Raw genomic sequence first — 55,250 nt, forward strand, 5'->3', positions numbered from 1 at the left:
CCCCGAACGCAGCGGCGCCGCAGCGTCAGTGTTCGACGGCGCCGCCCGGGTTTTGGCCCCGGGCGGCGCCGCCTGCCGGCGGCCCGCTGCCGTCGGGTCCAGCTTCCCTCCGCGTGCCGGCGGAGACGACACGGAAGTGGTTCAGCCCCCGGGCCCGGCGGTCGAACCGGAGCCGCAGCCTTTTGGCCCGGACGATCCACAACAGCCCGATCAGGGCAGCGACCAGTCCGGACGCCGCCGCGATACTCAGGGCCCAGCGCGGACCGGCAATGTTCGCCACCCAGCCCACGAACGGCGCGCCGATCGGCGTGCCGCCCATAAAGATGGCCATATAGAGCGCCATCACCCGGCCGCGCATCACCGGGTCAGTCGTGGTCTGCACATAGCCATTGGCGCTTGTCATCATCGTGATGGCGAAGAGCCCGACCGGTACCAGTGCCACCCCGAACCAGAAGTAGCTGGGGGCCAGCGCGGCGACGCCGGAGGTCACACCAAAGGCACCGGCCGCGCCGAAAATGAACCGCAGCCGGGGCTTCTTCCGGCCGGCTGACAGCAGCGCGCCAGCGACCGAGCCAATGGCCATGATGGAGTTCATCAGACCGAAGGCGCTGGCATCCAGGCCGAATTCCGTTCCGACCATAGCCGCGATGAACAACACGAAGTTCAGTCCCAGCGTGCCCACAATAAAGACCGCAACGAGCACCACCACTATGTCCGGCCGAAACCGCACATAGCGCAGCCCTTCGCGGATCCGCCCCTTGCCGGCAGCCGCGCGGGGCAGCAGGCGCAGCGTCGTGGCGGGAATCTTCCACAGGCTCAGCAGCAGCGCCACAAAGGTCAGGGTGTTGATCATAAAGACCCAGCCCGGGCCGACAGCAACCGTGAGGACACCCGCCACCGCCGGTCCGATCATCCGGGCCACATTAAAGGAAGCGCTGTTGAGGGCCACCGCGTTGGGCAGGTACTCATCGTGGACCAGTTCCGAGACGAAGGTCTGCCGCACCGGGGCGTCGAGGGCGGACACGACTCCCAGCAGCAGGGCGAACCCATAGACGTGCCATAGCTGCGCCGCACCGGAAATCACCAGGATGCCCAGCCCTGCACTTAGCAGTGCCATCGCGGACTGGGTCAGGATGAGCAGCTGTTTGCGGTGGTAACGGTCCGCCATCAGCCCGGCGACGGGAGCGAGGAAAAGCTGGGGTCCCAGCTGCAGGGCCATCGTGATGCCCATGGCGCTGGCGTCGTGCTCGGTCAGGTGGTCAAAAACGAGCCAGTCCTGGGCTGTGCGCTGCATCCAGGTCCCAATATTGGAGACGATCGCCCCGACGAACCAGATCCGGTAGTTCAGGAGGTGCAGGGACTTGAAGGTGGACATCATGACCAGCCCTCACTGTGCAGCATCCCCGATTGTTCCAACCGCTAGTGCGCCTCTGCCTCAGGATGCTCGTCCGGGCCGTTACCTGCGGCATCGTCGGAGTCATCGCCGTCAGGGTCGCTGCCGTCAGAATCGCCGGCGCCGGCCACCGAGGCGTCTTCAAAACCGCCGGGGACCACGGCCGCGTCAGAGCTGCGGGTGTCCTCGCGGGTTGCCGCCCGCGCCGGGGAGCCAGCTTCATCCGCGGCCTGCTCATCGCCCGGGCGGACGCGCTCGGCCCACGGGATCCACTCGGGCGGCAGGATTGAGTCCTCGGAAGGCAGCAGGCCCAGTTCGTCCACCGTGACAACCTTGGACCTGGAGTTCCTGGTGAGCACGGCGTACCACTGCCAGCCGCCGTAGCCGGCAAGCTTCGATTCGAAGAGGTGTGTGACCAGGCGGTCGCCTTCGCTTTTGGCCGCCAGGTGCCGGCCGACCTGTTCAGCGGGGGCGATGCCCTCAACGGCAGCGCGGGCAGCGTCGACAGCGGCGGCCAGGAAAGCATCAGGCTTGCCGGTGCGCCACACGGGAACCCCGGCCCGCGGCTTGGTGCCTTCTTTGCTTCCGGCTTTTTTGTTCCCGGCGGCTGCCGGCGGGGTCCTAGTACTATCCGGAGTCATCGCCGCGGCCTACGCGTCCAGCTCGTCGGCAACCTTACGCAGGGCGACGGCGATCGCCTTGCCCTTGTTGCCTTCCGGGTACTTGCCCGCGGACAGTGTTCCGGACAAGTTGTCCAGAACACTGACAAGGTCCTGCACCAGCGGAGCAAGATCTTTTGCGCTGGGCCGCTTGGCCTTGGCGATGGACGGCGTTTTGTCCAGCACGCGCAGGCCCAGGGCCTGGGCGCCCTTACGGCCGTCAGCTACCCCGAATTCAACCCGGGTGCCGGCCTTGAGCTCGGTTACGCCCTCGGGCAGCGCCGACTTCGGCAGGAAGACTTCCTGGCCGTCCTCGCCCGCGAGGAATCCGAAGCCTTTTTCCTTGTCATACCACTTGACCTTGCCGGTAGGCACGTAATCAACCTTCTTCGTTCCGCTGGTGACACGGCCGGCGGCCACCGCGTCCGCATTGATATGCGGGTTTAGGGTGTGGCTGCCCGGACCGTGCTGGTCTGTTCCCCCAAGGTTATCCTGCCCAGTCCACTTTGCTTGGTTGGGGCGCGGGACAAGCAGGGCTGTTAGCGTTAGCCCCATGACTGAACTGCGTTTTCGGCGGCCGCTGCTGGTCTTTGCTGCGGGTGCCGCCGTGCTCTCACTCACGGCCGTCGGCGTCGTGATGGTGATGGCCCTCAGCAGTGCAGTGCCGCCGGTGTGGGTCACCGCCACTGCCCTTTACGGACTTCCGGCTTCTTTCCTGCTGATGCTCCTGCTTGTGATCGAGTCCGTGGCAGCCCGGCGACGGTCCCGGGAACCGGACGGAAGGTAACGTTGCACTGATGTCCCTTATCCGCGCGCTTAGCAAGGAACTGCAGACACGCAGCGACGATTCGCTGCGTGCGTTGTTCGCCGCGCGGCCGGACCTTATCTCCCCCGGCGTGCCGGACTTTGCGGCCCTCGCGGCCCGCGCCAGCGGACGTGTCAGCGTACAGCGGGCCCTGGAGCGGCTCAACCGCCCGGAAATGCAGGTCCTCGAGACGTTGCACCTGTGCACAAATACGGACACCGGCCACAGCACCACGGCGCCGATGCTGAAGAAGCTCATCTATGGCTCCACCCTGGCCGCCCTTGAAAAGATCCTGCACTCACTCCAGGAACTGGCCCTCGTCCACCGCGCGGAACCGCCGCACGGCACCCCTCCGGTTGCCGGCGCGAAGCTGCGCTACTACCTGCCGGTGGGCAGCCTCAAGGACGTGATCGGAATCTACCCGGCCGGACTGGGCCGCAGCTACACCGAACTCGTGCGGCTTCAGCCCGCTTTCGCCCAGCGCGTGGTTCAGCTTGTCGGCGAGCTCCACCGCGACGGCGCCTCCATCTCCCCCGCGGCCACCCCGATGGAAGCTGCACTTTCGCTCCAGCACTGGACGGCCACTCCGGAGTGTCTCCGGCAGATCCTGCACGCCGCCCCGGAACGCACTGCGGCGCTGCTAGCCCGCTTCGGTAACTGGGCCATGGGCGCAGTTCCGCAAGCGCAACGGCGGGCGTCAGTGCTGCACGAGGCCGCCGGCGTCGGGCCGATTGACTGGCTCCTGGCCCGCGGACTGCTGGTCCCGTTGGACGCCGCGCATGTGGAACTCCCGCACAGCGTCGGGGTCGCCCTGCGTGGCGGCTACGTCATCGAGAAATTCGCGCTAGCCCCCCCGCTGCCGCGGTTGGGTTCCACCTCCGCCGCGCTGCGCCGGAACGCCGCCCTGGGCGCGATCGCCGAGACCCTGCGGCTGGTGGGTGAACTGCTGCACATCGTCCGCGAACAGCCACTGGTCACGCTGCGCAGCGGGGGCGTGGGCGTCCGGGAGCTCAAGCGGCTGGCGGATGCGCTGCGCACCGACATACACGACGCCGGGGTCCTGGCGGAGCTGTCCGCCCTGGCCGGCCTGATCCGGCTCGACGTGGATAGTTCCGCCTGGGTCCAGCCGGCGCAGCTGGAGTGGTTGACCCTTCCGCGGCAAGAGCAGTGGCTCTGGCTGGTCAACGCCTGGCTCGCCAGCGAACGTGCGCCCTCCCTTGTGGGCGAGCCCGTGAACGGCCAGACGGCAGTGCCGGCCGTACACCGCGGTATGGCCGGCGGCACCGTCAACGCGCTCTCGGCCGAGGCCCAGCGCCCGGACGCCCCGGTGATCCGGAAGAGGATCCTGGAAATCATGGCGGAACTGACCCACGAGGCCGCTGTGGCGGACGGGAACGCCCCGGTCCTGGACGCCGCGGCAGTGTTGGAGCGGGCCGACTGGGCCCAGCCGCGGATGGCACGGCGTTTTAGCTCGCTGATCCGGGGGGTGCTGGCGGAGGCCGAAATGCTGGGCCTCATCGGCTCGGGCGCACTGAGCCAGATCGGGACGGCCATCGCGGCCGAACAGCCCGAGGAGGCGCTGGGGATCCTGGGCGAACACCTGCCGGCCGCCTTAAACCACGTCCTGCTCCAGGCCGACCTCACCGCAGTGGCCCCCGGCTACCTCGCACCGGAGCTGACCGGCAAGCTCCTCACAATGGCCGATGCCGAGGGCCAGGGGCCAGCCACGATCTACCGTTTCTCCGTCTCCTCGGTCCGGCGTGCCCTTGATTCGGGCCAAGACGCCCAGGCGCTCCTGGATTTCCTGGGCCTGCACTCGGCCACGGCGATCCCCCAACCACTGAAGTATCTGATCGAAGACACGGCCGCCCGGCACGCCAGGCTGCGGGTGGGCTCGGCTGCCAGCTTTATCCAGAGCGAGGACGAAACGGCCCTCCAGGAGCTGCTCAACGCTCCCGGTGCCGCCGGCCTGGGTTTGGTCAGGATTGCCCCCACAGTGCTGGTCTCGCACGCCGCGCCGCGGGAAACAGCTCAGCTGCTGCGGAACCTTGGGCTGTCGCCTGCGGTGGAGGAGGCGGGGCCCGGCGGAATCCGGCTGCGCCGCGCCACAGCTGCGCCCGGGATTGCGCGGCCCGTGTACAGCGCACCGCGCACCGCCCCCCCGGAGGCCGACGTCGACGCCCAGTTGGTGGTGCTTCGCCGCGAACGTCCCGCTGCGTCCACCCCCGGCGGCCCTGCTGCCGCAGCCCCCGGCAGCGAAGAAGCGACCCAGCTTGGCCTGGAGACCCTGCAGAAGGCGATCCGGCTCAAACAACGGGTGGTCATGAACGTCGTCGACGGGATGGGGAATGCGGTGCGCGAAACGGTTGTTCCGGTAGCCGTGGGCGGCGGACGGGTGCGGGTCTTCGATCCGGCACGGGAAACCGAACGTGTACTGTCCATCCACCGCATTATTGACGTCGAGGCCGCAGAGGAACTACTCCAGTGAATGACGGACCGCTGATCGTCCAGAGCGACAAAACGATCCTGCTCGAGGTGGACCACGAGCTTGCCACCGAGGCCCGCCACGCCATCGCCGCGTTCGCCGAGCTGGAACGTGCGCCCGAGCACATCCACAGCTACCGGCTCACGCCGCTGGGCCTCTGGAACGCCCGCGCGGCAGGCCTGGACGCCGAAAAAGTGCTGGACACCCTGCTGAAGTACTCCCGTTTCCCGGTTCCGCATTCCTTGTTGATCGACGTTGAAGAGACCATGTCGCGGTACGGCCGGCTGCGGCTGGAGAAAGACCCGCAGCACGGCCTCGTGATGCGCACCTCGGACTATCCGGTCCTGGAAGAGATCAGCCGTGCCAAGAAGATCGCCCCGCTGCTGGGCCCCAGGATCGATGGCGAGACTGTTGTGGTGCACTCCTCCCAGCGCGGGCAGCTGAAACAGCTGCTGCTCAAGATCGGCTGGCCGGCCGAGGATCTCGCAGGCTACGTCGATGGCACCCCGCACCCGATCTTGCTCAACGAAACCGGGTGGAAGCTGCGCCCGTACCAGCAGCTGGCGATGGAGAACTTCTGGGCCGGCGGCAGCGGCGTGGTCGTACTGCCGTGCGGAGCCGGCAAAACCCTCGTTGGTGCCGCTGCGATGGCCACCAGCTCCACCACGACGCTGATCCTGGTGACCAACACCGTCTCCGCCCGGCAGTGGAAGGACGAGCTGCTCAAGCGGACCTCCCTGACCGAGGAGGAGATCGGCGAGTACTCGGGCTCCGTCAAGGAAGTCCGCCCGGTCACAATCGCCACCTACCAGGTACTGACCACCAAACGCGGCGGGCTCTACTCCCATTTGGAACTCCTGGACGGCAACGACTGGGGGCTGATCATCTACGACGAGGTCCACCTGCTGCCGGCCCCGATCTTCCGGATGACAGCGGACCTGCAGGCTCGGCGCAGGCTCGGCCTCACCGCCACCCTGATCCGCGAGGACGGCCGGGAGGGCGAAGTCTTCAGCCTGATCGGCCCTAAGCGCTATGACGCGCCGTGGAAGGATATCGAGGCGCAGGGGTACATCGCACCGGCCGACTGCGTGGAGGTTCGGATCGACCTGCCGCGGGACGAACGCGTAGCCTACGCGATGGCCGAGGAGGCGGATAAGTACCGGCTCTGCGCGACGTCCGAGTCCAAGACTGTGGTGGTGGAACGGCTCGTAGCGGAGCATGCCGGCGAGCAGTTGCTGGTGATCGGCCAGTACATCGACCAGTTGGATGAGATCGGCGAGCGCCTGCAGGCACCGGTGATCAAGGGTGACACGTCCGTGAAGGAACGCCAGAAGCTCTTTGACGCTTTTCGGGCCGGCGAGGTGCAGACCCTTGTGGTGTCCAAGGTCGCCAATTTCTCCATCGACCTGCCGGAGGCTTCGGTGGCGATCCAGGTGTCGGGTTCCTTCGGTTCCCGGCAGGAGGAGGCCCAGCGACTTGGCCGGCTGCTGCGTCCCAAGAAGGACGGCCGCGCCGCACGCTTCTACTCCCTCGTGGCCCGGGACACCCTGGACCAGGAGTTCGCGGCCAAGCGCCAGCGCTTCCTCGCCGAGCAGGGCTATGCCTACCGGATCATGGACGCCAAGGACGTGGGCAGCAGCTCCGCCTCCGACTGATCCGGGTACCGCCCCGTGCCGGGGCGGTACCCGGGCCCGGGCTATCGGGTGTACGTAGACCCGTCCCGTTCCAGGGCGCCGGTACGCGGGTCCCGCTGGGGACGCTGGTAGGCGAACTCGCCGCCGCTGCGGCCGCCGAAGGGGCGCCCGTGATCAGCAAATTCTTCCCGGAAGAACGCCAGACACCACTGACCCATTTGGAGGCGGGCGCCGGTGCGCAGCACCGAGGAAGATCCCGGACCGAAGCTTCCGGTGACTTTGCCGTGCCGGACCAGGACGTATTCGTCCTGGTCATTGTGGACTATTTCCGCATGCACGCCGTCGAGTCCGGGAAGCTGCAGTTCGGCGGATTCGTCACTGCCGATGCGCACCCGGTCCGCAGCAAGGCTAAATACCCGGGGTACCTGGCCGTTCCAGGCCTGCGCGTCCTGCACAAAGATCAGCCGGGGCTGTCCGCCGCCGCGCGTGTAGTGGGTGGTGGTAATGCGGCGGGCAATCCTGCGCTTGACGGTCGGCAGCAGCGGGAACAGGGTCCCGGGGGGAAGCAGCGAAAACTTGCGGGCCGGCGCACGCCGGCCCCGTTTCAGCAGCGGCGCCAGTGCTCCCAGCTTTCCCAGCTTGATGTGGGGTGACCTGGTGATCACACGCTGCGACGCTGGCACGTCGAGGGCTCCGAGGCTGATGATTCTGCCCTGGGGCCCCTCGACAATCACCGTCAGGCCCTGCTCTGACAACGTTTTGGCCAACGGCCTGATGTCGCCGAGCGAGGGCATCCGCTGCGACAGGAGGGCATCCATGCCGTCCAGGGCGACAACCACTTCGCTGCCGGCCGCCGTCACCGATCCGCGAGCCTGTTCCCCGGTTGCGTCCTGGAGGGAAAAGTCCAGATTGATGTCGGCCCGGAAGCGCGGGGCCATGGTCAGCTCCTGTTCTCGTCGGAACCCAAAGCGTCCTTATCGCTGGTGGTCACTCGAAGGCTTCCGTTCAGCTTCCAGGTGGCTCGCGGCGCGTCCGGGCCGATGTCGCGGGGAACTTCGATGGACATATCAATGAAGTTGTAGTTGATGGCAGCGCCTTTGCCGGTCAGATACGACCACATCTCCTCGGCTAGATCCGCCCAGTCGCGGATACTCCGGTCCGCAGGTCCGGCGCTGTCCAATGGGTTGCTCTCAGTCGTCACTTTGTGTCCTCTTCATTGAGTACCGCCCAAGCCGCCGCGGCAGAGTGTTTTCGATAAGGTCACTCTACTGTCGGTGCCCTTACAGGGGAATGGTATTGCCCAGCGGACTGACACTCTGACCGTGTCCGCGCCTGCCGCCGGCGGCCCCCGTACACACTCAACACACATTCATCATTCAGAAAACTCCCAGATTCTGGGAGGATCATGGGAACCATGAAAAAGAACGGTCCCGAAGCCAAGCTGCTCGTCGTCGATGATGAACCAAACATCCGCGAGCTGCTCTCTACCTCGCTGCGCTTTGCCGGCTTTGAAGTCGTCTCGGCGTCCAACGGCCGCGAGGCCCTGGCGGCCGCGGAACTCCATGCCCCGGACCTGGCGGTCCTGGACGTGATGCTGCCCGATATGGACGGCTTTACCGTCACCAGGCGGCTACGCGCGGCAGGAAAGCACTTTCCCGTCCTTTTTCTGACCGCCAAGGACGACACCGAAGACAAGGTCATGGGGCTGACGGTGGGCGGCGACGACTATGTCACCAAACCGTTCAGCCTCGACGAGGTCGTGGCACGGATCCGTGCTGTTCTTCGCCGCACGCAGCCCCTGCAGGATGACGATGCGGTGATCCGCGTCGACGACCTGGAGCTCGACGACGACGCCCACGAAGTCCGCCGCGGCGGGACGGTGATCGAGTTGTCCCCCACCGAATTCAAGCTCCTGCGGTACCTCATGCTCAACCCCAACCGGGTGCTGTCCAAGGCCCAGATCCTGGACCACGTTTGGGAATACGACTTCAACGGAGACGCCTCGATCGTTGAGTCTTACATCTCCTACCTGCGCCGCAAGGTGGACATCGATCCCGACGCGCCGGCCCTCATCCAGACCAAACGGGGTGTGGGCTACGTGCTGCGGACGGCCGAGAAGCGCTGACCTTGTTGCTCGACCGTTGGAAGTCGGCATCGCTGAGGTCACAGCTGGTCGCCATCATGACCGCCCTGATGCTGGTGGCCCTCACTGCCACCGGCGCAGGAACCCTGACCCTGCTGCACAGCTACCTCCAGGGGCAGGTCGATGACAAGCTCCGGGCCGCCGTCGCCTCGGTCCGGCAGCAACAGTCCTTTAGCCAGCTGCAGGACCAGAACCAGAACATCCCTACCGACTACTCGCTGATGCTGTTCGCGCCGGGACAGAAGCCTGTGCCGTTCGGCGGAGACAAGGAAATACACCCGGAAATCACCGGTATCAGCCCCGCAGATGTTGTCGGTCTCCAGCAGGTCCCGTTCCAGGTCCGCGGAACGGACGGGCACAACTGGCGGGTGGTCGCCCTCAACGTCGTCGACGGCAACGAGCGAACCTCCGTCGTTGTTATCGGCCTGCCCTTGTGGCCGGTCGATTCCGTGATGGAACACGCGGTGCTGGTGGTCGTCGGCGTCGGGCTGCTGACCCTTATCCTGGCCTTTTTCATCGCCACGTGGAGCATCTCCCGGTCCTTCCGGCCGCTGGCCCGGGTCGAAAAAACGGCTGCAGCCATTGCGGCCGGCGATCTCTCCCGGCGTGTCGACGTCGACACGCCCCACACTGAGGTGGGCCGGCTCGGCACCTCCCTTAACGCCATGCTGGCCCACATTGAAACTGCCTTCGCCGACCGGATGGCCTCGGAAGCAAAGATGCGCCGCTTCGCCGCCGACGCCTCCCATGAACTGCGCACCCCCCTCGTAACGATCCGCGGCTTCTCCGAGCTGTACCGGCAAGGCGCCCTCGCCACACCGGCGGACGTGGCGACGGCTATGGGACGAATCGAAAGCGAAGCCAAGCGGATGGGGTCCATGGTGGAGGACCTGCTGCTGCTCGCCAGGATCGACGAGCAGCGCCCGTTGCAGCAGAAGCCTGCCGATCTGCTGCTGATCGCCAATGACTCCGTTGTTGACACCCAGGCGAGCGACCGCGGACGCACCATCTCACTGGCCGGGCTCGAGGGCCGTCCGCCGGCACCGGCGCCGGTCATCGGCGACGAGGCTAAATTGCGGCAGGTCGTGGGGAATCTGGTGGGCAACGCCCTGCGCTACACGCCCGAGGGAACGCCGATCGAACTTGCCGTCGGCGTACTGACCGCCGCTGACGGCAGCCGGCAGTCCGTGATCGAGGTCCGCGACCACGGCCCGGGGGTTCCCGACGAGGAAGCCGCGAGGATCTTTGAGCGGTTTTACCGGGCGGACACTTCCCGAACGCGGGAGACCGGTGGCAGCGGCCTGGGACTGGCTATTGTCGCGGCCATTGTCGGCTCGCATGCCGGCACGGTCAGGGCCGCGAAGACCGACGGCGGCGGGGCAACCCTGGTGGTCAGCCTGCCGTATCTGGACGGGGTGGCGGCGGACGACGGTTCGGCCGACCGCACGGTCGCCGGTGAAACGGCCTCCTCCGGTGGCGGTTCCGGGAACTAGGCTTTTCGCGATCGTTGCGGCCTTATCCACATAAGCGGGCCACCCGCTTCCGGGGACCTGATGGATTTCCTAGGCTCGGGGTGACCGGATATCCCGGAGCATCCACTGCAGAGAGGTCATCCCATGAGCATTATCTCCGTCGATACTGAACTCCTCGAGCTCAAGTCGGCAACCGTCAAAGCCACGGTCGACCGGATCAGCGCCGACGTACAGGCAATGAAAAGCGGGCTCGATGAGCTGCAGGCTACCTGGCGCGGCGCGGCGGCCACCAACTTCCAGGTCTTGGTGTCCGAGTGGACCCTCACGCAGGGAAAAGTCGAGGCGTCGCTGGCCTCCATCAACCTGGCACTGAACTCCGCCGCAGCGAGCTACGCCCAAGCCGAGCTGAACAACACCCAACGTTTCAGTTGACCGGCCGTGCCCGTCAGAGCGGGCTTCAGCCCCTTGCGCGGGTTCAGGCTTCGGGAGTGCCCTGGTGGAAGCGCAGACGCCATTGCGCCCCGTCCTGGACCCACAGGGAGCTGCGCAGGGCTGCTGCGGCCCGGGTGTGGCTGCGGTACGTCAACAGGACTGTGTGCTCTCCCACCCGGTCTGCTCCCAGTACCTCCATCTCGACGGCGCCATCGGGGCGCTCTTGGAGGGACATCATCACGGCGTCCCGCGTCCAGATCCGGCCCGAGCTGCCAATCTCCGTGTAGTCCGGGTGCAGCAGCACTCCCGTGCGTCCGACGTCGGCGCGTGTGTCCGGGCGCAGCAACTCGCGTTCGAGTGCCTCGACGATCGCTTCCGGGCTCGCGTCAATGCCGGGTGCGGGCATTGCGTCCCCGTCGAGCTCGCTGAAGAGGTCCGGTTCGTCAAAAACGGACGCCTCAGCGAGAATCCGCTGCTGGCGGGCCGCCGCCGATTGGGGCACCGTCCGCCCGGTTGTGGGCGGCGCTGCGGCTGCGGTGTTCTCGGAACCGAACCCGGGACCCTGACGGACTGCAACACCCTGCTGGTAGGCCGTCGCAGCGGCCCGGGCCCGGTCATCCGCCGCCTCGTTAAGATCATGCCCGGCGTGGCCGCGCACCCATTCGAAGGTGTACTTGCGGCCCACCAGGGCCTGGTCAATTTCCTTGAGCAACTCCACATTCATCACCGCCTTGCCGTCGGCTTTGCGCCAGCCCTTGCGCTTCCATCCTGGCATCCACTTGGTGACGGAATTGATGACGTACTGGCTGTCGCAGAGGATGTGCAGATCCTCGCCGGACAGATGCGCGGTCGAGCGCACCAGGTCCAGCACTGCCATAAGCTCGCCCATGTTGTTGGTGCCGTGCGGCCATCCCCCGGCCCGCCAGCAGTCATCGTCCACGTACCAGGCCCACCCGGCCGGGCCGGGATTTCCTAAAGCCGAACCGTCGGCTGCTGCTGTAATTGTCACTGCACCATCCTGCCAGACCCGCACCGGCGTCGGCGCCCCCGCAGGGGTGGTTGGGCACTTACGCCGACGGCGGCCCCGCCCGAAGGAGGGACCGCCGTCGTGCTACGCACATTTCAGGGCCGAGGTTCCGGCCCCGGCAGTCGGTTGGTTAGAAACCGCCCATGCCGCCCATGCCGCCCATGTCGTCGCCGCCACCCATGGCCGGAGCGTTCTTCTCCGGCTTGTCGGCCACAACGGCCTCGGTGGTGAGGAACAGGCCGGCAATGGATGCCGCGTTCTGCAGTGCAGAGCGGGTGACCTTGACCGGGTCGTTGATGCCGGCAGCCAGCAGGTCGACGTATTCGCCGGTTGCAGCGTTCAGGCCGTGGCCTGCGGGCAGGCCGCGGACCTTGTCGACCACAACGCCGGGCTCGAGGCCGGCGTTGAAGGCGATCTGCTTCAGCGGAGCGTCGATGGCAACGCGGACGATGTTCGCGCCGGTTGCTTCGTCACCCGTGAGGTTCAGGTTGGCGAAAGCCTTGAGGCCGGCCTGGATCAGGGCAACACCACCGCCGGCGACGATGCCCTCTTCAACAGCAGCCTTCGCGTTGCGGACAGCGTCTTCGATGCGGTGCTTGCGTTCCTTGAGCTCGACCTCGGTTGCGGCACCGGCCTTGATGACTGCAACGCCGCCGGCCAGCTTGGCCAGCCGCTCCTGCAGCTTCTCGCGGTCGTAGTCCGAATCGGAGTTCTCGATCTCGGAACGGATCTGGGAGACGCGGCCGGCGATCTGGTCGGCGTCGCCTGCCCCCTCGACGATGGTGGTCTCGTCCTTGGTCACAGTGACCTTGCGGGCGCGGCCCAGGAGTTCGAGTCCGGCGGTCTCAAGCTTGAGGCCGACTTCCTCGGAGATGACCTGGCCGCCGGTGAGGATGGCGATATCGGCAAGCTGCGCCTTGCGGCGGTCACCGAAGCCCGGAGCCTTGACGGCAACGGACTTGAAGGTGCCACGGATCTTGTTGACGATCAGGGTGGCCAGGGCCTCGCCCTCGATGTCTTCGGCAATGATCAGCAGCGGCTTGGAGGACTGCATGACCTTTTCGAGGACAGCAACCAGTTCCTTGACGTTGGAGATCTTGGAGTTGACGATCAGGATGTAGGGATCCTCGAGGACCGTTTCCTGGCGCTCAGCGTCGGTGACGAAGTAAGCGGAGATGTAGCCCTTATCAAAGCGCATGCCTTCGGTGAGCTCCAGCTCCAGGCCGAAGGTGTTCGACTCCTCGACGGTGATGACACCTTCCTTGCCGACCTTATCCAGGGCCTCGGCAATCAGGGCGCCAATCTCGTTGTCACCGGCAGAGATGGACGCGGTGGCGGCAATCTCTTCCTTGGTTTCGATTTCCTTGGCGGAGGCCAGGAGCTCGCGGGTGACGGCTTCAACAGCCTTTTCGATGCCGCGCTTGAGGGACAGGGGATCAGCTCCGGCCGCGACGTTGCGCAGGCCTTCCTTGACCAGGGCCTGAGCCAGCACGGTAGCGGTGGTGGTTCCGTCGCCAGCGACGTCATCCGTCTTCTTGGCAACTTCCTTGACCAGCTCGGCGCCGATCTTTTCGTAAGGATCGTCCAGCTCGATCTCCTTGGCGATGGAAACACCATCGTTGGTGATCGTGGGGGCGCCCCACTTCTTTTCGAGGACGACGTTGCGTCCACGCGGGCCGAGGGTGACCTTGACGGCGTCGGCGAGGATGTTCAGGCCCCGCTCAAGGCCGCGGCGTGCCTCTTCATCAAATGCAATGATCTTGGCCATAACGGCAGTAGTCCTTTCGGGACAGTCGTTAAGAATGAACCTATGCTGCGGTGCCCGCGACGGACGATCCTTGCCCGGCGGCCTCTGTATGCCGCCAGGCCAGGGATCTCACCCCAACCAGGTATTTCTCTCGCTCCCGGCCCGGCTGCCTCAACTCCGCAGCCGGGCGAACCGGGCGTCGTTTTAGCAGTCAATGCGCAGGAGTGCTAACTCAATAATTAGCACTCCCCCGGGGAGAGTGCAAGCAGTAGGCTCGCCGAAAAGCTGCTGTCGGCCAACTGGCACCGTTCCGCAACGACGCAATACGCTACGGGCGATCACTTCCCGCTGCTGCCCGCCGTTTCGCTGCCGCTCATGGTTGCCGTGTTGTCCGGTCCGTAGGTGTAGAGAACGTAGTTTGCGGAGCTGACGTCACCGTGGGCATCGAAAGTGATCCGCCCGGATTGGCCGTCGTAGTCGGGACGCTTGCCGGCCCGCAGCGTGTCAAGGCATTCCTGGTAGCTCTTGCACACGTCGGCCGCGCCCGAAGGCCCGGTGCCGCCGGACGTGCCGGCGCTGCCGCCTGAGACCGCCACGAGACCGGCCGCGATGGAGGTGCCGGCGTCATCCTGCGCCGCTGCGGCGGCGATGGCGGCGAGGTTCACGGCGTCGTAAGCCTCCGCGGCAAACGCCATGTCCTTCAGCCCGGGATCCACGGAGACCAGCTCGCCCTGGAATTTTGCGGAGGCGAAAGTTCCCGGCAGGATCCCGCGGGCACCGTCGAGGGCGCTGGAGCCGAGTCCTGGACCGTACTGGTTGACAGCCCCGTCGGCGAGGATGAGCTTCTTTCCGGCAACTCCGGCGTTGTTCAGCTCGGCGATGGCGCCTTGGGCGGCTGCGCGCGAAATCAGCACGACGGCATCTGGATCCGCGGCCTTGACGGCAGCCGCCGCCTGCTGCGCCTGTCCCGGGGCGAACCCGACGACGGCGGCGGTCCCGAGGCCGGACGCCTTGGCCGCGGCTGCCACGGCGTTGGCTACGTCCTTTCCGTAGCTGCCTTCTTCGTACACCACGCCGATGGTTGCGGCGCCACCGTCCTTGGCGAGCTTAACGAGGACGGGTGCCTGTGCGATGTCGGCCGCCGAAGTCCGGAAATAGAAGCCCTTACTTGGATAACTGCTGAGGCCGCTGGCGGAATTTGCTGGTGAAATCACGGCAATCCTGGCAGCGGACAGGACATCGATGGCGGCCGGCGCCCTGCTGGAATCCGTTGGACCGATAACTACGTCGGCTTTGGCGGCCACCAGCGCCTTGGCCTGCGCTGCCGTGTCACCACTGATTGTTGCCGGCAGCAGTTCCACCGGTTTGCCCTTGTGCCCGCCGGCGGCATTGATCTCCCTGACGGCCAGTTGCGCCGCCGCCTGTTGGGGGGCGTTAAGGAAATTCTGCGCCCCGGTATTGTCCAGGATCAACCCGATGCGCAGGGTGCCGTCACCGCTCGCTTCTGCCGGTTCAACGCGGGCGCCCCCGGCCGGGCCCAGGCAGGCGGTGGTGGTCAACGCGGCCACAGCAGCCACCACGGCCGCTCGTCCCAGCCGCAGCGTGGCCAGCCGGCGGGCGACAGTGCCGGCGTCGGCCCGTCGAGCGGACACGTCGTGGCCTGGGCCGCTGGACGCCTGCGGTGCGGTGTCCGTCACGGGGCGGGCCTGACGCTTTCGGCCTGCGGGCCCTTCTCGCCCTCGCCGACTTCGAGCTCCACACGCTGGCCCTCCGCCAGGGAACGTTGGCCGTCCCCCGCAACGGCAGACCAGTGCACAAAGACGTCTGCGCCGGAGCTGTCTACGGTGATAAAGCCGTAGCCCTTTTCGGCGTTAAACCACTTGACGGTTCCCAATGCCATGGTGTCCACACTTTCAGTTGCCCAGCGGGCGCCCCAGCATCCGCCGGGCCGCGGAGTGCTAAAAACTAAGTCCGCAAGTACTGTACCCGCAGCTTTATGCTGCCGCGCAGCCCGGAGGCGTCGCTGCCGGTCAATAGTTATTTAGGCGTAATCGGAACAGCTATCTAAGGCGCAATCGGACCGGGTTACGCGAATCCGGGCGCCAGGACAACAACGAGTGGCAGCTGGAATTCGGCGGAATCCACCACGCTCGGGATGCCCAGGAGTTGGCCAAGGGCCTCGGCATTGTCCTTCTGCCCGACCCCGTTGTAGAAGACCACCGAGCGCTGCTGCGGCAATCCGCCCCAGTTTCCGAGCGCGCCGACAGTCCAGCCGGCGGTGGAAACGGTTCCGCCCACCCGGTTCGCCAGCCCTGCCGTGGCGGTGCCGTTGAAGATGGCCACGGGCTGGGTTTTGTCGATGGCTGCGGCCGGGGTGGTGGCTGCGGGAGTCGCAGCCGGCGACTCGCTGGCCGGCGGGCTGGAAGGGGCTTCGCTGGAGGCAGCAGTGGCGGCAGGGACGGCAGATGCAGCGGCGCTGCTGCCGCTCTGCCCGACTGCTGCCTGCGTGCTGTCGGCAGCGGAGGAGAAGCCGGTCTTCGGCAGAAAAATGAACGCGACGAGGCCAATGGCCAAGGCCGCGGCGCCGGCGCCCAGGATCGGGCCCAGGCGGCGGCGGTGGCGTGATTCGGCGACCGTCCGGTGGACACCTTGGCGTGCGGAGGTCTCCGGGACCCGATCGAATTCATCCCGAGCGTATTTGGTCATGGTAGAACGATGTCCTTGCTGATTTCTGACGATCCGGCCGCGCTTGCTGGCGCGCAGCAATGTGCGCATCCGGCAGTGATTTACGCGTCTGAGCCCAAGCGGCGGGCAGTGCGCGCACGTTGGCGTGACGTACGTAGTCTACGCAGTCTCTTCACCAACATCGGATCATGGGCCAGTGCATCCTCGGTGTCGATAAGGGCGTTGAGGATCTGATAATAGTGGGTGGCGGACAGATCGAAGAGTTCGCGGATGGCTTGTTCTTTGGCGCCGGCGTATTTCCACCACTGCCGTTCCAACGCCAGCATTTGCTGGTCCCGGCTGCTCAGCGGCGACTCCGGGTTGATCCCGGCGACAGGAGATTCTGCCCTCGAAAGGTGCTCTTGTGCTTGTTCGGCCACGACACGCTCCCTGGCTGGATCCGATGAAAAGTATCCCCCCATGCTACGGGCGAATAACACCCTTGTCATTTGCCGGCCTGCAAGAATGGGCTCTGTGCATGACTCCGACTTCCCTTCCTCCGATGCCCTTTTCGAGCTGGAGCCCACAGCGGGCCAGGCCGCGGGTTTTAGTGAGTTGGCCCGCCTGCCCCTGGATGAGCTCGTCGCCGACGACTGGGCTGAGGCCCTGGCCCCGGTCGAGGGGCAATTGCGGGACGTCCTGGCCTACCTGGGCCGGGAGTCTTCCGGCGGTCACAACGTCTTGCCGGCTCCGTCAAAGGTGCTGCGGGCCTTCCGGCAGCCTCTGGCGGAAGTCCGGGTGCTGATTCTGGGCCAGGACCCGTATCCGACGCCGGGCCATGCCGTTGGGCTGTCCTTCGCCGTCGACGGCGCCACTCGGCCCATCCCCCGCAGTCTGGCCAACATCTACAAGGAGCTTCACGCCGATCTGGGGCTGCCCGCGCGGATCCACGGTGACCTCGGCCCTTGGTCCGATCAAGGGGTGCTGCTGCTCAACAGGGTCCTCAGCGTCCGGGCCGGGGCGGCTGGCTCGCACCGGAACAAGGGTTGGGAAGCCATTACAGCGGCGGCAATCACCGCCGTCGCCAAGCGCACAACAGCCGGCGGCGCACCCGCCCCGCTGGTGGCAATCCTCTGGGGCAGGCACGCCGAGGCTGTCCGCCCGCTGCTGTCTTCCACGCCCGTGATCGCCAGCGCCCACCCGAGTCCGCTCTCGGCGTCACGGGGATTCTTCGGCTCCCGGCCCTTTAGCCGCGCCACCACGCTGCTCCGCGAACAAGGCGGCGCAACTGTGGAATGGGAACTGCCTCCGCTGCCCGGGCCGGCTCCCTAGCCAGGTTTCCGCCAGCGGCTTTGGCTAGGCTTAGCCCCATGACCTCAGTCCCCGCCGCCACCTCGGCCACCCGCAAATCCCGTCCGCAGACCAACCTCACCGTCCTGCGCCGTGAAGAGCTCTCCCCCCACATGGTGCGGATCATTGCCGGCGGGCCCGGATTTGCCGGCTACGAGAACAACTCCTATACGGACCGCTACGTCAAGATCGTGTTTCCGCAGCCCGGCATCGATTACCCGCAACCGCTTGACCTGTGGGAGATCCGGGCAACGATGCCGCGCGATCAGTGGCCGCACACCAGGACCTACACGGTCCGCTGGGTCGACTCGGCGGCCGGGGAACTCGCCATCGACTTCGTGATCCACGGTGACGAAGGCCTCGCCGGTCCGTGGGCGGCATCCGCCCGGCCCGGTGACGCCCTGATATTCACCGGGCCGGGCGGCGGCTACAACCCGGACCCGGCCGCGGACTGGTTCCTGTTCGCCGGCGACGAATCCGCGTTGCCGGCCATCGGGGCCTCGATCGAATCGTTGCCGGCCGAAGCCCGCGGCCTGGCCTTTCTGGAGGTGGACAGCGACGCCGACATTCAGGCCATTAGGGCGCCCGCCGGTCTGGAGCTGCGCTGGCTGCTGCGCAGCAGCGTGCCGGCCGGGGCCAGCGAACTACTGCCTGCCGCGATCAGTGCTGCGAGCTGGCCAGCCGGCAGGGTCCAGGTCTTTGCGCATGGCGAACGCGGCGCCATGAAGAGCCTGCGGGACGTGTTCTACGCCGAGCGCGGGCTGGAGCGTTCCCAGGTTTCGCTGTCCGGCTACTGGGCGAAGGGCAGGGTGGAGGACGACTTCCAGGCCGAGAAGAAGCTCCCCATCGGTAAGATCTAGCGCGCAGGATCTAACGGCGCCGCGCCCGGCGTCGTTCGTTGCTCGCCAGGCTGCGGGTCAGCGGACGGGCCAGCGTGTCGCCGAGTACGATGCCGGCCGCCACCCCGAAAACGATTGCCCCGGCATTAAGCATGCCCCCGGCACCCAGCAGGATCTCCGACGTCTCAATCGTTAATACATACATGGACCGGAATATGGTGAGGCCGGGCAGGAGAATCAGCGCGGCTGGCACCGCCACCACCAACTGCGGGGCGCCCATCCGCAGCGCCACTACCCGGGCCAGCAGTCCGATAACAACAGCTGCCAGTGCGGGCGAAAAGCGCGATCCGATGCCTAATGCCTCTCCGCCATTCAGGATCAGGTACCCCACAACGCCGACGGCCGCCGTCGGCAGCAGCAGGCTCGGGCTGGTCTGTTCGGTGATGCCGATCATCAGCACCGCGATGGCGATCAGAATGACCACTACCCACAGCTCATACGCCGGCGGGAATGTTTTGGTGACGTCGATGGATTCCATCCCCGTCCTGTCCCCCACCACAAAACCCACAGCGAGGCCGGCGACCAGGGCGCCGAAGGTCAGCACTGTGGAGAGGAAACGGCCGGCGGCCGTGACCGGAAAGCCATTGATCGCGTCCTGCACCGAGGAGACCAGCCGTCCGGTCGGCAAAAGCAGCAGGATGCCGCCCACCACCACAATCTCGGGGGCGATCTGGATTCCCGCCAAGCCGCCGAAGCGCCCCAGGAGCAGGGCCATAAAGGTGACCAGGAACGAACACGCCGCCGTGATAAAGAAATCCGGCGTCCGCCAGCGGCTCAGCTGCCGGGCCAGCAAACTGACCATCAGGTTCGAGGCAAAGGCCACCACTGAGCCGCCGATTCCGCCGCCCAGGACCCCGACGAAAACGGCAGCGAAGACCCCGAACGCCACCGTGACCATCCAGCGGGGGAAGGGTTTGGCGCTGCGGGTGATCTCTTCCAGCCGTCGCACGGCCTCGTCACGGCCCACACCGCCGGCTACGAGTTCGGTGACTAGCTGGTGCACCTGGGAGAGCCCGGCGTAGTTGTTCGTCCAGGACCGCACCACACGCAGCAACGTAATCGGAGTCTGTTCCTTGGGCGCATAGTTGATGGCCACGGACTGGTTGGTGATGTCCACTTCGATGTTTTTGAGGCCCAGCGCAGCCGTGACGGCGATAATGCTGGTTTCAACTTCGAGGGCGCCGGCACCGTACCGGAACATCGATTCGGCCAGGTGCAGCGCGAAGTCGATGGTCTTGCGGGCCGACGCGTCCACCCCGCCCACCTGAATCATCGGGTTGGCGTAGGGGCTGCCGGCGAGGCGGTCCACGATGCTCATGGGAGCGGTCGGCGGGTTCTCCCCCTGGACAAGTCTGCGCAGCATCCGCTTGGCCGCGGCATTCTGGCGCACTTGCGTGGGCGAGAGCGGCTCGGTCCTGGGCAATCCGTCGGTGTGCGGCCGACGGCGGCCGGCGGGTTCCTGGGTCATTCCGGCGTCCTCAAATTCTCCGTGTCAGCCGTTTTAGTAGAACTGCTGGCCCGTGCGGCGGGTATAGAGCTGGCGGGCGACGCGTTCCCCCGCGGCCATCCAGGCCTTGTATTTCAACGGGCTGAGGACCTGGTCGTAGCAGCCAACGAAGTCGGTCACCGTTTTGCTGAAGCTGGTTTTGAACAGGCCCAGGCCGTGGAACGGGTTGGACGTGTCCTTCAGCTGATCGCTGGGGGGTGTGCCGCAGAAATCGTATTCGGTGCAGCCGAGCTCCCTGAGCTGCTGGATGGCCGTCCACTGCACCAGATGGGAATCACCGTACTGGTTTCGCTTCTGCAGCGAGCCGCCGTCTTTGTAGGTGCCCTTTCGGCCGTAGTTGACCACAAAGGCGCCCACCGACGGGAGACCGTTCTCGTAGACAAACATCAGCCGCCCCTGGCCACGGTTGATGAAGTTGGTCCAGAACTGGCGGTAATACCCGTATTCGCGGACCCGGACCTGGGACTTGGCCTCCACGGTGTTTGTCATCAGCGCGTACATGGCGCGGAAGTTCTCCTCGGTGGGATCCACTTTGTGGACTTCCACGTCCTCCCGGATGGCGCGCCGGACGGCGTTACGGCCCCGCGAGTGCAGGTTCCGCAACAGCTGGTTCTCCTCGGGGGAGATATCCAGCAGCGCCGTCGAGTCGTTGGGCTGCAGGTTGTGGCTCTTGCGGAGCCCGGCACCTTCGAAAATCCGACGGGCTTCGTCGGAGCGGACGATGTCCGGCTCGATCTTGATGGCAAAGACCCCCAGCCGGGCACGCTGTACGAACTCGGCGTTGGCTGCGGTGATGCCGGGGATGTCTTCGGCGGAGGCGACATCTGGGCCCTTGATCAGGTACCAGAGCTTGCCGAGCAACGGGACGGACTTCTCCAGGATGAGGTTGTAGCTGGAATAGTCAGCGCTCTCGTAGACCAGGTGCCGGGGTTTCCAGCCGAAGTTTTGCTTAACCTCAGCGAAGGCCTCCGATTGCAGGAGATTGCCGCCATTGGGGTTCGCAGTGACGTGGCTATCCCAGTTGGCGATCTCTTCGGCAGAGGCAAAGCGGGCGGTGAATTCACGCAAGGGTGCAACATCCAATCATTGCGGTTCGAGCATCGGCGGCATGCGGGCATGCACGTTCAAGTCTATCCGTCCGGGTCAATGCTCCTGCCCGCAACCAAGCCGCTAGGCTGGACGTATGGCGCCAGTTGAGCAACCACTAAGATTAGGATCCGAGCACCGGGAACTTGCCGCCGGTACACGCCGGCCGGCAGTCCAGTTTCCGGGACTATTGGTCTTTTTGGCTGCCTCGGCTGTCGTTGCCGGCCTAGGCGGGCTGGCCACCGCGAACAATGTTAACGGCTGGTACGCCGCCGCTGTCAAAGCCCCCTGGTCTCCGCCGAACTGGGTGTTCGGACCGGTCTGGACAACCCTGTACATCGCGATGGCCGTGGCCGCCTGGCTGGTCTGGCGCCGCCGGACGGAGGGCACCAGCGCAGCCCTCGCCGCCTACGCCACGCAACTGGTGTTGAACCTGTTGTGGACTCCGGTCTTCTTCGGCCTGTACCCGGCACTTGGCACACTTGCCCTGTGGATCGCTTTCGGCATCATCGTCGCGCTGTCGGCCGCGGTGGTGGTCACAGTACTCCACTTTGGGCCGATCAGCCGCACGGCAGGACTGCTGATGCTGCCCTACTTCGCCTGGATAATCTTCGCTTCGTCATTGAATCTCTGGGCGGTGCTGAACAACTAGCTCAGCACTCGACAACGTTCACGGCCAGGCCGCCCATGGCTGTCTCTTTGTACTTGGAGCTCATGTCCTTGCCGGTCTCGCGCATGGTCACGATGACCTCGTCGAGGGACACCCGGTGCGTGCCGTCGCCCCAAAGCGCCATCTTGGCGGCGTTGATGGCCTTCGCCGCGGCGATCGCGTTGCGTTCGATGCACGGGATCTGCACAAGCCCGCCGATGGGGTCGCAGGTCAGGCCGAGGTTGTGTTCCATCGCGATTTCAGCGGCGTTCTCCACCTGTTGCGGGGTACCGCCCATCACTTCGGCCAGGCCGGCCGCGGCCATCGAGGATGCCGATCCCACCTCGCCCTGACAGCCGACCTCGGCGCCGGAGATCGAGGCCTGTTCTTTGTACAGGACACCGATCGCCGCTGCCGTCAGCAGGAACTTGACCACAACGTCGTCGCGGTCGGCCTCGGTGGCTTTGTCCATGCCCGGGGCAAAGTGCAACGCATAGTAGAGGACAGCGGGGATGATGCCGGCGGCGCCATTGGTGGGGGCGGTGACCACGCGGCCGCCGGAGGCATTTTCCTCGTTCACTGCCAGGGCAATCAGGTTGACCCATTCCTGCCAGTACTTCGGGTCCCGGAAGTCGGGGTCCTGATCCCGGGTTTCTTTCATCAGCCGTTCGTGCCAGTCGGGCGCACGACGGCGGACCTTCAGGCCGCCGGGGAGCAGTCCTTCGCGCTTGAGGCTGACCTGAACGCAGCCGGTCATCACCGAGTAGATGTGCAGAAGGCCTTCCCGGATCTCCGCTTCGGTGCGGGAGGCACGCTCGTTGACGAACATAATCTCGCCGATCGACAGGCCCTTGGACTGGCAGCGGCCCAGCAGCTCCGCTGCCGTTCGGAACGGCAGGGGAAGTTCCTTCTTGGACTCGGCGAGCTCGATCAGGGCGGCGTCCTCCTCGCCTTCGCGGACGATGAAACCGCCGCCCACTGAGAAGAACGTGGCGCTGTGCAGCACGGCGCCGTCGGCGTCCGAAACCGTGAAGGTCATGCCGTTGGTGTGCCGGGGCAGGATGGTGAGCGGGCGCAGGATCATGTCCTTCACCCCGTAGGGCAGCGCCACGCCGGTTCCTTCGCCGGCCAGCTGCAGGGTGCCGGTCTCCGCGATCGTGGCCAGCCGCCCCTCCACTTCCTCGGGGAGGATCAGTTCAGGGTGGTAGCCCTCCAGGCCGAGCAGGATCGCCGTCATGGTCCCGTGGCCGTGGCCTGTGGCCGCGAGGGAGCCGTAAAGGTCCACCCGCAGCGATGCCACGCGGCCCAGATCCCGCGAGGTCTTGAGCTCCTCGGCAAACACCGCAGCAGCCCGCATCGGCCCCACGGTGTGCGAACTGGACGGGCCTATTCCTATTGAGAAGAGGTCAAAGACGCCAACAGCCATTACTGAATCCTAACTAGACACTGCGTTCGGGCGGGGCTGGGGTTGGTGGTTGGGCGGGCTCCTCCGCGTGCTCGGTCGACGCCGCTAGCTGAGCGGACGTCGCACGCCCTTAGACGCACGCTTCCGGACCCCACCCAACCACCGTTCGCGACTCACCAAAGCGGCGGCGGGCAAGACCCCGAGGGGCCGGCCCCGGAACCCTTAACCGAGGTTAGCAACCGACGGGTAGAGCGGGTGGGCGGCGGCCAGGGCCTCCACCCGGGCGCGCAGTCCGGACAGGTCCGCGCCGGCGTCGGCGATCAGCGCCTCAGCGATGATATCCGCAACCTCGGCAAAAGCAGCCTCGCCGAAGCCGCGGGTTGCCAGCGCCGGGGTGCCGATCCGCAGTCCGGAGGTGACCATCGGCGGCCGGGGGTCAAACGGGACGGCGTTGCGGTTGACGGTGATGTCGATGTCCGCGAGCCGGTCCTCGGCTTCCTGCCCGTTGAGCTCGCAGTCGCGCAGGTCCACGAGGACCAGGTGCACGTCGGTGCCGCCGGAAATCACGTTGATTCCCTTGGCAGTGACGTCCGGCTGGATTAGGCGCTCGGCCAGGATCCGCGCGCCGGCCAGGACACGTTCCTGGCGCTCCTTGAATTCAGGCGAAGCTGCGATCTTGAAGGCCACAGCCTTGCCGGCGATCACGTGCTCCAGCGGGCCACCCTGTTGACCGGGGAACACTGCGGAGTTGATCTTCTTGGCGATGTCGGCGTCGTTGGTCAGGATGATGCCGCCGCGCGGACCGGCGAGGGTCTTGTGCGTGGTGGAGGTGGTCACGTGCGCGTGCGGCACCGGCGACGGGTGCAGCCCTGCGGCAACCAGCCCGGCGAAATGGGCCATGTCCACCATCAGGTAGGCACCCACCGAGTCGGCAATCCGGCGGAACTCCGCAAAGTCGAGCTGGCGCGCATAAGCGGACCAGCCGGCAACGATCAGGGCCGGCTTGTGCTCCTGGGCCAGTCGCTCGACCTCCGCCATGTCGATCCGGTGGTCATCTTCCCGGACCTGGTAAGGGATCACGTTGTACAGACGACCGGAGAAGTTGATCTTCATGCCATGGGTCAGGTGGCCGCCGTGCGCCAGGTTCAGGCCCATGATCGTGTCACCCGGACGGATCAAGGCGTGCATAACCGAGGCGTTGGCCTGCGCGCCGGAGTGCGGCTGGACATTGGCGTACTCTGCGCCGAACAGGGCTTTGACCCGGTCGATCGCAAGCTGTTCGATCACGTCGACGTGCTCGCAGCCGCCGTAGTACCGCTTGCCGGGGTAGCCCTCTGCGTACTTGTTGGTCAGCACGGAACCCTGCGCCTGCATCACGGCCTTGGCAGTGTGGTTTTCCGAGGCGATCATCTCCAGGCCGTCCCGCTGGCGGGCCAGTTCGGCGTCGATCTTCTTGGCGATCTCCGGATCCAGCACCGACAGCTCCACGTCCAGGCTCGGCGAGACCACCGGTTCGAAGGCCGCTGCGATGCCGATCGCTGCGCCGCTCACAGTTCGCCGCCATTCTTGGATGCGTAGTCCTGTGCGGAGAGCAACGGGCCCTCTGATTCCGCGGCCACCTTGAAGAGCCAGCCTGCGCCGTAAGGATCGTTGTTGATCAGCGCCGGGTCGTCGATGACGGCGGGGTTGATCTCGGTGACCTCGCCGGTGACGGGGGCGTAGAGGTCCGAGACCGATTTGGTGGACTCAACCTCGCCGCAGGTCTGCCCTGCCGTCACCGCGGCACCAACTTCGGGCAGGTCCACGTAAACGATGTCGCCGAGGGCGTCCGTGGCGACGGCGGAGATGCCGATGGAGACAATGTTTGATCCGGCGTTGCCGGAGTCCCGCGCAACCCACTCGTGCTCGTCGGAATACTGCAGTTCAGGAGCTACTTTTGCCATGTGCTTTTCCTAAGTCTTGGAGTGGTCGTTGGTGCTAAATCTATTTGTTGCCCGGTTAAGTACCTGCCGGAGCCGGTTCCCGCCAGGAACCGGCGGGACTATTTTTGGCGCTTGTAGAAAGGCAGTGCCACAACTTCGAAAGCTTCGGTTTTGCCGCGCAGGTCGATGTCCAGCGCCGTGCCGGGGTCGGTGCACTCGACGTCGACGTAGGCCATCGCAACCGGGTAGCCCAAGGTGGGGCTGGGCTGGCCGGAGGTGACTACGCCCACCGTGGCACCGTCCTTCAGGACCGGGTAGTGTCCGCGGCCGGCCCGGCGGCCGAGGCCCTTGAGCCCAACCAGCCTGCGGCCCGTTGTGGCACCTGCGCCGGCTTCCTTTTTTGCCGCCAGGGCCGCCTTGCCAACGAAGTCCCCTTCTTTGGAGAGCGCCACAACCGGGCCCAGCCCGGCGGCGAACGGGTCGCCCTCAAGGGAGAGCTCATTGCCGTAAAGCGGCATCCCGGCCTCGAGCCGGAGCGAGTCGCGGGACGCAAGCCCGGCAGGCGTCAGTTCGCCCTCCTCGGCGATGGCGACGAGCGCCTGCCAAAGGGCTGCCGCGTCGCCGTTCCCGACGAAGATCTCGAAGCCGTCCTCACCGGTGTAGCCGGTGCGGGCCAGCAGAAGTTCCTCGCCGGCGCCGCCAAACATCACGGGAACGTCGACGGCGGCGTAGTACTTCAGGCCGGTCACCAGTTCGTGCTGAGCGGCCGGAACCAGCCGCAGCAGGATCTCCTGCGCCTTCGGACCCTGCACCGCGATCAGAGCGGTCTCCGCTGAGGCGTCGCGCACCACAACGTCAAAGCCGGACGCCCGTTCGGCCAGGGCCGCGGCGACGACCTTCGCGTTGCCGGCGTTGGGGACCACAAGGAACTTGTCGGCGCCGGCACCCGCGGCCGGACGGCGATAAGTGATGAGGTCGTCGATGATGCCGCCATCCTCGGTGCAGATCAGCGAGTACTTTGCCTTGCCGACCGCCATCGCGGAGATCTTGCCGACCAGTGCGTAATCCAGGAAAGCGGCCGAGTCCGGACCGGTGACCCAGACTTCGCCCATGTGGGAGAGGTCGTACAGGCCCGCAGACGTGCGGACGGCGTGATGCTCGGCGAGTTCGGAGCTGTACTTGAGGGGCATCTGCCAGCCGCCGAAGTCCGTGAAGGAAGCGCCGAGCTTTTTGTGCTCTTCGTACAGTGCCGTGTAGTTCTCAGTCATCGTTGGCTGTCCCTAGTTCTTAGAGTCGGAGTTGGCGGCGGCGTCGTCGGGGTGGACTGCTGTGTCTTCTTCGAAGGATTCGAGCGGCGGGCAGGAACAGATCAGGTTCCGGTCACCTGCCGCGCCGTCGATCCGGCCGACCGGCGGGAAATACTTGTCCTGCTTGGGCGTGCGGCCGGGGAATACTGCCTGCTCGCGCGGGTACTCCCGGGCCCAGCCGGTACTGATAACGGCGGCAGCGGTGTGCGGGGAGTTACGCAGCGGGCTGTGTTCAACAGTGAACTCGCCGTGCGCCACCTGGTCAATCTCGGCCCGGATGGAAATCATGGCCGCGATAAAACGGTCGATTTCGCCGAGGTCCTCGGATTCGGTGGGTTCGACCATCAGGGTGCCGACCACAGGGAACGCCAGCGTCGGGGCGTGGAAGCCGTAGTCGATGAGGCGCTTGGCGACGTCCTCGGCGGTCACGCCGGTCTTTGCCGTGAGTTCCCGCAGGTCCAGGATGCATTCGTGGGCCACGAGTCCGCCTTCGCCGGTGTAGAGCACCGGGAAGTAGTCATTGAGGCGGGCCGCAATGTAATTGGCAGCGAGCAGGGCCGACTTGGTGGCTTCGGTGAGGCCGTGGCCGCCCATGAGCTTAACGTAGGCCCAGGAGATCGGCAGCACTCCGGCCGAACCGTAGCGGGACGCCGAGATCGGGGTGCCGCCGGCGCTGTTGGCCGAGACGGCGTTGTTGGCATCGCCCGGCATAAAGGGTGCCAGGTGGGCCTTGGCAGCGACCGGGCCCACGCCGGGGCCGCCGCCGCCGTGCGGGATGCAGAAGGTCTTGTGCAGGTTCAGGTGCGAGACGTCGCCGCCGAACTGGCCGGGTTGAGCCAGCCCGACGAGGGCATTGAGGTTGGCACCGTCGATGTAGACCTGGCCGCCGGCGGCGTGGACGGCGTCGCAGACTTCCCGAACGTCGGCGTCGAACACCCCGTGGGTGGAGGGGTAGGTGATCATGATCGCGGAGAGCGCATCCCGATGCAGTTCGATCTTGGCCTGCAGGTCGGCGTGGTCGATGGTGCCGTCGGAGGCGGTGGCCACAACAACGACCTTCATGCCGGCCAGCACGGCGGAGGCGGCGTTGGTGCCGTGCGCGGAGGCCGGAATGAGGCAGACGTTGCGCTGCACGTCGCCGCGGGAGAGGTGATAGCCGCGGATCGCGAGCAGGCCGGCGAGCTCGCCCTGGGAGCCGGCGTTGGGCTGGATGGAGACCTGGTCGTAGCCGGTAATCTCGGTCAGCTGGGCTTCGAGGTCCTCGATCAGTTCACGCCAGCCGGCGGTCTGGGATTCGGGGGCGAAGGGGTGGATGGAGGCGAACTCCGGCCAGGAGATGGCCTCCATCTCGGCCGTGGCGTTCAGCTTCATGGTGCAGGAGCCCAGCGGGATCATGGTGCGGTCCAGCGCCAGGTCGCGGTCCGAGAGGCGGCGGATGTAGCGCAGCAGCTGGGTTTCGGAACGGTGGGTGTTAAAGACCGGGTGCTGGAGGTAGTCGGAGGTGCGCTCCATGCCGGCGTCCACGCCGAAAGCCGCATCCTCCGCAACCGACGCCCCGAAGGCGGCGACGACGTCGGCGACGATGGCCGGCGTCGTGGCCTCATCGGCGGAGATCCCGACGGTGTCCGCATCGACGGGCCGCAGGTTGATGCCCTTGGCGTCCGCGGCGGCGATGATCTCGGCGGCCTTGCCCGGGACGGAAACGGTGACCGTGTCAAAGAAGCTGGTGTGCAGCACGTCCAACCCTGCGGCCCGCAGCGAGGCCGCGATGGTCCGGGCGTGCCCGTGCGTGGTCTCAGCGATCGCCTTCAGCCCGTCCGGGCCGTGGTAGACGGCGTAGAAGGAGGACACGATCGCCAGCAGGGCTTGCGCCGTGCAGATGTTGGAGGTGGCCTTCTCCCGGCGGATGTGCTGTTCGCGGGTCTGCAGCGCCAGGCGATAGGCCGGGACGCCGGCATTGTCCTTGGAGACACCCACGAGCCGGCCGGGCATGGAGCGTTCCAGGCCCTTCTGAACGGCCATGTACGCTGCGTGCGGTCCGCCAAAGAACAGCGGGACGCCGAAGCGCTGCGCGGATCCGACGGCGATGTCCGCGCCCTGCTCCCCCGGAGGGGTGATCAGGGTCAGGGACAGCAGGTCCGCGGCCACGGTCACGAGGGCGCCGCGGTCCTTGGCCTCGGCGATCACGGCTGTGTGGTCGAAGACGCGGCCGGAGGCCCCGGGCTGCTGCAGGACAACGCCGTTGATAACACCCTCGGGCAGGCCCGTGGACAGGTCGGCAACTTCGACGTCAAAGCCGAGGGCCTCGGCCCGGCCCCTGACGATCGCTATGGTCTGCGGGAGGCAATCGGCGTCCAACACGGTCTTGCCACCTTGGGCGGACTTGTTCTTGTTGGCCCTGCGCATCATCAGCACGGCTTCGGCGACGGCGGTGGCTTCATCCAGCAGCGAGGCGTTGGCAATCGGCAGGCCAACAAGATCCTGGACCATGGTCTGGAAGTTCAGCAGCGCCTCGAGCCGGCCCTGGGAGATTTCCGGCTGGTACGGGGTGTAGGCGGTGTACCAGGCCGGGGCCTCAAGGATGTTGCGGCGGATGACCGGCGGGGTGACGGTGTCATAGTAGCCCTGCCCGATCATCTGCACGGCGGTCTGGTTCTTGGCCGCGAGCTTGCGCAGCTCGGCGAGGACCTCTACTTCGCTCAGGGCGCCGGTGAGCTGCAACGGCGAGTCCTGGCGGATGCCTTTGGGCACGGCCGTGTCGACGAGCCCATCGACGGTGTCGTAGCCGACAGCCTTCAACATGGCATCGACGTCGGACTGGCGGCGGGCGCCGATGTGCCGGTCAACGAAGGACGTGGAGGCTGAGGATACTGTCACAAGGAACTCCATCACTAAGGCGGCGCAGGGTACGCAGCATTGATTCGGGTTCCTCCCCGCTCTGTATTGGACCTGAGAGTTTCCGCGCAGCCCTGCTCTCGCAGGTCTCCGCTTGCACCGTCGGTGAGCACAGCATGTCAAAGGACAGCCTGCTACTTTCCAGAGTTGCCTTGCCGCGGCGGTACATGGGCCTGAGAGATTCCTGGGGAGGGTTTGCTCCTACGGCGCCTGCTTGTACCTACTTGCAGAACTCTCCCGCCGCAGATCAAAGGCATATTCAATTTCTCGTGACCGCAGTCACAGCTTCCATTGTCCTATGCCCGGCCCCGGTCCGCAAACTCCCGACGCCGCCGGCACGAAGTCGCGGGTCAGCTGCGAGATCGCCGCAAACTTCCGGCGACCTCGTGCACTTCCGGCGATTTCGGCGCGGAGCCGCCTCAGCCGCGAAGCCGGTCGACGGCGGCGAGAAGACTCTCGAGATCCGCAGCGACCTCCGGCATCGGACCGCCGGGGCCACGGGCAAGCATGGCATTGAAGTACAGGCCGTCCCCCATATAGAGGACCGCCTTGGCCATCGCCGGCCCGACGTCGCCCGCGAGCAACTCCAGCCAACCCGCCTGCGCGGCGGCAAATCGCTGGAGGGCCTCTTCGTGCGCCACTTCGGCCAGCCGGGTCGCCGCCACAAAGACCCGGTCCAGGGGGGTGCCCGCCCACAGGGAGGACTTGATGAAGTAGGCCGCGGCCCCCTCCGGCGCATCCGCCATCGCCCCAAGGTCTTGTGCCAGCAAGCCGTCCAAACGCTCCAGGAGCATCGAGACCATCGCTTCCTTGGTCGGGAAGTGATAGAGCAGCCCACCCTTGGAGACGCCGGCGAGTTTGGCCACGGCGTCCAGGGTGGCGGCACGCTCGCCTTCTTCGATAAGCAGGGTTTCGAAGGCGTCAAGGACGGCTTCGCGGGCAACTGGTTTTCTGGCCATGATTCCTATCTTGCCCGGTGCCCGGACCGGGTTCTGGTTGACATTTCTTAACTATACCGTCTGGACGGTATAGTTATCTCCATGAGCAACACAGCAGTCAGCCACAACAGCACCAAAGCGCTCGGCACACAGCCCGGCGATACAGCAGCCATAGCGCCGCCGCGCGCGCCCTGGCGCGACTGGCTGGCGCTGGCGCTGCTGATGTTCCCGGTGCTGCTGGTGGCGGTGGACAACACGGCCTTGACCTTCGCATTGCCGTCGATCGCCCGGAGCCTCGACGCCTCCGGGATCCAGCTGCTGTGGATTGTGGACACCTACCCCTTGGTGCTGGCCGGCCTGCTCGTGGCAATGGGCAGCCTGGGCGACAGAATCGGCCGCCGTCGGCTGCTGTTCATCGGCAGCACCGGATTCGCGGCTGTCTCCGCGGTCACCGCCTTTGCTCCAAGCGCCGAGTGGCTCATCGCCGGCCGGGCGGGGCTCGGGTTCTTCGGCGCCATGCTGATGCCCTCCACCCTTTCGCTGATCCGCAACATCTTCCCTCAGCCCAACCGTCGACGGCTCGCGGTGGCGATCTGGGCTGCGGGTTTCTCCGGCGGCGCAGCGCTCGGCCCGATCTTCGGCGGCTGGCTCGTTGAGAACTTCTGGTGGGGCGCCATCCTGCTGGTCGCGGTGCCGATCATCCTGCCCCTGTTGGCGCTCGGTCCGCTCCTCGTTCCGGAATCCCGCGATCCGCATCCGGGCCGCGTGGACGTGCCGAGCGTACTGCTGTCCCTGCTGGTGATGGTTCCGGTGGTCTACGGCATCAAGGAAATCGCCACACACGGGCTCGCTCCCGCGCCGCTGGCCATCACCGCCGGCGGCCTGCTGATGGGCTACGTCTTTGTCCGACGCCAGCGTGCCCTGATGCAGGGCGGCGGAAATGCCCCCCTCCTGGACATCAGCCTGTTCAGCAACAGCGTCTTCAGCACCGCGATTACGGCGAATGTGCTTGCGCTGTTCTCCTTCAACGGCTTCATCCTGTTCCTGGCCCAGCATCTGCAGCTGCTCGAGGGCCAGTCCCCCTCCGAATCCGGCGTCGCGCTTGTGCCGGCACTTATCGCCACGGTTGTCTCAGGCCTGCTGGTGGTCCCGCTCGTGCGGAAGGTGCGCCCCGGTTTTGTGGTGGCCGGGGGGCTGCTCCTGAGCGCCGCGGGGTATTGCCTGGTCGCGTTTGGCAACCACAACAACGGGCCGGCCCTGCTGCTGGCCGCGCTGCTGGTCCTGTGCCTGGGCGTCGGCTCGGCGGAAACCATCTCCAACGACCTGATCCTCGGCGCCGTCCCGGCCGAGAAATCGGGCGCAGCCGCCGCGATCTCGGAGACCGGCTACGAGATCGGATCCTTGCTCGGAACAGCCGTGCTGGGCTCCATCCTGACAGCCTCCTACCAGCACAACCTCCGGCTTCCCGCCGGCGTCGCCGAAACGGCGCCGGCGGGCGCAACGGCCCAGGCCGCCGAAACACTCGCTGGCGCCATAGAACTAGCCAACACGCTGCCTGGACCCTTGGGCGCAGCGGTGACAGCGGCCGCCCGGACGGCGTTCGATTCCGGCGTCCACGTCACTGCGGCCATCACGATGGTGCTGATGGCAGGCACGGCTGTGCTGGCCGCCGTCGCCCTGCGCAAGGTGCCAAAGGCGAAATAGCCGGGCCGGGAGCGCTACTTGCCTTCCGGGGTCGTAACGCTGGCGCTGGCCCGCATGGTCTCCGCGTTAACCATCCAGGCGTACTGCTCAAGCTTGGCGATGAATGCGTGCAGCAGGTCCGCCGTTGTGGGGTCTTCTTCATCGACTTCGTCGTGGACCTTGCGCATGGTGCCCACGGCAGCCTCCAGGGCCGCCACGATCCGCTCAATGGCGTCCTTGGTGTTGATCAGTCCGGTTGGGAATTCCGCGAGAGCCGTGGACTTTGACACCGTGGAGCTCCGGCCATCCGGCAGCGCGTGGAGGGCCCGCATACGCTCTGCCAGATCATCAGCGAATTCTCGGGCCGCGTCAATGATTTCGTCCAGCTGCAGGTGCAGATCCCGGAAGTTTGTCCCGACGATATTCCAGTGCGCTTGCTTGCCCTGGACATGCAGTTCAATCAGGTCTACGAGCACTGCCTGAAGATTGGCGGTGAGGGTCGGTGAAGCTTTCATACGTCCTCCTGGGTAGGTCCGGTACCGTTGCGTCCGATATTTCCGACGCTACCCCAGGGCGCAGTCCGGGAGCCACGGTCCCGCCGAAATTTCTCCCTTAGCTTACTAAGCTGGCTTACTAGCACTCGGGTGCATGGTTGCGTGATGGCTTAGACAGCTTGGTTGAGCACCGGCCCGGTCGGATACAGGGTCCTGGTGATGCCCCCCGCCGTGGCTTCAGCAAGCTGGGAGAGGTAGTCGTTACGGCGCCGCGGCGTGATCCTGGACTGGGGCTCGAAAGCCTCTCCGGGATGGTCCGTGTAGTGGGCGGTCAGTCCGTCCCGCATCAACCGGATGGCCTCGGAGCGCTGCTGGGAGACCGCAGCATGGGTGGATCCCAGTTCCGCGGCCAATTCCTTGACCGTCCGGTCCCCGAAGTAGATCTCTTCCACCACGTAGCGCATCCGCTCGGGGAGGGACTTGACCGCTGCACGGAGGTACTGGAGGCGCTCATCCGCGAGTACAGAGTGCTCCGGGGTCATGGTTTCGGCAGCCAGCGTGTCAACGACGGCTTCGTCCAGCGGCGTCAGCGTGCGGGAAGCATCGGACAGCGCCGCCTCCACAACACTCTGCTGGACACCCAGCGCCGCGGCGATCTCGTCAACGCTGGGCTTTCGGCCCAGGGCGGCGGCGAGGGTCTCCTGGACCGACATGGTTTCTTTCATCCGGCGGCGTGCTGAGCGGGTGGCCCAGTCGCTTGCACGCATCTCATCAGCAAATGCGCCGAGGATGCGCCGGCGCGCGAACGCGCCGAACGGCACGCCGAGGTCCGGGTTGAAGGCGTCAGCAGAAGTGATCAGGGCAATAGCACCAGCAGACGCCAGGTCATCACGGGAGAGGTGTGAAGCCTTTGAGCACAAGTCAGAGACGAGGTAGCCCACCAGCGGAAGATGCTGCGTGACCATCTCGTTGCGTTCCACGCGATTCAATAGAGTGTCCCCCCATGAGACGGGTTACAAAAGGCTTAAAAGACCAAGAGCCGCACCCAAAAAATGGGCCCCGCGCTCCCCCATGGAAGTCGGTATTCACGGCCCGGGCGCAGCACCCAAGACGAAACTTATCATCTCCTCCAGATTCCGCGTGTAATCTCAGGACAATGCTTGGGTGAAATTGCGGTAACGCTTCACAGTCGGGGCGGCAGGGGAAGGAAGCCCATGGGTGCAGGCGAACTTTCGGCAGCTCTCTGGCAGGAGCGCCGCCAGCTTGAACTGCTGATGTTCAGGCTTGAGACGCAGCGGCTTCATGTCCTGGCCGGCAACATCGAGTGGCTGAGGTTTACGGCCTCCGACGTGGAGAGCGCTCTGGACCGTTTGCGTTTTGAAGCTTTGGCCCGAAGTGTTGAATCCGCTGTTGTCGCCGCGGACTGGGGCCAGCCTGCTGAAGCGCTGCTGAGCGAGCTGATTGCTGCGGCGCCCCCGGGGCCGTGGCCGGAAATCCTGGCCGGGCATTTGACCGCCCTGCGCGAACTGCTTCAGCTGCTGAAGGACGAGACGCGCACCGGGCAGGAGTTGCTTGCGGAACTCCGCCGCACCGCCGCACCCGGCGGAGCCGGGCCTGATAGCAGCGGGGAGCTTGACGAGCTGACCCGGTCGGGAAATATCGAGCGCGCCCTGGCTGTGATGCACGGGACGGCGCAACCATTCCTTTCCGACTATCTCCGTGACGTTCCCGGCTGATGCCTGCTGCCACAGAACCGTCGGTGACTACTCGCTGCCCCCTGCGGGTATTGCCGGCCGGGCTTTCGGAAGCAACCCGCGGAGGGCATCCTCAGCGTCCGGCCCGGCATTGGCTGCGGCCAGGTTGGCCAAGGCGATCGCCTCGACGACTTCTTTGCGCTGGATCGAAATTCCACGCGGGGCGTCAATCCCGATCCGGACACCATCACCGCGCCCTTCCAAGACCGTGATGACGATCCCGTCGCCAATCATGATCTGTTCGCCCGGCTTGCGTGTTAGTACCAGCATGCTCTCAATCTACCCTTCGTTGGGGGTGGCGGAGGACTAGTCGGGGATGCCCGCCTGTGTCAGAGGTGCGCAACACGGGCCTGCCGTGCGTCGATCCAGCCCACGGGCAATTCGAGGGCATTAACGGTTTCCGGAGTGTCGGTCTCGGTTGCTCCGATGACAGCGACGGCGTCGATGTGCAGCTGGGCGGAGAGGACGTTGACCCAGCGCTCGGTGTCTTCCGGCTTGCGCCCGGCATCAACGACGACCCAGACCTGGTCGGCGGCGAGCGCAGCGATCGGGTGGATCCGGGCCGCCGCATCGCCGGAACGGCCCACACCGAATGCTACGAGGACAGTCCGGTCCATCAGCACGGCCTGCGCGCGGGCTGCCGTTGCGCTCTGGCGCCCGTCCACGTGCAGGTGGCCATATGCGGACAGCTGCCCTCCGGTGCGCACATCGGCGCCGCCCGCTGCGGTGGACATGGCAAGCGCGGTGTCGAGGGCGTCCTCGCCGAGGCCGACAAGCACCACCAGGTCCCCGATGCCGGACAGCGGTTCGGGAGCCCGGTAGGCTCCGTGAAACCTTGGCGACGGCGAAGGCGCAACGGTCCCGGGCAACACCAGGATGTCCTCGGTGACACCGGCGCCGAAGTTGTCCGCAGCAGCCGATCCGGGCGCCGGGACTACGGGTACTGCGGGCGGTGCCTGGCGCGGTGGCAGCCGGTCCGGGACGCGCAGCCCGGCGCCGAGCTGCGCAAGCACTTCGGCAAAGTCCGGCGACTCGGTGGATACCCCGGGGGTTCCCTGCCGATGAAGCGTCATTTCCGCTGCATCGGCTTCTTCCAGCAGTGCTGCTATCGCCGTGGATTCAAACTGATGGGACCGGGCCGCGGGCACGTCCATAAACCCGGCCTCGGGACCTTCTGCCCGCACCGGCGCTGGTGCTGGCGCGGCGGGTGTCGCCGGTGATGCCTGCGTTGGTGCTGGCGCGGCGGGTGCCGGCGCGGCAGTTGACCCGCCAAAAACAGCGCGGAGCGGTCCCCTGCCGCCTGACCGTCCCGGCGGGATCGCGTCCGGCACAAGCTCGGCCGTGAAGACATTCGTTCCGGTGACCTCGGATTCCGCGGGCACCTCGATCACTGCTTCGTAGTGGTCGCCGGCAAACAATCCGGCGATGCCCGGGCTGATGACGCGGTCCGCGGAGATAATGCGGGCCTTGGGACCGTGCTGCAGCTGTGCTTTGAGCCGGATCTCGTCCAGCGATGCTCCCTTAAGCCGATAGCGGTTCGGCATGGCGAACGACTCCTACGGTTTCTATCTGGACATTGGCGCTGGTCACCTCACGGTAGGACAAGACTGGCAACGATCCCGGCTGCACACCAACAAGGCGGTGAATGGCGGGGCGGAGCGCCGGGGCGCACACCAGGACGGCTTGCCGGTTCGCGGCGACGGCGGCATCTGCAGCCGAGCGCACGGAGCGAAGCACCGCGTCGAGCCTGTCCTGGCCCATTACGATCTGGCTGCCGCCTTCGGCAGGGCGCATGTCCTCCAGCATCGATTGTTCCAGGATAGGGTCGATCATAATGACGTTGAGCACCGGGCCGTCCATGAACTTGGCCGTCAGCGCCGGCCCCAGCGCCTGCCGGGCCGATTCGACCAGCGACTCAGGGTCCGTGGATACCTTGGCCCGGAGGGTGAGGGCCTCATAAATGCGGGCCAGGTCATTGATGGGTACCTGTTCGTCGAGGAGGCCTTGCAGCACACGCTGGACTTCCGCGAGTGAGAGCAGTGCGGGGGTGAGTTCGTCGACGGCGGCGGGGCTGATTTTGCGGACACCCTCAGTCAGGACACGGACGTCCTCGCGGGAGAGCAGCCGGGCCGCGTTCGCGCTGACGATGGATGACAGGTGGGTGACCAGGACCGAGACGCGGTCGATCACCGTGGCGCCGGCCATCTCCGCGTTGTGCCGCATCTCCGCGGGGATCCACTTCCCGGCGAGCCCAAAGACCGGCTCGATCATTGCCAGGCCGGGCAGCGAATCGAGGTTGTCACCCAGGGCGAGCATCTGGCCGCTCGGTGCGGTGCCGCGGCCGGCTTCGACCCCGGCGATCCGGATGGAGTAGGTGGCCGGCGGCAGGTCCACGCTGTCCCTGGTCCGCACCGGCGGAATGACAAGTCCGAGTTCCATGGCGATCTTGTGCCGGAGCGACCGGACCCGCGCGAGCAGGTCATCGGAGGCGCCGGAGACCATGTCCACAAGGTCGGGGGCGAGCAGGATCTCCACCGGGTGGATGCGCATGTCCTCGAGCAGTTTCTCGTTTGGGTCCATCTCGGGGTAGTTCAGTGCCGTCGCCTCGTCCGCCTGGACCTTCCCTTCGGCCTTTAGCCGCGCGGCTACCCGCCTTGACGCGAAGATCATGCCGGCCCCGACGATCAGGAACGGCACCGGCGGCATCCCCGGGATCAGAGCCATGGCGACAGCCGCCAGCCCGCCGATCATCAGCGCATTCGGCGACTGCAGCAACTGGGTGGACGCCGTATGTCCCATGTCCGATTCGGCATTGGAGCGCGTGACGATCATGCCGGTGGACACTGCCATCAGCAGGGCCGGAATCTGCGAGACGAGCCCGTCACCCATGGTCAGCAGACCGTAGGTGTTCAGGGCCTCACCAATCCCGAGGCCGTCCTGCAACATGCCAATCGCGATGCCGCCGACGAAGTTGATGACGATGATGATGATGCCAGCGATCGCATCACCCTTGACGAACTTGGAGGCTCCATCCATGGCGCCGTAGAAGTCAGCCTCTGCGGATACCTCGGCGCGGCGCTCACGCGCCTGGGTGTCCGTGATGAGGCCGGCGTTGAGGTCCGCGTCGATCGCCATCTGCTTGCCGGGCATGGCATCGAGGGTGAACCGGGCACCGACTTCGGCCACCCGCTCGGCGCCTTTGGTGACCACAACAAACTGGATGACAACAAGGATCAGGAAGACAACGGCCCCGATGACAATGGAGCCGCCCACTGTGACTTTGCCGAAGGCCTCAATGACCTGGCCGGCGTAGGCCTCTCCGAGGACCAGCCGGGTCGACGCGACATTGAGCCCCAGCCGGAACAGCGTCGCGACCAGCAGCAGCGAGGGAAAGACGGAAAAATCAAGCGGCTTTTTCACAAACATGCTGGTGAGCAGCACCAGCAGCGCCAGCAGGATGTTGGTGACGATAAGGAAGTCCATCAGCGGTGCCGGAACGGGCACCACCAGCAACAGCACGATGCCGACAATGCCGATTGGCACCGTGAGCCGCGCGAGCCTGTTGTTCATGATTGGGTCCTTTCCCACATGCTGTTTCCTCTGCTGTTACTGCCGCACCCGGGTTGGGTCCTCATACCGAAGCTCCGGCCATGTAGTGCATTCCGGCAGCGGAACCGCGCGCTTTGAGCGCCATCACGAAGGCGAGCACCCCGGCCACGGCCCGATAGAAGTCCGCTGGGATCTCCTGGCCGAGTTCGCAGGCACCGTGCAGTGCCCGTGCCAGCGGAATGTCCTGGACCATCGGGACGTTTTTGGCCTCGGCCTCGGCCCTGATCCTGGCAGCGACGTGGCCAGACCCTTTGGCCACCACCCGCGGGGCGGATTTACCGGGTTCATACTTGAGCACCACCGCCACGTGCGTGGGGTTAACAAGCACAACGTCGGCGTCGCCGATTGCGGAGATCATCCGGTTACGGCTCATCTGCATTTGGCGGGCCCGCCGCTGCGATCGGATCAGCGGGTCGCCTTCGCTGTTCTTGTTTTCGTCCTTGATTTCCTTCTTCGTCATCCGGGTCTTTTTCCGGTTGCGACGCATCACAACGAAGAAGTCCGCTGCCGCCAGCGCAATGCCGGCAGCCACTGCGAACTGGATGAGCGAGGCGACGCCGCCGGTCGCCGCGGTGACCACACCGGATACCGGAAGGCCTCCGGCGGTCAGCAGGACCGGGACCAGGCCCTGCACAACGCCGTACAGCACCACACCGACCACGCTCGCTTTGAGCAGTGCCTTCAGGCCACCCCAAAGCGCCTGCGTTCCGAACATCCGTTTGAGTCCGGGAAGGGGTTTGAAATGCTCGAAATCGAGTTTGAACTTCTTGAAGTGCACACCGCCCTGCAGTGCGGCGCCGGCCAGGACCACCACAAAAACAACCACCAGCATGGGAGTGATAATGCCCGCGATGGCGCCCAGACCGTGCTCGAGGGTGAGCAGCGCCGTGCCGGGATCAGGCGCGGCCACGATACCGCGGACACTGAAGAGCTGGTCCGCAACGGCGTTGGCGGCGCGCTCCACGGTGGAGGGAATCATGATTGCCGCAGCACCCACACCAACCCAGGCCGTGAGGTCCTGCGAGCGGGACAACTGCCCTTTGGAGCGGACCTCCTTCATCCGTTTATCGGTGGCTTGCTCTGTCTTTTCACCGGAATCCGACACTAGCCCACCCCCAGGACGGCCTTGGCGGCCTGCCCGGCGAGGCTCGACACGATCCGCGGCAAGGCCACGAACATAAAGCCGGCCAGAAGCAGCGTGAGCAAAATCTTGAGCGGAAAGCCGAGCGCGAAGGCGTTCAGCGCCGGTGCCACCCGGGTCAGGAGACCGAGGCCGACGTCGGCCAGGAACAAAACGACCATCAGGGGTCCGGCAATCTGGACCGCTGCGAGGAACAGGCCGGTTACCGCCGATGTCATGGCTTGGACGGGCTGGGCCATGTTAATGCCGCCGGCCAGCGGCAGCGCCGTGAAGCTTCCGGTGAGCCCGGTGATGATCAACTGATAGCCGTCGGAGGCGAAGAGGAGCGCAAGGGCAGCCATCTGGAGCAGCCTGGTGAACTGCGCGCCGTTGACGTTCATTTGCGGATCAAAGCCCTGGGCCAGCTGGAAACCGCCCGCGAGGTCGATCAGGCTGCCGGCCGACTGGATCGCGGCGAAAATCACCATCACGATGAATCCCAGGACAAGACCGGTGGCGAGTTCGAACACCACACCTGTCACAAAGCCGGCAGTGTCACGCGCAGCGTAGCCGCTGGAGACTCGCTGGGAGACCGCGAGTCCGAGCCCCAGGCCCAGCGTGGCCTTTACCCGGGCCGGGAAGGCACGGTAGGCGAACGGCGGAGCCACAATCAGGAAGGCCGTCATACGGACGCTGGCCAGCAGGAACGCCTCCAGCCACCGCGGGTCGATCGGGATGCCCACGTCACATTCCGCCCAAAAGTCCGGGGATCCTGGCGAAAAGATCGTTGGTGAAGGACACCATTTCCGAGATCATCCAGTGACCGCAGACCACCAAGGCGATGGCGACGGCGGCGGCTTTAGGCACGAACGAGAGGGTCGCCTCCTGCAGTTGGGTGATCGACTGCACGAGGGAAACGGCCAGCCCGACCACCAGGGCCGTGACCAGCACCGGCGCGGAGAGCTTGGCACCCACAAGCATGGCTTGAAGGCAAATATCGAGGACGGCGTTGGCGTTCATCCGGTGCCCGCATAACTCTGGATCAGGGCAGTGATAATCAGGCCCCAGCCGTCCACCAGGACAAACAGCAGGATCTTGAAGGGCAGGGAGATCATAACCGGCGGAAGCATCATCATGCCCATGGACATCAGCGCCGCGGAGACGACGAGGTCGATAACCAGGAAAGGGATAAAAATTACAAAACCAATAATAAAGGCGGCACGCAGTTCAGAGACCATAAAGGCCGGTATCAGGGTCTGCAGCGGCACCGCGGCGGGGCTGTCCGGATTTTCCATTCCGGCCGCCCTGGTCATAAGGGCGATGTCCTCCTGCCGGGTGTGTGCGAGCATAAATTGCTGCAGCGGGCCCTTGCCGACGTCGACGGCGGCGTTAAAGTCCAGGGTCCCGTTCAGGTAAGGCTGGACCCCGAGGTCGTTCATCTCGGTGATGACGGGAAACATCACAAAGATCGACAGGAACAGTGCCAGCCCGGCGAGCACCTGGTTCGGCGGGATGGACGGCAGGGAGAGCGCGTTTCGCGTCATGGCCAAGACCACAAAAATTTTGGTGAAGGACGTCATCATCAGCAGCAACGCCGGAGCCACCGAGAGCAGCGTGATCCCGATCAGGGTCAGGACGGCCGTTGAGGGCTTACCGTCGACGCCGTTGATCTGGATATTGATGCCGTCACCGGGTGCCGAGGGGTCTGTGGGCGGCACCGGGGGCGCGGGGACTATGGGTGCGGCGTGGCCGGCGGAGGCGTTCAACCACAGCAGCAGGACGGCAAGCAGCACCGCTGCCAGTCCCAGCACCAGTGCCCTGCCGGCAGAGCTCCGGCCGGCCCGGACTAATGGATCGGTGTTCAACGGCGGCGTCCGCCCCTGAGAGCTGCGGCGGCCTGCTTCCACGTGGAGCCGGCCAGGATCGAGCCGTGCAGCGGCGGGTGGCCTGCCGGACCGCGGGAGTGGGAATTCCGGTGGATGGAGCTGCGCCTGTGCATCGGGGCGCCGGGGGTTCCGTCGCCGGCACCCTCGGCGGAAAGCCCGTCACCGGCGCTCTCGTCGTCCTTCCGCGCGGCGGCGGCGCGGGGGCTGGCGGCGGCGAGCAGCCGGGCGAATTCGCCGAATCCGGCGTTGGCTGCAGGCACGGACTCCTCTTCGGCTTCGGCCGGGATGTCGCCGCTGTGCAGGACGTTCACGGCATGCTCGGTAACACCGAGCATAAATCGCCGGCCGGCGGCGTCGACGACTACCACTGAGGCCTTCTGTCCCAGGCTCTGCCGGCTGACAACCGTCAGGGCGCTGTCAGCCCGGCGTCGTCCGTTGCCTTTGCCGAGCCGGCGCTGCAGCAACCACATAAGGCCAAGCACCGCGCCCAGGGCCACGACTACCCGCAGCCCGAGGATCAGCGAGTCCATTCAGCTGAGCCCCTCGGCGACGTCAAGGATGCGGGTGATGCGGACCGCATAGTCCTGGTCGAGGACCACAACCTCTCCGTGCGCAATCAGGCGGCCGTTGAGCAGCACATCCGCGGGCGCGCCGGCGGAGCGGTCCAGTTCAATGACTTTTCCCGGTTCCAGCGAGAGCACGTCCCGGACGGACATCCGGGTCCGGCCAATCTCCACCGTGAGCGCCATTTCGATGTTGTTGATCCGGCCCAGCCGGCCCGCAACGGCGCCGCCGCCGGTGCCTTCTGCGCCGCGGCCGAAACCGTTGGTGTTCTCGCGCAGCCGGACCGCGAACCAGGCGGCGGCGTGGTTGCCGTCGGACAGTTCGAAAACGGCGGTGTCCGGATCGGTCAGGAGGCCGGCGGCGTCGGATTCACGCAGATCGGAAAGCACACCGGCGCCAAAGACCGAACTCGCAGCCTCCATGGCAGGGCGCAGCACATCGGTGACTGCTACGACGCCGGGCTGGGGGCCGGCCATACCACCGGCGGCCTCGTCCAGGAACGTCCGGTCGATCAGCAGCAGGGCAAGGTCAGCGGTCACCGAGCCGACGAATGTCGCCGTCACGGCCTGCCGGGCATAGGGCGCCGCGGCCCGGGCCGGCACCAGGGCGACGACCTTCAGTGCCACCGGGCTCGGGAGCTCTTCGACAAGCCGCTCCGCCGACGACTCGTGCTTGGTCAGGGTGATGCTCATCAGGGGTTCTCCTCGATTGTGACAATAACAGCGGCGGCGCGGGAGCCGTTACGGGCCGGCGCGGCGGTGGCCAGCCTCGTCCCGTCGAGTGTGACGTCGAACGGCCGGTTCTCCAGGTGCGGCAGCGGCAGGACATCGCCGACGGCAAGACCCAGGACCCGGCTGGGGGTGATAAACGACGTCGAGAGCCGCACCGACAATTCCACCGGCACCTGCTCCAGCTGGGCGCCAATCCTCACCGGCGCGTCCTCCCGGCTGTCGGTGGGGTTGACCTTTTTCAGCCGGCCCAGCAGAACGTCGGCCGGGATGGCCAGGGTTGCCGGCGCGCTGATGTCCCCAACAATCATCGTGAACGAAGCCACGATCATCAGTTCACTTGGCGCGGCGGCCTGGGCAAATTGGGAGTTGTATTGGATGGTATCGACGCGGACCGCTTCGTTGAGCAGCGGGCCCAGGGAGTAACTCAGATCCTCGAGCGCTTCGTTCATCAGCCCCTGGACCAAGGCCTGCTCGATCTGGGTGAACTTACGGTCCGGCATTGGCGAGTCTGCGGAGGCGCCGAGCATCCGGTTGACCCAGCCAAGGGCCGAGGGGCTGGGGAACTGCACCACAAGTTTGGAATCGTTGCCCTCGACGGCGCACAGGACCATGGCCGTGACCGCCGGAATCGACGCTGCGTATTCGTCGTAGCTCAGCATGGAAACGTCTTCCAGCCGCACCACCGACTTGACCCTGACCTTGGCGGTAAGCTGCGTTCCCCACTGGCGGGCAAATGTCTCGAAGGCCAGCTCCAGCACCCGGCTGTGCTCACGGGCCAGCGTCGCCGGACGACGGAAGTCGTAGACGCTTAAGGTGCGCTCGCGCACTACTTCCCGTTCATCGATAACACTCACGTCTCGCACTATCGGCAAGGCACCCCCGCGGGTAAGCCAATCCGCAGCTATTTCTGCAGCATATTCATCGCTTCCGGTATCAGGGACCGGACGACGTCGGGCTGGTCGGACAGGACCACAATGTCAACCCTGCGGTTCAGCTCCATCAACTCAGGTGTGGAGTCGTCGTTGACCTGCCGTGCGGAGCCGAAAGCAACCGCACCGATGGCGGACTGGGGGACGCCGCCGCGCTCCACCATAAAGCGCAGGACGTTCACCGCCCGGGTGGAAGACAGTTCCCAGGTGGAGGGGAAGGACGTCACGCCGTTAGCTGCGTGTCCCTCCACCATGACCTCCATTCCGGCCGGCGCAAGGACCGGAGCAACAACATTAAGGACCCGGGTGGCCCGCCCGGTCAGTTCCGGCCTGTCGGGTTCGAAGAATGTTTGGGATCCAACGAGTTTGACGGTCAATCCGCGTGGATCGATTTGGAACTCCACGTTTTCGCTAAGGTTTTCCGCCGCCAGCCCCGCTTTCATTTTGTCCTCCAGGGCCTGGAGCCGATTGACTTCCTTCATGGCCTGTTCCAAGGCTGCCGGGTCGACATTGGGCTGCGCATTCGCCGCCTGGCCTGCCGCCGGCTGCGCCTGCGCCTGCGCCTGCGCCTGTACGGCAGCGAACGCTTCAAGGTCCTTATTGGCCTGGTCCGCCGGGACCACGGTTCCGGTGGCCGTGTCGACGGTTTCGGACGCGACGGCGCCAAAGCCGGTGGCGAGGGAATTACGGAGTTTCTCGAATTTGTTAGCGTCGACGGTGGACATCGCGTACAGGACGATGAACAGGCACATCAGGACGGTGACCATATCCGCGTAGGACACGAGCCAGCGTTCGTCAACGTGGTGCTCTTCGGGGGCGGCCCTTTTGGACCGTCGCCGGGGGCTCATGCCGCGTCCTCCAGCGGTTCTCCGCCCTTGGATGCTTTTTTGGGCCCGGACTTTGGTGCCTTCCCGGCGCCGGCCTTGAGTTTGTAGTCGGGAACCATTGCGTTGAGCTTCTCCCGCAGCAGGATTGGCTGGATGCCTGCCTGCAGGGCCAGAACGCCTTCCATGATCAGGGTCATTCGGTCGACCTCAAGTTCGGAGATCTTTGCCATCCGGTCCCCGATAGGAAGCCAAATGAAGTTGGCGGAAAGGACCCCCCAGAGCGTAGCGACGAAGGCTGCGGCGATCATGTGTCCGAGCTCGTCCGGTTTCGACAGGTTTTCCAGGACGTGGGTCAGCGAAACGACTGTGCCGATAATGCCGATGGTGGGTGCGTAGCCTCCCAGCATCTTGAAGAACTTCGAGGCCGTGTTGTCGGACTTCATCTTGGAGCTGATGCCGTCGTCGAGCATTTCCCGGAGGTCCTCACCATCGGTTCCGTCGGCGATGTTCTGCAGCGCAATCTTCAGGAACGGATCCTTGGTGGCTGCAGCGTCGCTTTCCAACGACAGCAGGCCTTCTGCGCGGGCCCTCTCAGCGAAGACAATGATCTCGTCGATGCTGACCTGCGGCGGGACGGTCTTGCCCTTAAACGCGTTCGGCAGCGCTTTGAAGGCGTGCACCACGTCCTTAAGGGTTGATCCTGCAAGCCCGACGGCGAGCGTCGCACCAAAAACCAGGATCATCGGTGCAGGCAGCAAAAGGCTGGTAATACTTGCGCCTTCAAGGGCCACCATGGCGTAGATGGCGCCAAACGCCATCAGCAGCCCGATAATTGTTGCCGGATCCATGGCCTACTCCCCCGGCCGGTCGGTACGACCAACGTCTGCGGCGTCCTCGGACGGAACCAGGCTGAGGTGGTAGCCGGTCACGGCCGGAAAGTCCCGGGCCTTGCTCAGTACATAAGCGCGGTACTCGGCGATCAGTTCAACCACTTCGGCGAGGCTTTCGAGCACAACGTACGTAGCTCCGTCGAGGGTGACAAGGTGGGTGTCCGGGCTCTCGTGGATCCGTTCGATGAGGTCGGGATTGACCGCGAAGCGCGTTCCGTTGAGTCGAGTTACGACGATCATGGGCCGATTCTGCTCTGTATAGGGGATGGTGGTCTACGATCTACTGTCGGCCAACCGGACTGATTGGTTAGCTGCGTAGGCTTGGTAATATGCGGCCTGGCGGCGGACACCGCGTTAGTTACAGTGAGTGATGTTCGTTACAGTGAGTGTTGTCAACGATCCGCTGGCTGGGTAGGCGTGGATCTGCCGAACAATGGGGAGCATACGCAGTGGTACCGCAGTGGCTTGTCTCAGCAGGCGATCGTCTTCCCCGCGGGGCACGGTCGCGACACCCTGCACCGTGGCGCCGCGCCCTGGGTTGCCTGTCCGGTGCGGCCCTGGTGCTGGCGGCGGCCATAACCGTCCGGTTGTCCGGGTCCGTGGAGGCCTACTTTCTGTTTTTCCTCGCAGTACCCGTGATTGCTTTGTTCGAGGACTGGCTGGCCATGGCCGTGGCCACAGTCGTGGTCGCCGGGAGCCCGGCCTTCCTGCAACTGGCTTTTGCGGGTGCGTCCGGATCGTTGCCGCCGGCAAATTCCGCGCTCCTGGGTGCAGCGTTCCTGCTTGAAGGCGTCCTGTGCCTCATTCCGGCATTCGTCCTCGCCGGGACACGAACCGCGGAACTCGAGAAGCTGGGGGCATTGGAGAGCCAGGCACTGCACGATCCGCTGACCGGGCTGGCCAACCGATCGCTCCTGGCTGCACGCCTCAGAGAGGCGATGGCCGCGAGCCGGATCACCGGGGTGCCCATGCTGGTCCTGGCGGTGGACATTGACGGCTTCAAGCCAATCAACGATTCGTATGGACATGGAGCCGGGGACGCGCTGCTGGTGGAAATCGCCCGGCGGCTCCAGTTCTGCCTCCGGACCGGGGACACCGCGGCACGGACCGGCGGAGACGAATTCACCCTGCTGCTGCCGGGCTCCGGCTTGGACCAGGGCCCGGCGACGGCGCTGCGCGTGATGGATGCCGTCGCCGCCCCGGTTCAGGTCGCCGGGACTGAGCTGCGGATGAGCGCAAGCGTCGGCATCACTGCCGGATCAGGAATGGATGGCCCGGAACAACTGCTGGCGGAAGCCGACACGGCAATGTACGCAGCGAAACACTCCGGCCGGAGCCGCTTCGTCATTTACGACGCGACCCAGCGCCAGGATACCCGCGGCGCCCTTGAGATTAGCCCCAGCGATGCCAGGTGCTGGGCCGCATACACCGTCCAGCTGCGCCTCCAGATCGCCTCAGCCAAGGACCTGGGCCTGCTGCCGGAACAAACCCGGGGCCCGGAAACGGCCCGGCGGACCCTCGAAAGCCTGCTGGCCGCCATCGGGCAGCTCCCTGACCCGGAGCAACCTGACGGTGAGCAGCGGACAAAACTGCCCCTGCCGCAGTCCCGGGCCCTGGCGGAGTTCGTTTTCCACCATCAGCTGGTCCAGCAATGGGCCGACTCCCTCGTGAGCCAGGGCATCCTCACCGCCAGCCGGCCGGCCGCGGCGGAACGCTTCTGGAGCGATCTGCGCGACGCTGTAACCGTCGCCGAAAACCCGGGGCCGCGTGCCGGCAGTGCTTCACGGAACACTCTTGACACCAACTTCGCCGCCGACGGGGCACTCCAAGCAGGAAAAGGGACCGGTGGCGCTCCCGCCCCGATCCCGCGGATGAGGGCGTAGCCGGCTTCTGCCTATGGATGCCATAACGTCCCCCGATCGGACCTACGCCGCGTGCGCCACCGCAGGCAGTTGGTGCCAGGCGGTCGCATCGGAATGTACCTCCACTTCAGGGCGGGCTCTCAGAAGAGACGTGATACTCGGTCGAAACGTGAGGCATATCTGGTTGCAGGCTAATGTCTCAGCCGAAGCCGCGGATCTCAAAAAAAGACAGCCCTGGCTCCGAAGATCTCCGTAGCCAGGGCTGTCGCTCCGATATTTAGGAGCTAGTCACGTTTTCCGGGTGATTAGCGCTTGAGCTGGGTCAGTTCCTGCAGGACCTCGTCGGAGGTGGTGATGATGCGGGCGTTGGCCTGGAACCCGCGCTGGGCCACGATGAGGTTGGTGAACTCCTGGGAAAGGTCCACGTTGGACATTTCCAGGGTACCGCCGGAGAGTGTGCCGAGCCCTGGTGCACCGGCACTGCCGAACTGCACCCCGCCGGAGTTGCCGGTGGCCGTGTAGGACGAAGATCCTGCCTTTTCCAGACCGGCCGGGTTGGTGAACTTGGCCAGGGCGATCTTGGCCATCACCTGTTTGGTGCCGTTGCTGAAGGAGCCGATCAGGGATCCGTCACTGCCCAGCGTGTAAGACTCAAGCGAGCCGGCAGCAGAGCCGTTCTGGCCGGCGACCGTGAGGGTTTCGACTTTTGCGTAGCCCGAGAGTTTATTCAACGCGACAGTAATGCCGCCGACGGTCAACGCGCCGCTGGCCGTCAGTGTGCCGTTGGCTCCCTGTGCGAGGCCCACAGTGACGGGTCCGCTGCCGTCGTTACCTGTAACATTCCAGCCGGTGGCGGTCTTGTCGAAGGTCAGATTGAGGTCACGCGCAGCACCGGCGCCGTCGTAAACCTTGACCACGCGGTTCAGCGACGTGGGAACGGTCGCGTCGCCGGGCAGGTTCCCGTCAAGTGAAACCGCGTTGGTTGCCGTGGCGACCATGTTGTTCGGGTTCAGCGTGATGGTGCCGACGGCGCCGGTCGTGTTGACCGCGCCGTTGGCGTCGGCCTTCCACCCCTGCAGGATGCCGCCGTCGGGGCTGACCAGCTGGCCGGCAGCATCGAGGTTAAAAGCACCGGCACGGGTGAACAGCTGCTGGCCGCCCTTGCTGGTGACGAAAAAGCCGTCTCCGGAGATCATCATGTCCGTGGCCTTGCCGGTGGCCTGCGAGGACCCCTGGCTGAAGTTGTTAGTAACCCCGGCAACGCGGACGCCCAGGCCGATCTGGGCAGGGTTGCTTCCGCCGGTGCCGCCCTGCGGAGCCGTGGCGCCCTGGGTCAGCTGGGACAGGGTGTCCTGGAACTGCGTGGTTCCGGACTTGTACCCGGCTGTGTTGACGTTGGCGATGTTGGCGCCGGTAACATCCAGCATGGTCTGGTGGGCGCGAAGGCCGGAAATTCCGGAGTAGAGCGAGCGGAGCATGGCGACTGCCTTTCTACAAGGTGGGAAAACTGGTCAAAATCTAGGGTCAGGGAGCGGACGGAGCGACGATTCCGGTGATGGAATCGAGGGGGATGGATAGTTCGCCGATGGTCACCGCCGGTTTGTCGCCGGCGAACGAAACGGCAGTAGCAATGCCGCTGCCCGCGGTGCCGTCCGGCAGCGTATAGCCGACGGAATGGCCGATCAGCTGGGCTGCCGCCGAGCGCATCTGCAGCGAAAGCCCATCCTTGCTGCTTGCTGTCAGCTCGGTCATTTTTTCCATCATGGACAGCTGAATGGTTTGGGCCATCATCGCGTTGGTGTCCATCGGGGCACTCGGGTTCTGGTTCTTCAGCTGGGTCACGAGGAGCGTCATAAAAACGTTGGAGTCCATGGTCTGCACCGGGGCGCGGACAGCGGGAGTCTGGTCCCCCGCCGCACCGGTTGTCGGCTTGATCGGGATGGACGGTGTAGCGATCGGCTGAATCGTCATCTGTGGCGTTCCTTCGTGTCAGACAAGAATGTCGATGTTGGTTTGGGGGGAACCCAGCCGACCGGGGATGCGCGGCGCGGGCTCGTGAAATCCTTCGTTGCGGCGCGGGGCTGAGCGCTGCGCTGCGGCGTCGTTCTGGTGCCCCGGGCGGCCGTTCCGGCCCCCGTCCCCCGGTCCGCTGCGATCCGAGAGGTTCAGCGATGCCCCGAATCCGGCGTCGGCGAGCTCCTTCCGGAGCTCGGGAAGGACGCCGCGGAGAGCTTCCCGGCCGGCTTCACCGGGAGAGAACATCTCAATCCGGACGCCGCCGGCGTCGATGTGGGCTCTGATGGTCAGCGGGCCCAGGTCTTCGGGGTTCACTTTGAGGGTCATCACATGTTCACCGGCGGCCGCCGCGGCAAGGGTGAAGAGAGGCCTGCTCAACTGGGGTTGGAGTGCGGGCCCCTGCTGCGGGGAAGCCGTGGCGGGAGCCTGCGGTGCGGACGTCGACGTGGCGGCAGTAGGAGTAGGAGTAGCCGGTCCCCCGGTCAGGGCGGCGGCTCCGGCGGTGGACGCCGATTCCACCGACACCGTGGCCGCCAGCGCGGACTTCCGATCCGGACGCACGTCGCTGCCGCTCGCGCCGGCATTGGGAACAAGACCGGCGAAGGTCGTTCCTCCGGCAGCGGAAGAAAGTCCGGGTGTTGTGCTGGCCGCCGGAGGGTGCGGCTGGAGGCTGGCGGTTGCGGGCGTCGAGGCGGCCCCAGTAAGTCCTGCTGCCGGAGCTGCGTCTTGGGCCGGGCTGGATGGTGCAACGGTGGCTGCCGGCAGGACGACGGCGGCCGGAGCTCCGGTGGCCACGGCATTGGCGTCTGCCGCCACGGCCGGCGCGCCCGCAGCAGCAGCAGGTACCGCGGTGGCAGGAGCCGACACCGGCACGGCACCGCCGGCCCGGAGCTGCGGTTCCGTGGCCGCCTGTTCCGGGGTCATCCGCCCCGGTATGGCCTGCCCCGCGGCGGCGGCTGTCGACTGCGCCGCAGGGGCAGCCAACGCAGTTCCGAACCAGGCCGGGACCGGCAGAACATCTCCTGCGGCGTCATCCTTCGATGGCGACGCGTCCTGGGAGGTGGCGTCGTTGACCTTGGTGTCGTCCGGCTGCCCGCCGGACAGCTGTGCGGTCACGGACGCGGATGTGGTCACGGCCGCGGATGTGGACACGGCCGCGGTCGCGCGCGCGGGCACAGCCTGCGGTGCCCCGACGCCCGGCGAGCCGGCGGAGTTCGAATCCGCGGACACGGTGGTCTCGGACGTCGGACGTTCGGGCTGGACGTTTGAGGGCTGGGCGTTTGAGGGCTGGGCGTTTGAGGGCTGGGCGTTTGAGGAAACGGCGCTGTCCAACAGCACACCGAAAGCTCCGCCGCCGGACGTTGTTGTACCGGCCCGGCCCCCGGCGCCTTGCTGGGTGGCCCGGCTGATCCCCGCAGCAGAGCCCAGACCCATCGATGCGGTCATGATGTGCCCCCTGCCGGGACAATCCGGCGGATGGACGTGAGGTTGGACTGCTGCTCCCAGGCATCGCGGATCTGGATGGTTTGCCCGGGCACGGGGGCGTCGATTGCCTTGCCATTGCCGAGGTAGATGGAGATGTGGTTGCCGCCGAAGCTCACCAGCAGGTCGCCGGGCTTGGCCTCGGCAAGGGACGCTACGGGCGTGCCTTGGCGCATCTGGTCGCTGACCACCCGCGGAATCTCGACGCCGAGGTCTTTGAAGACGCGCTGGGTGAAGCCGGAGCAGTCCATCCCGGTGGCCGGGTTGGTTCCGCCCCAGACGTACGGCACGCCGATGTACTTTTTCGCTGCGGCAACCACGTCGTTTCCGGTCGCTGCCCCTCCGGTGGCAACCGGCGCGGAGACACCCTTGAGTGTTGTCCCGCTGATACCTGTCAGGGAATTGAGGCTCTCCTGCAGGGACGCTGTTCCGGTTCCGCTGGTGCCCAGCGCCGAGGCGAGGGCTTGGGTAAAGGAACCGTCCCCTCCTCCGTCGACAGGCGAGCCCGTGGCGGCGGCCGAGATCGCCGTGGACTTCGCCGAGTCCACCGGCCGGGTGGTGAGTTCGGAGATCATGGACTGGATGCTCTGCATCCGGCCGATCGCCTCGGTCATGCTCATGTGGTCACCTGGGTGTCGTCCCGGTGAAAGACAGTGGACGCAATCTCATCCAGCGCTGACTGTTCGGCCTGCAGGTCTGCGCTCAGTACTTCGGCTTGATGCCGGGCCTGAAGCTTCTCCAAGCCAACGGAGCGGACCCTGGCAGCGGTAAACGCCTCCCGGGCCGCGGACTCGTCTGCCTGGGCGATCGTGGTCAGGCCCCGCAGCTCCGCCAGCATACTGTGCGAGGAGGACCGGGCGGCCGCGACGGCCCGCAGCGAGGCGGAGCTGACAACGTCCGCGTCGTCGATCGACAAGTCACGGCGGGCCGCAGCTTCCCGGGCGCGCACGGAACTGGAACGGGACCTGGCCCGGGCCAGGCCGGTGGCGGCTTGATCCTGCTGGATCTGGCGGAGCCGCAAGAGCCCAGCCAGCGAAAATTGACGGTTCATGCCGCTGCTCCCAGAGTCGAGGTGAGGTAGGAGAGCCGTTGCCACGACTCGGGGTGTCCGGTGGAATCTTCCATTGATTGCTGCAGGAAGGCGTTCACGTCCTGCTCGTGGTTCAGTGCCGCATCAACGAGTGGGTTGGTGCCGGCCTGGTAGGCCCCGACATCGATCAGGTCCTGGGCGGCTTTCCGGGCCGCGAGGACACGGCGAAGCCCCGCGGCAGCGGCGAGGTGATCCCGGGTGTTGACCTTCGAGGCGACACGCGAGATGGATCCGAGGACGTCCACGGAGGGAAAGTGGCCCGTGACGGCCAGTTTCCGGTCGAGGACAACGTGCCCGTCCAGGATGGAGCGGGCGGCGTCGGCGATCGGTTCGTTGTGGTCGTCGCCGTCAACCAGGACGGTGTAGATGCCGGTGATTGAGCCGGTTTCGGCGGTGCCGGCCCGTTCCAGCAGCCGGGCAAGGACGGAAAAAGTCGACGGCGGATAACCGCGGGTGGCTGGGGGTTCGCCGGCTGACAGGCCGATCTCGCGCTGGGCCATGGCGACGCGGGTCAACGAATCCATCATCAGGACCACGTTTTGGCCCTCGTCCCGGAAGGACTCCGCGATCCGGGTAGCGGTGAAAGCGGCGCGCATGCGCATCAGCGCCGGCTCGTCCGAGGTGGCAACCACAACGATGGAGCGTGCCAGTCCCTCGGCGCCAAGGTCGTCCTCGAGAAACTCGCGGACTTCGCGGCCGCGTTCGCCGACCAGGGCGATGACCGAGATTTCGGCGTCGGTCCCCCGGGCGATCATCGAGAGCAGGGAGGATTTCCCGACGCCGGAACCGGCGAAGAGCCCCATCCGCTGGCCCTTGCCGAGGGTGGTCATGGTGTCCAGGACACGGACACCGGTCTGCAGCGGCGTGTCGATGCGGGCCCGTTTCATGGCCAGCGGCGCCTCGTTGTCGATGGGCACGCGCGGCCCGCTCTTGAGCGGACCCTTGCCATCGATGGGCCGTCCGAGGCCATCGATGACGCGGCCAAACAGCCCCCGCCCGGTGGGGACCAGCATGGTGGTGCCCGCTTTGGCCCGGACCGGATCACCGGCGGCGACTCCGGCAAGCCGGCCCAGCGGCATGCAGCGGAGGGTGCTGCCCATCGCGGCGACTACTTCGGCGTCCAGACCGGGACTTTCCCCAACGGTCACGAGCTCACCCAGTGCACCGTCGAGGCCGGAAACTTCCAGGCTCAGGCCCACCACGGACGTCACTACGCCCACCCGTTGGGGAGCGGCGGCCCGTAGTGCGGCGGTGAAAGAGTCCCCTTTTGGGCGCCATTGGGTCATCATGGCTGTCCGTCCATGGTCCGGTCGCCCCAGTCGCCGTCGCTGAGCAGGGCAGTACGGACCCTGGCCAGGGCGGTGCCGAGGCTCGCGTCAAGCCAGCCATGCTCGTAGTCAACTTTCGCGTCGCCGCGGTTCAGGCTTGCGTCCCGGAGCAGCGGAAGCCCGGCGGGCAGGTCCAGGCCTTCCTTGTCCAGGGCGTCAATGTCGGCCGGGTTGAGCCGCACCGCAACCAAGGTGCCGGGGTCGCTGGCGGAAAGGGCGCGTTCGATGGCGGCCCGGGCCGTCCGGGTGCCTTCGGCGAGTTCGTAGCCCAGGATGGCCTCGGCCAGTTCCAGGGCCGTTCGGGCGAGCACTTCATTGGCATCCTGGAGGGCCTGGACATTGCGGTGTGCGAAGTCCGTCCTGGCCACGGCCAACGCGCGCACTGCCCGGTCCAGGTCCTGCTGGCCCGCCGCCAGGGCAGCAGCCTGCTCCGCCGCCATTCGGTCCCGCCAGCGCCGCTGTTCCTTTGCTGCGGCGCGGACCCCGGCAGCGTAGCCCGCGGCGTGGCCCTCGGTGAATCCGGCCTGCTCGTTGGCGGGACCGGTGGTCCGCAGCGACGGGTAGACAATCCGCGCGGGACTGGTGTCAGTAGACAAAGTCTTCCTCGTCCCCACGCTGAATCGTGATGGAACCGTCGGCCTCTAGTTCCCGGATGGAGCGGACGACGGCGGCACGGGCTTCTTCGATCTGCGAGGCCCGCAGCGGCCCCAGGGCCGCGATTTCGGACTCGAGGATCTCCAGGTTGCGGCCGGAAACGTTGGTAGTAATGGTTTCCAGCACCACTTCCGGGGCGCCCTTCATGGCGATGGCCAGCAACGACGAGTCGATGCCGCGCAATACCTGCTGGACGTCCTTGCGGTCCAGTTTGACGATGTCCTCGAAGGTCACCATTTGTGCCCGGATTTCGGTGGCTAGGTCCGGGTTCAACAGGTCCAGGCCATCGAGTACGGAACGTTCGGTGCCGGCGTCGGTACGGTTGATGATCTCCAGCAGCGGCTGGATGCCGCCCGTGACCTTGGAGGCCTGCTGGGAGACAGCGGCACCGCCGCGCAGTTTGAGCGTCTCGGCGACGATCCCGATTGCCTCCGGTGCGCCGGAACCCATCGTTGCGATGCTGAGGGCGACGTCGGCGCGGAGCGAACCAGGCAACCCGGACATCACCGCCGAGGCCTTTTTGGGGCTCAGGTGTGCCAGGACCAGGGCGATCGTTTGCGGCAGTTCACCGTCGATCAGGGCCAGGATCTGGACCGGTTCAATGTCTTCGAGGAACTCAAAGGACTTCCCCGCCATGTTGACGCTCAGCCGGTTGATCAGCCCGGCGGCTTTCTCGGACCCAAAGGACGCTTCCAGCAGTCCCTCTGCCAACTCGCGGCCGCCCCGGGCCGAACGCGGCCCGCTCAGCGCCGAAGAGTGGAAGTCCTTCATGATCTGCTCGGTGACATCGGGATCCACCTTGCGCAGCCGGACGATTTCCGCCGCAATCTCCTCGGCTTCCGAATCCGTCAGCTTTGCCATGACCAGGGCCGCGTTGGCCGGGTTCATCTGCATCAGCACAACGGCCGCGCGCTGGGCGCCCGAAAGGGTCACTGTAGTTTTCATACCGGTTGCCGGTCATCCAGGAGCTCGCGCAGGTAGTCGGCTGCCTTCTCCGGGTTGGCGGAGACCATGCTGTCGATTTCCATCCGACGCCGTTCGGCTTCCACCTGTTCCGGCAAGGGCGGCAGCGGCGGGAGGGCGGTGAGCTCGATCGCCGAGGTTGCCGGGGCCGCCGGCAACGCTGACACGACCGGCATCGCCGGCAGGACCGGCAGCGGCTCAAGCCGCTCGCCCAAGTCCACGGGTTCGCGCTTCTGCCGGCGGCGCAGGACGATCATCAGGATCAGGCCCAGGACCAGGAGTCCGAGGAGGATCGAACCGGCGCTGATGAGCGTGCCGAAGAATTCGGCCTGCTTGGTGGCCTCAGCGTCGGCCTTGGACTCGGCCAGGGACCGGGCAGCGTCGTCCGCAGCCGCGGTGCTGAACGGCACCACCTCAACGGTGACGACGTCGCCGCGTTGCTGATCGATCCCGGCGGCAGAGTTGACCAGGGATGTGAGTGAGGCGAGATTGAGCCCGCCGGCCGCTGCCTGGTTGACGGCCACGGAGATCGTCTGGCGTTTGACGGCTCCGGGCGGGATAACACGGTCCTCGGTGACCTTGTTGACTGCGTTGTTTTTGGTACCGCTGGTGGAATCGAAGCTTCCGTTGCCGCTGGTGCCGCCGGGGACCGCGATGTTGTCCGGTCCCAGAACCCCGGCCGCGCCGCCGCCGGTGCCGGTGTACTTTTCAGTCTTGGAAGTCTCGCTCAGCGGCAGGGCACCTTCAGCGTTGGAGAAGGTCTCGGACTTCTGCTGCGCCGACTCCCCGGTAACGTCGGCGGCGACCGCGACGGTGGAATTGCCCGGCCCGACGACGCGGTCCAGGACGGCACGCACGGCGTCGCCGGTGCGCTGCTGGTAGTCGGTGGCCTGTTTCGAGGATGAGCCGACGGCGCCGCCGCCGACAGCGGAGAGGACATTGCCTTGCG

Annotated in this window: 55 protein-coding genes and 2 riboswitches (1 of these 57 running past the window's edge); of the genes, 12 read left to right on the forward strand and 43 right to left on the reverse strand. The window is 65.9% G+C overall.

The annotated features are described in order from the left end of the window. Positions 1-25: 25 nt before the first annotated feature. The 3 genes from ABIB49_RS08295 to ABIB49_RS08305 are packed head-to-tail and all read right to left on the reverse strand — an operon-like array spanning position 26 to position 2,427. Positions 26-1,375, reverse strand: coding sequence for an MFS transporter (locus ABIB49_RS08295; RefSeq protein WP_354156947.1), 1,350 nt, complete (start codon positions 1,373-1,375; stop codon positions 26-28). Positions 1,376-1,419: 44 nt separating this feature from the next. Continuing rightward, positions 1,420-2,034, reverse strand: coding sequence for a DUF3027 domain-containing protein (locus tag ABIB49_RS08300; RefSeq protein ID WP_354156932.1), 615 nt, complete (start codon positions 2,032-2,034; stop codon positions 1,420-1,422). 9 nt (positions 2,035-2,043) lie between these two features. After that, positions 2,044-2,427: a cold-shock protein gene (locus ABIB49_RS08305; RefSeq protein ID WP_024366560.1), complete on the reverse strand. Its 384-nt coding sequence runs from the start codon at positions 2,425-2,427 to the stop codon at positions 2,044-2,046. A gap of 178 nt (positions 2,428-2,605) precedes the next feature. Between ABIB49_RS08305 and ABIB49_RS08310 the strand changes: the two genes are divergently transcribed. Genes ABIB49_RS08310 through ABIB49_RS08320 form a run of 3 tightly spaced genes read left to right on the forward strand, consistent with a single transcriptional unit; the run spans position 2,606 to position 6,997 of the window. Beyond that, a complete protein-coding gene (locus ABIB49_RS08310) occupies positions 2,606-2,839 on the forward strand; it encodes a hypothetical protein (protein WP_354156933.1) in 234 nt (77 codons plus the stop codon). A 10-nt stretch (positions 2,840-2,849) separates the two neighbouring features. After that, positions 2,850-5,345 (forward strand): helicase-associated domain-containing protein, encoded by a 2,496-nt coding sequence (locus tag ABIB49_RS08315; RefSeq protein ID WP_354156934.1) that lies wholly within the window; start codon positions 2,850-2,852, stop codon positions 5,343-5,345. After that, positions 5,342-6,997 (forward strand): DNA repair helicase XPB, encoded by a 1,656-nt coding sequence (locus tag ABIB49_RS08320; RefSeq protein ID WP_226776380.1) that lies wholly within the window; start codon positions 5,342-5,344, stop codon positions 6,995-6,997. Before ABIB49_RS08315 ends, ABIB49_RS08320 begins: the two co-directional genes overlap by 4 nt. Positions 6,998-7,038: 41 nt before the next feature. Here the strand turns inward: ABIB49_RS08320 and ABIB49_RS08325 are convergent, their stop codons facing one another. Together ABIB49_RS08325 and ABIB49_RS08330 are read right to left on the reverse strand one after the other, a co-directional pair. Next, the gene (locus ABIB49_RS08325; protein ID WP_226776379.1) at positions 7,039-7,914 is read right to left on the reverse strand and encodes an FHA domain-containing protein; all 876 of its coding nucleotides are present in this window, start codon (positions 7,912-7,914) and stop codon (positions 7,039-7,041) included. 2 nt (positions 7,915-7,916) lie between these two features. Beyond that, complete coding sequence (locus tag ABIB49_RS08330) at positions 7,917-8,177, reverse strand: hypothetical protein (protein ID WP_226776378.1); 261 nt, start codon at positions 8,175-8,177, stop codon at positions 7,917-7,919. 213 nt (positions 8,178-8,390) lie between these two features. Here ABIB49_RS08330 and ABIB49_RS08335 point away from each other — a divergent pair, with 213 nt between their 5' ends. The 3 genes from ABIB49_RS08335 (at position 8,391) to ABIB49_RS08345 (ending at position 11,023) form a co-directional block, all read left to right on the forward strand. Next, on the forward strand, positions 8,391-9,101 hold the full coding sequence (locus ABIB49_RS08335) for a response regulator transcription factor (protein ID WP_226776377.1): 711 nt from the start codon (positions 8,391-8,393) through the stop codon (positions 9,099-9,101). Between the two features lie 5 nt (positions 9,102-9,106). Continuing rightward, entirely contained in the window at positions 9,107-10,612 is a 1,506-nt protein-coding gene (locus tag ABIB49_RS08340; protein WP_354156948.1) for a sensor histidine kinase, read from the forward strand. A 123-nt stretch (positions 10,613-10,735) separates the two neighbouring features. Continuing rightward, positions 10,736-11,023, forward strand: a complete 288-nt coding sequence (locus ABIB49_RS08345; protein WP_226776376.1) for a WXG100 family type VII secretion target — start codon at positions 10,736-10,738, stop codon at positions 11,021-11,023. Positions 11,024-11,066: 43 nt separating this feature from the next. Here the strand turns inward: ABIB49_RS08345 and ABIB49_RS08350 are convergent, their stop codons facing one another. From ABIB49_RS08350 to ABIB49_RS08375, 6 genes are all read right to left on the reverse strand, one after another. Beyond that, complete coding sequence (locus ABIB49_RS08350; RefSeq protein WP_354156935.1) at positions 11,067-12,032, reverse strand: RNase H family protein; 966 nt, start codon at positions 12,030-12,032, stop codon at positions 11,067-11,069. Positions 12,033-12,180: 148 nt separating this feature from the next. Beyond that, positions 12,181-13,818 carry a chaperonin GroEL gene (gene groL, locus ABIB49_RS08355; RefSeq protein ID WP_226776374.1) on the reverse strand — a complete coding sequence of 546 codons (1,638 nt, stop codon included), beginning with the start codon at positions 13,816-13,818 and terminating at the stop codon, positions 12,181-12,183. A gap of 317 nt (positions 13,819-14,135) precedes the next feature. Continuing rightward, positions 14,136-15,494 carry an ABC transporter substrate-binding protein gene (locus tag ABIB49_RS08360; RefSeq protein WP_502913778.1) on the reverse strand — a complete coding sequence of 453 codons (1,359 nt, stop codon included), beginning with the start codon at positions 15,492-15,494 and terminating at the stop codon, positions 14,136-14,138. Then, on the reverse strand, positions 15,491-15,697 hold the full coding sequence (locus ABIB49_RS08365; protein ID WP_226776373.1) for a cold-shock protein: 207 nt from the start codon (positions 15,695-15,697) through the stop codon (positions 15,491-15,493). The genes ABIB49_RS08360 and ABIB49_RS08365 overlap by 4 nt, the downstream gene beginning before the upstream one ends. Before the next feature lie 185 nt (positions 15,698-15,882). Beyond that, positions 15,883-16,503, reverse strand: a complete 621-nt coding sequence (locus ABIB49_RS08370) for a LytR C-terminal domain-containing protein (protein ID WP_226776372.1) — start codon at positions 16,501-16,503, stop codon at positions 15,883-15,885. Positions 16,504-16,583: 80 nt separating this feature from the next. Then, positions 16,584-16,901 carry a DUF3263 domain-containing protein gene (locus ABIB49_RS08375; RefSeq protein ID WP_396021321.1) on the reverse strand — a complete coding sequence of 106 codons (318 nt, stop codon included), beginning with the start codon at positions 16,899-16,901 and terminating at the stop codon, positions 16,584-16,586. Between the two features lie 85 nt (positions 16,902-16,986). Here ABIB49_RS08375 and ABIB49_RS08380 point away from each other — a divergent pair, with 85 nt between their 5' ends. Then, positions 16,987-17,793, forward strand: coding sequence for a uracil-DNA glycosylase (locus ABIB49_RS08380; RefSeq protein WP_226776371.1), 807 nt, complete (start codon positions 16,987-16,989; stop codon positions 17,791-17,793). 38 nt (positions 17,794-17,831) lie between these two features. Continuing rightward, positions 17,832-18,671 (forward strand): siderophore-interacting protein, encoded by an 840-nt coding sequence (locus tag ABIB49_RS08385; RefSeq protein ID WP_226776370.1) that lies wholly within the window; start codon positions 17,832-17,834, stop codon positions 18,669-18,671. Positions 18,672-18,681: 10 nt separating this feature from the next. Here ABIB49_RS08385 and ABIB49_RS08390 read toward each other — a convergent pair whose 3' ends face one another. Together ABIB49_RS08390 and ABIB49_RS08395 are read right to left on the reverse strand one after the other, a co-directional pair. After that, positions 18,682-20,178: a threonine/serine exporter family protein gene (locus ABIB49_RS08390; RefSeq protein ID WP_226776369.1), complete on the reverse strand. Its 1,497-nt coding sequence runs from the start codon at positions 20,176-20,178 to the stop codon at positions 18,682-18,684. Positions 20,179-20,211: 33 nt separating this feature from the next. Then, entirely contained in the window at positions 20,212-21,285 is a 1,074-nt protein-coding gene (locus ABIB49_RS08395) for a lipid II:glycine glycyltransferase FemX (protein WP_226776368.1), read from the reverse strand. A 115-nt stretch (positions 21,286-21,400) separates the two neighbouring features. Between ABIB49_RS08395 and ABIB49_RS08400 the strand changes: the two genes are divergently transcribed. Then, the gene (locus tag ABIB49_RS08400; RefSeq protein ID WP_282360678.1) at positions 21,401-21,955 is read left to right on the forward strand and encodes a TspO/MBR family protein; all 555 of its coding nucleotides are present in this window, start codon (positions 21,401-21,403) and stop codon (positions 21,953-21,955) included. 1 nt (position 21,956) lies between these two features. Here the strand turns inward: ABIB49_RS08400 and ABIB49_RS08405 are convergent, their stop codons facing one another. From ABIB49_RS08405 to ABIB49_RS08430, 6 genes are all read right to left on the reverse strand, one after another. Continuing rightward, the gene (locus ABIB49_RS08405; protein WP_282360676.1) at positions 21,957-23,378 is read right to left on the reverse strand and encodes an L-serine ammonia-lyase; all 1,422 of its coding nucleotides are present in this window, start codon (positions 23,376-23,378) and stop codon (positions 21,957-21,959) included. A gap of 201 nt (positions 23,379-23,579) precedes the next feature. Then, positions 23,580-24,908, reverse strand: coding sequence for a serine hydroxymethyltransferase (glyA, locus tag ABIB49_RS08410; RefSeq protein WP_502913779.1), 1,329 nt, complete (start codon positions 24,906-24,908; stop codon positions 23,580-23,582). Then, entirely contained in the window at positions 24,905-25,300 is a 396-nt protein-coding gene (gene gcvH, locus ABIB49_RS08415) for a glycine cleavage system protein GcvH (protein WP_226776365.1), read from the reverse strand. The genes glyA and gcvH overlap by 4 nt, the downstream gene beginning before the upstream one ends. Before the next feature lie 98 nt (positions 25,301-25,398). Then, on the reverse strand, positions 25,399-26,547 hold the full coding sequence (gene gcvT, locus ABIB49_RS08420; RefSeq protein ID WP_282360674.1) for a glycine cleavage system aminomethyltransferase GcvT: 1,149 nt from the start codon (positions 26,545-26,547) through the stop codon (positions 25,399-25,401). 12 nt (positions 26,548-26,559) lie between these two features. Further along, positions 26,560-29,475 (reverse strand): aminomethyl-transferring glycine dehydrogenase, encoded by a 2,916-nt coding sequence (gcvP, locus tag ABIB49_RS08425; RefSeq protein ID WP_502913783.1) that lies wholly within the window; start codon positions 29,473-29,475, stop codon positions 26,560-26,562. 39 nt (positions 29,476-29,514) lie between these two features. Next, positions 29,515-29,631: riboswitch (glycine riboswitch) on the reverse strand. Position 29,632: 1 nt separating this feature from the next. After that, positions 29,633-29,731, reverse strand: a riboswitch (glycine riboswitch). A gap of 169 nt (positions 29,732-29,900) precedes the next feature. Next, positions 29,901-30,440, reverse strand: a complete 540-nt coding sequence (locus ABIB49_RS08430) for a TetR/AcrR family transcriptional regulator (protein WP_226776362.1) — start codon at positions 30,438-30,440, stop codon at positions 29,901-29,903. Positions 30,441-30,521: 81 nt separating this feature from the next. Here ABIB49_RS08430 and ABIB49_RS08435 point away from each other — a divergent pair, with 81 nt between their 5' ends. After that, a complete protein-coding gene (locus ABIB49_RS08435) occupies positions 30,522-32,123 on the forward strand; it encodes an MFS transporter (RefSeq protein ID WP_226776361.1) in 1,602 nt (533 codons plus the stop codon). A 14-nt stretch (positions 32,124-32,137) separates the two neighbouring features. Here the strand turns inward: ABIB49_RS08435 and ABIB49_RS08440 are convergent, their stop codons facing one another. Both ABIB49_RS08440 and ABIB49_RS08445 read right to left on the reverse strand, forming a co-directional pair. Then, entirely contained in the window at positions 32,138-32,617 is a 480-nt protein-coding gene (locus ABIB49_RS08440) for a Dps family protein (protein ID WP_226776360.1), read from the reverse strand. A 149-nt stretch (positions 32,618-32,766) separates the two neighbouring features. Further along, the gene (locus ABIB49_RS08445; RefSeq protein ID WP_226776359.1) at positions 32,767-33,585 is read right to left on the reverse strand and encodes a sigma-70 family RNA polymerase sigma factor; all 819 of its coding nucleotides are present in this window, start codon (positions 33,583-33,585) and stop codon (positions 32,767-32,769) included. Positions 33,586-33,810: 225 nt separating this feature from the next. Here ABIB49_RS08445 and flgN point away from each other — a divergent pair, with 225 nt between their 5' ends. Next, the gene (gene flgN, locus ABIB49_RS08450; RefSeq protein WP_226776358.1) at positions 33,811-34,332 is read left to right on the forward strand and encodes a flagellar export chaperone FlgN; all 522 of its coding nucleotides are present in this window, start codon (positions 33,811-33,813) and stop codon (positions 34,330-34,332) included. Between the two features lie 27 nt (positions 34,333-34,359). Here flgN and ABIB49_RS08455 read toward each other — a convergent pair whose 3' ends face one another. From ABIB49_RS08455 to ABIB49_RS08515, 13 genes are all read right to left on the reverse strand, one after another. Continuing rightward, complete coding sequence (locus ABIB49_RS08455; protein WP_226776357.1) at positions 34,360-34,620, reverse strand: carbon storage regulator; 261 nt, start codon at positions 34,618-34,620, stop codon at positions 34,360-34,362. 59 nt (positions 34,621-34,679) lie between these two features. Then, the gene (locus ABIB49_RS08460; protein ID WP_282468082.1) at positions 34,680-35,894 is read right to left on the reverse strand and encodes a hypothetical protein; all 1,215 of its coding nucleotides are present in this window, start codon (positions 35,892-35,894) and stop codon (positions 34,680-34,682) included. Beyond that, positions 35,872-37,920, reverse strand: a complete 2,049-nt coding sequence (locus ABIB49_RS08465) for a flagellar biosynthesis protein FlhA (protein WP_226776354.1) — start codon at positions 37,918-37,920, stop codon at positions 35,872-35,874. Before ABIB49_RS08465 ends, ABIB49_RS08460 begins: the two co-directional genes overlap by 23 nt. 61 nt (positions 37,921-37,981) lie before the next feature. After that, positions 37,982-39,064 (reverse strand): EscU/YscU/HrcU family type III secretion system export apparatus switch protein, encoded by a 1,083-nt coding sequence (locus tag ABIB49_RS08470; RefSeq protein WP_226776353.1) that lies wholly within the window; start codon positions 39,062-39,064, stop codon positions 37,982-37,984. After that, positions 39,064-39,822: a flagellar biosynthetic protein FliR gene (locus ABIB49_RS08475; protein WP_226776352.1), complete on the reverse strand. Its 759-nt coding sequence runs from the start codon at positions 39,820-39,822 to the stop codon at positions 39,064-39,066. Before ABIB49_RS08475 ends, ABIB49_RS08470 begins: the two co-directional genes overlap by 1 nt. A 1-nt stretch (position 39,823) precedes the next feature. Continuing rightward, on the reverse strand, positions 39,824-40,099 hold the full coding sequence (fliQ, locus tag ABIB49_RS08480; protein ID WP_226776351.1) for a flagellar biosynthesis protein FliQ: 276 nt from the start codon (positions 40,097-40,099) through the stop codon (positions 39,824-39,826). Beyond that, a complete protein-coding gene (gene fliP, locus ABIB49_RS08485; RefSeq protein ID WP_282360668.1) occupies positions 40,096-40,944 on the reverse strand; it encodes a flagellar type III secretion system pore protein FliP in 849 nt (282 codons plus the stop codon). The genes fliQ and fliP overlap by 4 nt, the downstream gene beginning before the upstream one ends. Beyond that, a complete protein-coding gene (fliO, locus tag ABIB49_RS08490; RefSeq protein ID WP_282360667.1) occupies positions 40,941-41,495 on the reverse strand; it encodes a flagellar biosynthetic protein FliO in 555 nt (184 codons plus the stop codon). Before fliO ends, fliP begins: the two co-directional genes overlap by 4 nt. After that, on the reverse strand, positions 41,496-42,221 hold the full coding sequence (gene fliN / locus ABIB49_RS08495; protein ID WP_226776348.1) for a flagellar motor switch protein FliN: 726 nt from the start codon (positions 42,219-42,221) through the stop codon (positions 41,496-41,498). It abuts the gene before it with no gap. Beyond that, a complete protein-coding gene (locus ABIB49_RS08500; RefSeq protein WP_226776347.1) occupies positions 42,221-43,114 on the reverse strand; it encodes a flagellar motor switch protein FliM in 894 nt (297 codons plus the stop codon). The genes fliN and ABIB49_RS08500 overlap by 1 nt, the downstream gene beginning before the upstream one ends. A gap of 47 nt (positions 43,115-43,161) precedes the next feature. Further along, positions 43,162-44,037: an OmpA/MotB family protein gene (locus tag ABIB49_RS08505; RefSeq protein WP_226776346.1), complete on the reverse strand. Its 876-nt coding sequence runs from the start codon at positions 44,035-44,037 to the stop codon at positions 43,162-43,164. Continuing rightward, positions 44,034-44,864 carry a motility protein A gene (locus ABIB49_RS08510; protein ID WP_226776345.1) on the reverse strand — a complete coding sequence of 277 codons (831 nt, stop codon included), beginning with the start codon at positions 44,862-44,864 and terminating at the stop codon, positions 44,034-44,036. Before ABIB49_RS08510 ends, ABIB49_RS08505 begins: the two co-directional genes overlap by 4 nt. Before the next feature lie 3 nt (positions 44,865-44,867). After that, positions 44,868-45,146: a flagellar FlbD family protein gene (locus ABIB49_RS08515; protein WP_226776344.1), complete on the reverse strand. Its 279-nt coding sequence runs from the start codon at positions 45,144-45,146 to the stop codon at positions 44,868-44,870. A 209-nt stretch (positions 45,147-45,355) separates the two neighbouring features. On the opposite strand from ABIB49_RS08515, the gene ABIB49_RS08520 reads away from it, so the two are divergent. Next, a complete protein-coding gene (locus ABIB49_RS08520) occupies positions 45,356-46,789 on the forward strand; it encodes a GGDEF domain-containing protein (protein WP_282360665.1) in 1,434 nt (477 codons plus the stop codon). A gap of 284 nt (positions 46,790-47,073) precedes the next feature. On the opposite strand, the gene ABIB49_RS08525 is transcribed toward ABIB49_RS08520, so the two are convergent. The 9 genes in view from ABIB49_RS08525 to fliF are tightly spaced (at most 46 nt apart) and all read right to left on the reverse strand, a layout consistent with a single transcriptional unit that may run on beyond the window. Beyond that, a complete protein-coding gene (locus ABIB49_RS08525) occupies positions 47,074-48,246 on the reverse strand; it encodes a flagellar hook protein FlgE (protein WP_226776342.1) in 1,173 nt (390 codons plus the stop codon). Between the two features lie 46 nt (positions 48,247-48,292). Beyond that, positions 48,293-48,739 carry a flagellar hook assembly protein FlgD gene (locus ABIB49_RS08530; RefSeq protein WP_226776341.1) on the reverse strand — a complete coding sequence of 149 codons (447 nt, stop codon included), beginning with the start codon at positions 48,737-48,739 and terminating at the stop codon, positions 48,293-48,295. Between the two features lie 18 nt (positions 48,740-48,757). Then, positions 48,758-50,230, reverse strand: coding sequence for a flagellar hook-length control protein FliK (locus tag ABIB49_RS08535; RefSeq protein WP_282360664.1), 1,473 nt, complete (start codon positions 50,228-50,230; stop codon positions 48,758-48,760). Continuing rightward, a complete protein-coding gene (locus ABIB49_RS08540) occupies positions 50,227-50,886 on the reverse strand; it encodes a C40 family peptidase (RefSeq protein ID WP_282360663.1) in 660 nt (219 codons plus the stop codon). The genes ABIB49_RS08535 and ABIB49_RS08540 overlap by 4 nt, the downstream gene beginning before the upstream one ends. Further along, positions 50,883-51,317 carry a flagellar FliJ family protein gene (locus ABIB49_RS08545; protein ID WP_282360662.1) on the reverse strand — a complete coding sequence of 145 codons (435 nt, stop codon included), beginning with the start codon at positions 51,315-51,317 and terminating at the stop codon, positions 50,883-50,885. The genes ABIB49_RS08540 and ABIB49_RS08545 overlap by 4 nt, the downstream gene beginning before the upstream one ends. Continuing rightward, positions 51,314-52,645, reverse strand: a complete 1,332-nt coding sequence (locus tag ABIB49_RS08550) for a FliI/YscN family ATPase (RefSeq protein ID WP_282360661.1) — start codon at positions 52,643-52,645, stop codon at positions 51,314-51,316. Before ABIB49_RS08550 ends, ABIB49_RS08545 begins: the two co-directional genes overlap by 4 nt. Next, positions 52,642-53,280 (reverse strand): FliH/SctL family protein, encoded by a 639-nt coding sequence (locus ABIB49_RS08555; protein ID WP_226776336.1) that lies wholly within the window; start codon positions 53,278-53,280, stop codon positions 52,642-52,644. The genes ABIB49_RS08550 and ABIB49_RS08555 overlap by 4 nt, the downstream gene beginning before the upstream one ends. After that, complete coding sequence (fliG, locus tag ABIB49_RS08560; protein WP_226776335.1) at positions 53,270-54,283, reverse strand: flagellar motor switch protein FliG; 1,014 nt, start codon at positions 54,281-54,283, stop codon at positions 53,270-53,272. Before fliG ends, ABIB49_RS08555 begins: the two co-directional genes overlap by 11 nt. After that, positions 54,280-55,250: the 3' portion of a flagellar basal-body MS-ring/collar protein FliF gene (fliF, locus tag ABIB49_RS08565; RefSeq protein WP_282360660.1), read on the reverse strand. Its footprint extends 640 nt past the window's final position; 971 of the gene's 1,611 nt are visible here — the last part of the coding sequence; the start codon falls outside the window, past its right edge; its stop codon occupies positions 54,280-54,282. Before fliF ends, fliG begins: the two co-directional genes overlap by 4 nt.

It is taken from the genome of Arthrobacter sp. UYCu512 (assembly GCF_040547075.1).
Lineage (GTDB): Bacteria > Actinomycetota > Actinomycetes > Actinomycetales > Micrococcaceae > Arthrobacter.

Coding starts and splice junctions, on each gene's coding strand:
- ABIB49_RS08295 (WP_354156947.1), bottom strand. CDS start 1,375: ATGTCCACCTTCAAGTCCCTGCACCTCCTGAACTACCGGATCTGGTTC.
- ABIB49_RS08300 (WP_354156932.1), bottom strand. CDS start 2,034: ATGACTCCGGATAGTACTAGGACCCCGCCGGCAGCCGCCGGGAACAAA.
- ABIB49_RS08310 (WP_354156933.1), top strand. CDS start 2,606: ATGACTGAACTGCGTTTTCGGCGGCCGCTGCTGGTCTTTGCTGCGGGT.
- ABIB49_RS08315 (WP_354156934.1), top strand. CDS start 2,850: ATGTCCCTTATCCGCGCGCTTAGCAAGGAACTGCAGACACGCAGCGAC.
- ABIB49_RS08325 (WP_226776379.1), bottom strand. CDS start 7,914: ATGGCCCCGCGCTTCCGGGCCGACATCAATCTGGACTTTTCCCTCCAG.
- ABIB49_RS08335 (WP_226776377.1), top strand. CDS start 8,391: ATGAAAAAGAACGGTCCCGAAGCCAAGCTGCTCGTCGTCGATGATGAA.
- ABIB49_RS08345 (WP_226776376.1), top strand. CDS start 10,736: ATGAGCATTATCTCCGTCGATACTGAACTCCTCGAGCTCAAGTCGGCA.
- groL (WP_226776374.1), bottom strand. CDS start 13,818: ATGGCCAAGATCATTGCATTTGATGAAGAGGCACGCCGCGGCCTTGAG.
- ABIB49_RS08365 (WP_226776373.1), bottom strand. CDS start 15,697: ATGGCATTGGGAACCGTCAAGTGGTTTAACGCCGAAAAGGGCTACGGC.
- ABIB49_RS08370 (WP_226776372.1), bottom strand. CDS start 16,503: ATGACCAAATACGCTCGGGATGAATTCGATCGGGTCCCGGAGACCTCC.
- ABIB49_RS08380 (WP_226776371.1), top strand. CDS start 16,987: ATGGGCTCTGTGCATGACTCCGACTTCCCTTCCTCCGATGCCCTTTTC.
- ABIB49_RS08385 (WP_226776370.1), top strand. CDS start 17,832: ATGACCTCAGTCCCCGCCGCCACCTCGGCCACCCGCAAATCCCGTCCG.
- ABIB49_RS08390 (WP_226776369.1), bottom strand. CDS start 20,178: ATGACCCAGGAACCCGCCGGCCGCCGTCGGCCGCACACCGACGGATTG.
- ABIB49_RS08400 (WP_282360678.1), top strand. CDS start 21,401: ATGGCGCCAGTTGAGCAACCACTAAGATTAGGATCCGAGCACCGGGAA.
- ABIB49_RS08405 (WP_282360676.1), bottom strand. CDS start 23,378: ATGGCTGTTGGCGTCTTTGACCTCTTCTCAATAGGAATAGGCCCGTCC.
- gcvH (WP_226776365.1), bottom strand. CDS start 25,300: ATGGCAAAAGTAGCTCCTGAACTGCAGTATTCCGACGAGCACGAGTGG.
- gcvT (WP_282360674.1), bottom strand. CDS start 26,547: ATGACTGAGAACTACACGGCACTGTACGAAGAGCACAAAAAGCTCGGC.
- gcvP (WP_502913783.1), bottom strand. CDS start 29,475: ATGGAGTTCCTTGTGACAGTATCCTCAGCCTCCACGTCCTTCGTTGAC.
- ABIB49_RS08430 (WP_226776362.1), bottom strand. CDS start 30,440: ATGGCCAGAAAACCAGTTGCCCGCGAAGCCGTCCTTGACGCCTTCGAA.
- ABIB49_RS08435 (WP_226776361.1), top strand. CDS start 30,522: ATGAGCAACACAGCAGTCAGCCACAACAGCACCAAAGCGCTCGGCACA.
- ABIB49_RS08440 (WP_226776360.1), bottom strand. CDS start 32,617: ATGAAAGCTTCACCGACCCTCACCGCCAATCTTCAGGCAGTGCTCGTA.
- flgN (WP_226776358.1), top strand. CDS start 33,811: ATGGGTGCAGGCGAACTTTCGGCAGCTCTCTGGCAGGAGCGCCGCCAG.
- ABIB49_RS08455 (WP_226776357.1), bottom strand. CDS start 34,620: ATGCTGGTACTAACACGCAAGCCGGGCGAACAGATCATGATTGGCGAC.
- ABIB49_RS08460 (WP_282468082.1), bottom strand. CDS start 35,894: ATGCCGAACCGCTATCGGCTTAAGGGAGCATCGCTGGACGAGATCCGG.
- ABIB49_RS08465 (WP_226776354.1), bottom strand. CDS start 37,920: ATGAACAACAGGCTCGCGCGGCTCACGGTGCCAATCGGCATTGTCGGC.
- fliQ (WP_226776351.1), bottom strand. CDS start 40,099: ATGAACGCCAACGCCGTCCTCGATATTTGCCTTCAAGCCATGCTTGTG.
- fliO (WP_282360667.1), bottom strand. CDS start 41,495: ATGGACTCGCTGATCCTCGGGCTGCGGGTAGTCGTGGCCCTGGGCGCG.
- fliN (WP_226776348.1), bottom strand. CDS start 42,221: ATGAGCATCACCCTGACCAAGCACGAGTCGTCGGCGGAGCGGCTTGTC.
- ABIB49_RS08505 (WP_226776346.1), bottom strand. CDS start 44,037: ATGAGCCCCCGGCGACGGTCCAAAAGGGCCGCCCCCGAAGAGCACCAC.
- ABIB49_RS08510 (WP_226776345.1), bottom strand. CDS start 44,864: ATGGATCCGGCAACAATTATCGGGCTGCTGATGGCGTTTGGCGCCATC.
- ABIB49_RS08515 (WP_226776344.1), bottom strand. CDS start 45,146: ATGATCGTCGTAACTCGACTCAACGGAACGCGCTTCGCGGTCAATCCC.
- ABIB49_RS08525 (WP_226776342.1), bottom strand. CDS start 48,246: ATGCTCCGCTCGCTCTACTCCGGAATTTCCGGCCTTCGCGCCCACCAG.
- ABIB49_RS08530 (WP_226776341.1), bottom strand. CDS start 48,739: ATGACGATTCAGCCGATCGCTACACCGTCCATCCCGATCAAGCCGACA.
- ABIB49_RS08535 (WP_282360664.1), bottom strand. CDS start 50,230: ATGACCGCATCGATGGGTCTGGGCTCTGCTGCGGGGATCAGCCGGGCC.
- ABIB49_RS08540 (WP_282360663.1), bottom strand. CDS start 50,886: ATGAGCATGACCGAGGCGATCGGCCGGATGCAGAGCATCCAGTCCATG.
- ABIB49_RS08545 (WP_282360662.1), bottom strand. CDS start 51,317: ATGAACCGTCAATTTTCGCTGGCTGGGCTCTTGCGGCTCCGCCAGATC.
- ABIB49_RS08550 (WP_282360661.1), bottom strand. CDS start 52,645: ATGATGACCCAATGGCGCCCAAAAGGGGACTCTTTCACCGCCGCACTA.
- fliG (WP_226776335.1), bottom strand. CDS start 54,283: ATGAAAACTACAGTGACCCTTTCGGGCGCCCAGCGCGCGGCCGTTGTG.